Source organism: Nocardioides sp. B129/18, assembly GCF_055282735.1.
The window spans coordinates 252231-308602 of record NZ_JBUZJI010000001.1 but is presented as its reverse complement, the minus strand read 5'-3'; the positions used below and the strand labels follow the sequence as shown (position 1 = coordinate 308602).

The following is a 56372-nucleotide window of genomic DNA, read 5'->3' as shown; positions in this document are numbered from 1 at the left end:
GAGGCCGGTGGGGTCGAAGGCCTGGGTGGCCATGAAGTCCACCGAGTACAGGCCGATCTTGGCGGCCTCCTCGAGGACGGGCCAGGGGAACTCCTCGCGCTCGTCCCACTCCGCGGCCGCGGGGCGGACGACGTCGGCGGCGAACTGGTGCACCCAGTCGCGCAGGTCGCGGTGGTCCTGGCTGAGGCCGAAGTTGGTCGGGGTCTCGGTCGAGTCGCTCACGTACTCGACGGTAGCCGACGTTGTAACTGCGAGTTACAGGATCTCGGCGAAATCTCGGCGAACGGCTTCGCTCGGCCTCAGCGGTGGCCCGTCCGGGTGAACATCAGGGTGGCGGCGTCGACGATCTCCTCGACGCTGGCGTCGATCCCGCCCGCGAGCCAGGTGGTGACGAGCTCCTGGACGCCGCCGATGAACATCAGCGCCTGCAGGCGTCCCGATCGCTCGTCGAGGGCCTCCTCGCCGTAGAGCTCGCGGCCCTCGCGGGCGACGATCTCGGCGAAGGCGTGCATCATCGCGGTCTGCGTGGGGCGCAGCGCCGGCCAGCTCGGGGCCTCGAGGGTGATGACGCGACCCTTGCGCGGGTCGTCGGTGATGACGCCGACGAAGGCCGCCAGCGCCGCGTGGACGCGCTCGGCCGGGCCGCCCTCGGTGGCGACGATCGCGGCCAGGCCGGCCTCCTCGATCTCGCGGCCGATCCCCTCCAGCACGGCGGCGAGGACGTCCTCGAGGCGGCCGAAGGACTCGTAGAAGTAGCGCTCGGTGAGGCCGGCCTCGTTGCACACCAGCGTCATGGTGATGCGCGGCGCGCCCTCGCGTCCCCATGCCTCGAGCGCGGCCTCGACGAGCTGGGCGCGGCGGGCCTCGACGCGCTCCTCGGCCGTCATGCCGCGGTACCGACCCGACTTCACCGCCATGTCCCGATCCTCCCATCCGTGCGCTGGGGGCCCCGGAGGGTCCCGTCGACCGGTCCGGACCGGTCGCGTCCACGGCCGAGACACATATTGACAGACGCTCCTGTCTGAATGACAGTGGGAGCGTGACCCAGACCACATCACCGCCGACGCGGGCCCCCCGCCCGTCGGCCGGCCGGCCCCTCCCGGCCGTGCGTCCCGACGACCGAGGACTCCCCGTGCTCGGCAGGGCGCTGGAGTACGCGAAGGACCCCCGCGCGCTCTTCGAGCGCCAGTGGGACCACTACGGCCCGGTCTCCCCGATCCGCATGCTCGGCGACACCTGGGTCTTCCTCCTGGGCCCCGACGCCTGCGAGGCCGCGCTCACCAACCGCGACAAGGCCTTCGTCAACGGCCCGGCCTGGACCGAGGTCGTCGGGCCCTTCTTCCAGCGCGGGCTGATGCTCCTCGACTTCGAGGAGCACCACATGCACCGGCGGATCATGCAGCAGGCCTTCACCCGCGACCGCCTCGAGGGCTACGTCGAGCGCATGCACCCCGCCATCGAGGCCGGCCTGCGCCGCTGGCGTCCGCTGCCGGAGTTCAAGGCCTACCCCGCGCTCAAGACGCTCACCCTCGACATCGCCGCCGAGATCTTCATGGGCGGCGCCGAGCACACCCCGCCCTCGGAGATGGCCGCGATCAACAAGGCCTTCATCGACTGCGTGCAGTCGGCCTCCTCCATCGTCCGCCACCCCCTGCCGGGCACCCGGTGGGGCCGGGCGACGAGGAGCCGCGCGGTGCTCGAGGACTTCCTGCGCTCCTACCTGCCCGACCGGCGCGCCACCGAGACCAGCGACATGCTCAGCCAGCTGTGCCACATCGAGACCGAGGACGGCGAGCGCTTCAGCGACGACGACGTCGTCAACCACATGGTCTTCCTGATGATGGCCGCGCACGACACCTCCACCATCACCGTCTCCACCATCCTCGAGCTGCTCGGCAAGCACCCCGCCTGGCAGGAGCGCTGCCGCGCCGAGGCGCTCGCCATGCCCGAGCGGCCCACGATGGCCGAGCTCGACGCCTGGGACTCCATGGACTGGGTGATGAAGGAGGCCCTGCGGCTGCGCGCCCCCGTGCCGGTGATGGTGCGCAAGACCGTCAAGGACACCGTCGTGTGCGGCGTCGAGATCCCGGCCGACACCTTCTGCAGCGTCGGCCTGCAGTTCAGCCACCTGATGCCCGAGCTGTGGACCGACCCCGACTCCTTCGACCCCGAGCGGTTCTCCCCCGAGCGCCGCGAGGACAAGTCCCACCGCTACGCCTGGGAGCCCTTCGGCGGCGGCGTCCACAAGTGCCTCGGGCTCTTCTTCGCCGGCGCCGAGGTCAAGGCGATCCTTCACCACGTCCTGCGCTCGTGGACCTGGTCGGTGGACGCCTCCTACGTCGCCCCGATGAACAACCACTCCCTGCCGTTCCCATCCGACGGCCAGCCCATCGACCTACTCCGGAGGACCGCATGACCACCGACCTCACCGACAAGCTCGTCGTCATCACCGGCGCCGGCCGCGGCATCGGCCTGGCCACCGCCGCGAAGTTCGTGGACGCCGGCGCGCGCGTCGTCATCGGCGACCTCGACGACGACGTCGCCGCCAAGGCCGCGCTCCAGGTGGCCAAGGGACGCGTCGGCGTGGCCGAGGGCCACACCGTCGACGTCGCCGACCGCGACTCCTACGCCGCCTTCCTCGACTACGCCCGCACGCTCGGGCCGATCGACATCCTGGTCAACAACGCCGGGATCATGCCGCTCTCGGTGCTGGAGAGCCACAGCGACGCCTCGATCGACAAGACGCTCGACATCAACGTGCGCGGCGTCATCACCGGCACCAAGCTCGTCGTCCCCGACATGATCGCGCGCCGCTCGGGCCACGTGATCAACGTGGCCTCCGCCGTGGGCCGCATGGGCTACGCCGGCGCCGCGGTCTACTCGGCCAGCAAGTTCGCGGTCGTCGGGTTCACCGAGGCCATGCACGCCGAGCTCGCGCCCTACGGCGTGCACGCGTCGGTGATCCTGCCGACCGTCGTGGCCACCGAGCTCTCCGCAGGCGTCGCCTCGGCGCCGGGCATGAAGCCCTGCAAGCCCGAGGAGGTCGCGGCCGCGATCCTCTCGGTGGCCCAGAAGCCGCGCTTCGAGACCTGGGTGCCGAGCTTCGCCAAGGGCATCGGCTACGGCCTGTCGATGGTGCCGCGCCGGGGCCGCGACTGGCTGGGCCGCAAGACCGGCGGCGACCAGATCCTGCTCGACGTCGACGACTCCGCCCGGGCGGAGTACGAGCGGCGCGCGAGCCGCTGACGCCCGACTGGCCTGATCGGTCAGCTCAGTCGAGGTCGGCGTCGGCCAGCACGCCGTAGAGCCGACGCCGACTCTCGACGAGCACCTCGAGCGCAGCGGCCTGCTGGGCCGGGGTGCCGGTGGCCTTGATCTGCCAGATGGCGCTCATCAGCCGCCCGATCTCGGGCTTGAGGCCGTCGTCCTTCTCGCGGGCGTCGGCCTCGAGGAACGGCGTCCAGACGGCGTCGAGCTCCTCGGCGTGCTCGGCGACGTAGGCGCGACCCTCGTCGGTGAGCGCCAGGCTGCGACGGCCGCCGCCGGTGTCGCCGGTGAGCAGGCCCTCGTCCTCGAGCTGGGCGATGGTCGGGTAGACCGAGCCGGGGCTGGGACGCCACTGGTCCTGCGAGCGCTCGGCGATGCGCTGGATCACCTGGTAGCCGTTGACCTCCTGCTCCTGGCCCGCGGCCTCGCGCAGGACGTCGAGGATGGCGTGACGGACGTCGCCGCGACGCACGCGCGGTCCGCGACCGCGCTCGCCGGAGCCGAAGAGCCCGGCCATCCACGGCGGCGGGCCACCGCGACGGCCGCGGCCGCCCGGCGCGTCGTCCCAGCCCCACGGGCCGCCGCCGGGGTGGTGACGACGCCGCTCGCCGGGAGCGTCGGTGCGGTCGTCGAGACCGCGGGGGAAGAGGCCGGGGCGGTGGCCTCGGCGGTGCTGTTCGTCCCTGCTCATGGCGGGACCTCCTTCGTGACAGTCGCGATGGTTTCGCGATATATCGCAAGCGTATCGCGACATGTCTCGTCCGCCAAGGAGATTCCGTCCCCTAGGCGTCGACCGCCAGCGCCAGCGGCTGGACGCGCGCCGCACCCGCCGCGTGGACGGCCCGCGCGGCCAGCGTCAGGCTCCAGCCCGTGCCGACGCGGTCGTCGACCAGCAGCACCGACGCGCCCGCGGGCACCTCGCCGACGAGCGCGCACCGGCGACCCACGGCCGCCACGCGCTGCGCGGAGTTGGTGGCGCCCTGACCGGGGCGGACGTCAGGGTCGACGATCGCCCACCGCGCCACGACCGGCACCCGCAGGTAGCGCGAGAGGCCGTCGGCGAGATCGGCCACGAGCGTGGGCCGGGTCTCGGACTCCGCAACGACGATGGCGTCGACCTGCGGGCGCCAGTCGCCGAGCACCTCGACGACGGCGCGCACCAGCGGGGTCGGCACCGGTCCGTCGGGCCCGGCGAACAGCTCGCGCAGGGCGTTGCCGTAGCCGAGGTCGGTGAGCCGGGCGACGACGCGGCCCTCCTCGGCGGCCGGGCTGATGCGGCCCTTGAGCTCCAGGCCCAGCGTGGCCAGCCCGGTGGGCCACATCTTGCGCGGCTCCAGCGGGACGCCGGGGCGCGCGAGCCGCTCACGGGCCTGGGCGAGGGCGTCCTCGGAGACGTCGGTGGCCACCGCGAACCCGCCGCAGTTGTCGCAGCGCCCGCAGTCGACGGCCTCGGGGTCGTCGAGCTGCTCGCGGAGGAACCGCATGCGGCACACGTCGGTGGAGAGGTAGGCCAGCATCGCCGACTGCTCGCGCTCGCGGGCCTCCCGGACGCGCTCGTAGCGGGCGGCGTCGTAGACCCACGGCTGACCGGTGGACTCCCAGCCGCCCTTGACGCGGCGGACGGCGCCGTCGACGTCGAGCACCTTCAGCATCTGCTCCAGGCGGGATCGGGAGAGGTCGACGCGGGTCTCGAGGGCCGCCGTGGACAGCGCCCGCCCCTCCTCGGCGAGGACGTCGAGGGTCTGGCGCACGAGCTCCTCGCGCGGGAAGGCGAGGGAGGCGAAGTACGCCCAGATGTCACGGTCCTCGGTGGCCGGCAGCAGCACGACGCTGGCGGTGGGCTGGTCGGGCGGGAGGGCGCGGCCCGCGCGGCCGACCTGCTGGTAGTACGACACCGGCGAGGACGGCGCCCCGAGGTTGACGACGAACCCCAGCGGCGCGTCGTAGCCCATGCCGAGCGCCGAGGTGGCGACCAGCGCCTTGACGCGTCCGGCCGCGAGGTCGGCCTCGAGCGACTGTCGCTCGGTGGGCTCGGTCTGCCCGGAGTAGGCCGCCACCGCGTGCCCGCGCGAGCGCAGGTAGTCGGCGACCTCCTGGGTGGCGGCGACCGTGAGGCAGTAGACGATGCCCGAGCCCGGCTGCTCGGCGATGTGATCGGCCAGCCAGGCCAGCCGCTGCTCGGCGGTCGTGAGCCGCACGACGCCCAGCCGCAGCGACTCGCGGTCGAGGGTGCCCCGCAGCACCAGGACGTCGGTGCCGAGCTGCTCGGCGACGTCGTCGGTGACGCGCGCGTTGGCCGTGGCCGTGGTGGCCAGCACCGGGATGCCCGCGGGGAGATCGCCCAGGAGCGTGCGGATGCGGCGGTAGTCGGGCCGGAAGTCGTGGCCCCAGTCGGAGATGCAGTGGGCCTCGTCGACCACCAGCAGCCCACAGGTGGCCGCCAGCCGCGGCAGCACCTCGTCGCGGAAGCCGGGGTTGTTCAGGCGCTCGGGACTGACGAGGAGGACGTCGATCTCGCCGGCGCGGACGGCGTCCTCGACGCCCCGCCACTCCTCGATGTTGGTGGAGTTGATGGTGGCCGCGCGGATGCCGGCGCGCTCGGCGGCGGCGATCTGGTTGCGCATCAGCGCCAGGAGCGGGGAGACGATGACCGTCGGGCCGGCCCCGCGCTTGCGCAGCAGGAGGGTGGCCACGAAGTAGACCGCCGACTTGCCCCACCCGGTGCGCTGGACGACCAGCGCGCGCCGCTGCTCGACGGCCAGCGCCGCGATCGCCGTCCACTGGTCCTCGCGCAGGGTGGCGTCGTCGCGGCCCACGAGCGCGCGCAGGTGGGCCTCGGCCTCGGCGCGCACGGCGTCGGCGTCCACGGCGTGGGCAGCGGCGTCGGCGGGCGGGGGTGCGGGGGTGGCGTCGACCATGGCCCCTGTCTAACAGCCCGCGACGACACCCCGTCCGGCGGTGGCCCGGGGCTGTGGAGGACCGCGGTCCGGTTGCGACCGTCTGACGTGTCTCGCAGGTTCTGGGGCTCTCAGACCTGCGAGACACGCCGCGCGGGAGTCACTTACCCGGCCAGCCGGGTAATTGGGTCCTGGCCGCCGCCAGCGCACCCGACCCGGTCCAGACCAGTGAGCCAGGCCGCGGACGACCTCACATACCGGAAGTACGCTCGAGGGACCGCACCCACCAGGAGTCACCATGGCCGACACCGCCCGTCTCCAGCAGCTCGAGCTCTTCGCGTCCTGCACGCCTAAGGAGCTGCGCCGCCTCGCCGGCCTCCTCGACGAGACCACGGTCGCCGCCGGCACCGTGCTCACCGCCGAGGGCGACCTCGGCTCCCAGGCGTTCGTGCTGCTCTCCGGCACCGCCGAGGCCCGGCACGGCGAGCGCGTCGTCGCCACCCTCGGCGCTGGCGACCTCGTCGGCGAGATGGCGCTCCTCGACCGCGCCGGCGCCCGCTCGGCCACCGTCGTCACGACGTCGCCCGCGGAGGTCCTCGTCATGGACCCGCGGGCCTTCGAGACCGTGATGAGCCAGTTCCCCAGCGTCGCCCGGAACGTCGCCACGACCCTGGCCAAGCGCCTGCGCGACGCGTCCTGACGCCGTCGCCCCCCAGCCGGGCCCAGCGCTTGTAACGCGGAGTCCCGCGCACTGACCCACCGTTATAGCCGGTGGTCAGTGCACGGGACTCCGCATTACAAGCAGGCGCGTCAGCCCACGAACCGCCCGTCCCGCAGCGTGGGGACGATGGCGGTGACGTCGAGGGTGGCGGCGACGCCGACGTCGTCGAGGTAGCCCTTGGCGGCCAGCTCGTGACCGCCGGCGCAGGCCAGCATCGACTCCGGCAGCTCCTCGACGGCGACGAAGGTCGACGCCGCGAGCGAGGCCTCGGGGCTCAGCAGATCGCCGGGCAGGGCGGCGAGGACGGCGCCGGCGCCCCACCAGTCCTCGACGGCGGGGCGCAGCGAGCCGTCGGGCCAGCGCTCGCCGCAGGCGATGACGACGACGTGACCGCCGGCGTCGAGCACCTCCCACGCCCGCAGGGCGACGGCGCCGGCGTTGCGCAGGCAGCCCGCGACGACCTCGAGACCGGAGTCCGCGAGCTCGGCGGTGATGGTAGAGCCGTTCGGCGAGGGCAGGACGATCCGCTCCACCCCCTCCACGCCGGCCATCTCCGCCGGCGAGAGGCTGACGACAGCGCGCGAGGGCGCACCGGCCGCACGCGACTCCAGTCGGCCGACGGCGAGGAGGGCGTCGTGCTCGCGGGCGATCTCGGCGGCGCGCTCGTCGCGCCACCGGCACGGCCAGACCTCGAGACCCTGCTCGACGGCGACGGTGACCGTGGTGGAGAAGGACAGCACGTCGACGACGATCGCGAGGTCGCCCGTGCCGAGGTCGCCGACGAGCGCCTGCGCGCCGGTGGGGCCCCAGTCGCATCGCACCCGGTGGGCGCGCTGGCGGTGGGCCGGATCGAAGGGCCCGAGCCCGGCGCCGGTCACCAGATCCGCACCCGGTCCTCCGGGTCGAGCCACAGACCGTCGCCGGGCCGGGTGCCGAAGACCTCGTGGAACTCGTCGAGGTTGCGGGCGATGTTGGCGCGCAGCTCGGCGGGGCTGTGCGGGTCGACGGTGAGGAACTGGCGCATCTGCTCGAGGCGACGCTTGGTGCGCCACACGTAGGCCCAGTTGAGGAAGAGCCGCTCGCGGTCCTCGCGGCTGGCCGAGCCGCCCTGCGACATCACGAACGCGCGGTGGCCGATCGTCAGGCCGCCGAGGTCGCCGATGTTCTCGCCGACGGTGAGCGAGCCGTTGACCTTCTCGCCGGGCAGCTCGCGCGGCTCGAGGGCGTCGTACTGCGCGATGAGCGCCTTCGACTTCACCTCGAAGGCCGCCTTGTCCTCGGCGGTCCACCAGTCGTTGAGGTTGCCCTGGCCGTCGTACTGGGCGCCCTGGTCGTCGAAGCCGTGGCCGATCTCGTGGCCGATGACCGAGCCGATGCCGCCGTAGTTCTCCGCGGGGTGGGCGTCGGGGCTGAAGAACGGCTTCTGCAGGATGCCCGCGGGGAAGCAGATCTCGTTGGTGCCCGGGTTGTAGTAGGCGTTGACGGTCTGCGGGAGCATGAACCACTCGTCGCGGTCGACCGGGCCGCCGAGCTTGCCGAGCTCGCGATCGGTCTCGAAGATCGAGGCCGCCATCACGTTGCCGATGAGGTCGTCGGCGCTGATCTGCAGCGCGGAGTAGTCGCGGAAGCGATCGGGGTAGCCGATCTTCGGGCGGAAGGTGTCGAGCTTCTCGTAGGCCCGCTTCTTGGTGTCCTCGGTCATCCAGTCGAGCTCGGAGATCGAGACGCGGTAGGCGGCGAGCAGGTTCGCGACGAGCTCGTCCATCATCGCCTTGGCGCGCGGCGGGAAGTGCCGGGCGACGTACTCCTTGCCCACGGCCTCGCCGAGCGCGCCCTGCACGAGGGTGACGCCGCGCTTCCAGCGGGCGCGCAGCTCGGGGGTGCCGTTGAGGGTGCGGCCGTAGAAGTCGAAGTTCAGCTCGACGAGGTCGTCGGTGAGGTAGGGCGCCCAGGCGCGCAGCACGTGGCTCTCCAGCCACAGCTGCCAGGTCTCGAGCGGCACCTCCCGCAGGCTGACGGCGAGGTGCTCGAAGAACGACGGCTGCCGCACGCAGGTCTCGCCGAGGATCGTCTCGACCTCGACCTTGGTGCCGGCGAGGTTGCGGGCGTAGGCGTCCCAGTCGAACTCCGGGCACAGCTCCCGGAGCTCGGGCAGCGTCAGCAGGTTGTAGGTGCGCTGGACGTCGCGGGTCTCCGCGCGCTCCCAGTGGCCCTGGGCCAGGCGGACGTCGAGGTCGAAGACGGTCTGCGCGGCCGCCGCGGCGTCGTCGCGACCGGCGGCGGTGAACAGCGCGGCGAGGTAGGCGCGATAGGCGTCGCGGATCGAGGCGAACTTCTCCTCGCGGTAGTACGACTCGTCGGGCAGGCCCAGGCCGCCCTGGGTGAGGTGGAAGAGGTAGCGCTCGGAGTCCTTGGCGTCGGTGTCGACGTAGGAGCCGAACACGCCGTGCCCGCCGATGCGCTCGAACTCGCCGAGGAACGCCGCGAGGTCGCGGACGTCGCGCAGGCTGCGCGCGGCCTCCAGCAGCGGGACGACCGGCTCGAGGCCGCGGGCGGCGATGGCGTCGACGTCCATGAAGGAGGCGAAGAGGTCGCCGATCTTGCGCGCGTCGGGCGAGAGCCCGGCCTCGCCGGCGCTCACGCGTCCGGCGAGGTCCTCGATGATGACGCGGACCTGCTCCTCGGCCTCGTCGGCCAGCTGGACGAAGGGTCCCCAGCTCGAGCGGTCGGACGGGATCTCGGTCTCGGCGAACCAGCGGCCGTTGACGTGGCCGAAGAGGTCGTCCTGCGGTCGGATCGCGGGGTCCATGCCCGCGCGGGCGTCGTCGAGGATGCTCACCTGGCCGAGGCTAGCCGAGGGCCTCGCGGATGCTCGCGATGACCTCTTCGGGGGAGACCTGGTCGCGTCCGGCGAGCTGGCGCACGAGCTCGCCGACGACGAGCATCACCCCTCCCATGAGCGGGGAGACGTCGAGCTCGAGCTCGTCCTCCTCGTCGTCGACGAACAGCTCGATGGCGTCGAGCTCGACGAGGCGGTCGAAGGCCAGCTCGACGGGGTCGGTGCCGGCGTCGGCGAGGTCGGCGCTGACGCCGTCGAGGACGACGTGCGCGACCTGCCGCAGCAGGGCGGGGTCGACGGGGACGTTCTCGTCGTCGTGGTGGTCGTGGTCGTGGCTCATGCGTGCTCCCGGTCGGGCGGACGGATCGGTGGGGTGGGGATGCGGGTCGGGGATGCGGGGTGGGCTCAGGCGCGGACGTGCACGACGGACTTGCCGAGCGCGCGCCGCTCGTCGAGGTCGACCAGCGCCTGGCCGAACTCCTCGAGGGGGTAGGTGAGGCCGACGGGCGGCACGACGACGCCGGACTCCATCATCGGCACCAGCTCGGCCCACTGCTGGTGCATGTAGCCGGGGCGGCGCATGGCGTACTCGCCCCAGCCGACGCCTCGGATGTCGGTGTTGTTGAGCAGCAGGCGGTTGACCTTGATCTCGGGGATGCCCTGGCCGGCAGCGAAGCCGACGACGAGCAGGCGGCCCTGGGGGGCCAGCAGGCGCACGGAGTCGAGGAAGACGTCGCCGCCCACCACGTCCATGACGACGTCGACGCCACGGCCCTCGGTGAGCTCCTTGACGGCGTCCTTGAAGCCCTCGAGGAGGACGACGTCGTCGGCGCCGGCGTCGCGGGCCACCTGCGCCTTCTCCTCGGTGGAGACCACGGCGATGGTGCGGGCGCCGTAGCCCTTGGCCACCTGGATGGTGGCGGTGCCGACGCCGCCGGCGGCGCCGTGCACGAGGACGGTCTCGCCGGCCTCCAGCGAGCCGCGCTCGGCGAGGGCGAACTGCGCGGTGAGGTAGTTCATCGGCAGCGCCGCGCCCTGGTCGAAGGTGAGGGCGTCGGGCAGCGGGAAGGTGAAGATGCCGGGGCTGGCGACGAGCTCGGCCGCACCGCCGTAGGCGCCGACGCCGGCCACGCGCGTGCCGACCGGCATGCCCTCGACCTCGGCGCCGCCGACGACCACGCCGGCGAAGTCGACGCCGAGGGTGAACGGAGGCTCGGGCTTGAGCTGGTACTCGCCCTTGCTCAGCAGCAGGTCGGGGAAGGAGATGCCGACGCTGTGCACCTCCACGAGGAGCTCGCCCGGACCGGGGCTGGGCTCGGGGGCGTCGTCGACGAGGACGACGTCGCGGGGACCGGTGGTGGCATGGACCTGGACCGCCTTCATGCGGGCCACGCTAGCGGTCGGTCCCATCCGGCCGGCCGGGCGGCCACGAACGCACGCACGTGCGCCCCTCCGACCGCCTCCAGGCCATGACGATGCACGCCCTCGCGCGGTTCACCGTGCGCTACGGCGACGACCTCCGCTTCGCCGGCCAGGACCTCCCCCGCCCGCGCCGGATCCGCGTCGCGACGCGCCACGGCCGGGTGCCCGTGCTCGTGCACACCCCCGACGGCGGGCCGGTCGGTGCGAGCGGCCGCGTGCACGTCCACCTCCACGGCGGCGCCTGGCTGATGCGCTATCCGCAGATGGACGAGTGGTGGTGCCGCTACGTCGCGGCCACCGCCGGGGTGGAGGTGTGGAACGTCGACTTCCGCACCGGTCCCTACGTCGCCTACCCCGTGGCGCAGCATCAGAGCCATGACGTCGCCGCCCACGCCGCGAGCGAGCGCGAGGCGGTCTCGGTGGGCGGGTTCTCCTCCGGCGGCGGACTCGCGGCGTCGGTGGCGCTGCAGGCCCGCGACGCCGGCTCCTTCGTCCCGCGCCTGCAGGTGCTGGGGGTGCCGGCGCTCGACCTCGCCTCGGAGACCCCGCAGCAGCCGGGGATGATCTCGCCGCAGCTGCGGGCCCTGGTGCGCCGCGTCTACTTCCCCGACCCCGCCACCCGCAGCGAGCCCTACGCCTCGCCGCTGCTGGCCCCGGACCTCACCGGCCTGCCGCCGGCGGTGGTGCTCACCGGCGAGCGCGACACCCTGCGTCCCGACGGCGACGCCTACGCGCGGCGGCTGCGCGAGGCCGGCGTCGAGGTGCTCCACGACATGACGCCGGGCGTCGACCACTACTTCCTCACCGAGGATCCGCAGCGGGCCCGGCGCACGATGCAGATCGTGGCCGACGAGATCCGTCGACGCCTGGCCTGAGGGTCGCGCCCTGACGCCGCGCGTCAGCGCGGCGCGACCAGCCGCGACAGCTCGAAGTGCATGGGGTCGGTGTAGTTCCAGTCGCCGCCCCAGGCGAAGCCCCACTTCTTGAAGATCGCGACGACGCCGCGGTCGATCTGGCCGACGGTGCCGCGCTGGTTGCCCGGGGTGTTGATGTCGAAGGCCAGGCCGAAGGAGTGGTTGGAGAGCGTCGTGGTGCCGGCGATGAAGCGCGGGTAGTAGCAGCCGGCGTACTCGCCGACGTGGATCTTGTCGGCCAGCCCGACCTGCTGGATCTCCTGCAGCGCCGCGCGCAGCTGCGGGAAGACCGCCTTGTTGCAGGTCATCGCGCCGATGATCGGCATGGTCTCGGTGGCGATGTGGGTGCGCACCCAGGCTGCGGCCGGGGCGATGCGACCGCCGCCGATGACGCTGTAGGTGAAGGTGCCCACGGCGTCGGCCGCGGAGCCGACGACGAACGCGTTCTGGGTGGCGCCGGGGTCCAGGCCGTAGCGGGCCACGGCGTCGAGGCCCTGGATGGAGGCGTCGGCGGAGACCAGCCTCTTCAGCGGCTTGCTCACGCGCGAGGGCGAGGTGATGCCGGTGGAGATGATGGCGGCGTTGCCCAGCCGCATGCCCAGCGTCTTGCCCCAGGAGTCGTTGACGACGAGGTCGATCGAGGGCACCTGCGGGGCGTACGCGCCGACGTGGATGCGGGCGTCCTTCTCCTCCTCGCCGAGCGCGAGGTAGCCGTCCTTGGTGAGCGGCAGCTTCGGCCCCAGGCTCGGGACGACGGCCATCTCGCCACCGGCCACGCGCATCCACACCGACTGCGCCTGCGCGGAGGTCTGCGGGGTCAGGCGGCGATAGCTGGCGGCGTCGACGGCGGCGACGGTGAGCGCCTTGCTCTCCACCGGGATCTTGGCGATCGAGAGCGGCGTGACCGAGCGGACGCCCTTGAGGTCGCGCATGCGCTCCAGGGTGCGCTCGGTGAGCGGCTTGCTGTCGACGACGAGGATGTCGGCCGAGCGCAGCGGCAGGCGCAGCGGACCGGGGTCGGCGACGGCATGCTGCGGGTCGGCGGCGTCGGTGGCCGGGGTGCCGGACGCGGTGGCGCCCGGCGTCGGGGCTGACGACGCGGACGCCGAGGTGCGCTCGACGCCGTCGTCGCCGCGCGAGCGCACGGCTCCGGCGCAGCCCACGGCTCCGACCACGGCCACGACCGACAGCAGGGCCGTCGCCCTGGTCCCACGCAGTCGCCCGAGCTGGCGCACGACGTCTCCCCCGCTTCCGTTCCGGCTCACACCGGCTCCCCCACCGGCGACCACGCTTCTGTGGCCCTGGTCACCCAGCGTAGGCGGCGATCCCAGCGCGCGCCCACGGATCGGCTCAGGGGACGGGCAGCCCGAGCACCCGCGCGGACACGAAGGCCAGGGAGTCGGCCGTGGCGGCGGGGTCGTCGCTGGGCTGCATCACGTGGGAGAGCACGACCCGCACGATGATGTCGGTCATCGCGTCGACCCTCTCGGCCGGGAGGTCGAGCGGGTAGGGCGCGACCCGCGCGGAGATGACCTGCTTGGCGGTGTCGAGCAGCGACTGCGCGTGCGTGGTGAGCAGCGGCAGGAGCTCGGTGTCGGCGCCGTGGGTGGCCGAGACCACCGCGTGCAGCAGGGGGTTGTCGGCGGCGTGGACGAGGACGTCGTGCGCCGAGGCGCGGATCGCGCCGACGAGGTCGCCGGAGTGGGCGTCGAAGGCGCGGTCGACGACGCCCATGAACCGCTCGAGCTCGGCGAGGATCATCGCCTCGGCGAGCCCGGCCTTGGTGCCGACCTCGTTGTAGACGGTCTGGCGGCTCACGCCGACGGCGTCGGCCAGCTTCGCCATGGTGACGCCGGACCAGCCGACGTCGGTGGTGAGGGCCACGCCGGCGTCGACGATGCGCTCACGCGTCGACGGGGCCCGGGTGCTCACGCTCCTGAGTCTAGGAAGTCCCCTCAGAGAGGCCAGCGCCCGGGCCGTCGTCGACATCGTGGCCTCAGCCCTCCAGGGTCAGCGCCAGGACGGGGCAGGCCTGCACCGCGGCGTTGACGTGGGCCCGGTCGGCCTCGTCGGGGTGCTCGTTGAGGATGTGCATGTTCTCGTCGTCGTCGAGCTCGAAGAAGTCGCTGGCCATGGCCTCGCACATGCCCAGGCCCTCGCACTTGCCGTAGTCGGCGACGATCCGCAGCCCGGCCATCAGAGCGCCTCGGCGTTCGTCAGCGGGATGAAGTCGACCTTCTCGCGTACGCCGCAGTCGGGGCAGCACCAGTCGTCGGGGATCTCCGACCAGGCGGTGCCGGCCGCGAAGCCCTCGAGCTCGTTGCCGACGACGACCTCGTAGGTGTACGAGCAGCCGGGGCAGCGGGCGGCGAGCACCTCGTCGACGGCGCCGGGGGTGACGTCCTCCCGGGCTGCCTCGTCGGCCGCGGCGACGGCGGCGGCCTCGGCGGCCTGGGCGGCCGCGAGCTGCGGGGCGTACCTCGCGATCAGCCGCTCCCGCTTGCGGGGGTGCAGGTTGGCCCGGGTGACGTCGCCGCCGAAGTGGTCGACGACGCGCTGGTCCATCACGCGGCGGTAGAGCGGCGGGACGAGCGAGAGCACGATCATGCCGGCGTAGCCGGTGGGCAGCACCGGGCTCTCCTCGAAGTCGCGCAGGGTCTGGTAGCGACGCGTCGGGTTGGCGTGGTGGTCGCTGTGGCGCTGCAGGTGGTAGAGCAGCACGTTGGTGGCGATGTTGTTGGAGTTCCAGGAGTGCGAGGGGTCGACGCGCTCGTAGCGCTGGCGGTCGCCGGTGCCGACCTTCTGGCGCAGCATCCCGTAGTGCTCCATGTAGTTGACGACCTCCAGCAGCGAGAAGCCGACGACGGCCTGCAGCACGAGGAAGGGCAGGATCTCGACGCCGAGCCAGGCCACCAGGCCGCCCCACAGCACGGCGGTCATCAGCCAGGCGTTGAGGACGTCGTTGCCGAGGTGGAAGGGGTGGGTCTTCTTGCGGGCGTACCGCTTCTGCTCCAGGTGCCAGGCGCTCTTCAGCGAGCCGAGGACGGTGCGCGGCCAGAACGCGTAGAAGCTCTCGCCGAGGCGGCTGGACGCGGGGTCCTCCGGGGTGGCGACGCGGACGTGGTGGCCGCGGTTGTGCTCGATGTAGAAGTGGCCGTAGGCGACCTGAGCCAGGGCGATCTTGGCCAGCCAGCGCTCGTTGGCCTCGCGCTTGTGGCCCAGCTCGTGGGCGGTGTTGATGCCGATGCCGCCGATGGTGCCGATGGAGACGGCCAGGCCGATCTTGCCGGCCAGGGTCAGCTCGCCCTCGCCGAAGTCGACGCCGTGGCCGATGAGGTACATCGCGCCGACGAAGCCGGCGTACTGGATCGGCAGGAAGAGGTAGGTGATCCACCGGTAGTACCGGTCGTTCTCCAGCGCCTCGATGACGTCGTCCGGCGGGTTGGACCTGTCGAGGCCGGCGACCAGGTCGATGGCCGGCACCACGCCGAGCACGATGATCGGCCCGATCCAGAGCCACACGCTCCAGCCGGTGGCGGCCCACAGCCCGATGGCGAGGAACGCCAGGGAGGGCACCACCAGGCCGATGAGCCAGAGGTAGCGCTTCTTGTCCTTCCACGTCTCGGTGGAGCCCTCGGGCACCGTCGAGTTCGGGATGCCGGGGATCGGCGTCGCGGTCATCGTTCCTCCTGCGGGGTGACGGCCATCACGGACCGGGTTGACAAGACCATAGGGAATGTCAACTGCTTTGACAAGAGGTATCGCTTTGTAAAGTCCGCACGGGTGGGTGTTGCCGTCGGCGGCCCCGGGTGAGCAGGGTGTCCCGGTGAGCGATCAGCAGACCCCGTCCCAGGCCTTCGGCATCGACTTCGGCGGCAGCGGCATCAAGGGCGCGCCCGTCGACCTCGAGGCCGGCGACTTCGCCGCCGACCGCGTGCGCATCAAGACCCCTCAGCCGGCCACCCCGGAGGCCGTCGCCGACGTCTTCGTCGAGCTGCTCGGCGAGTTCGAGGACGTCGAGGGACCCATCGGCGTCACGGTGCCGGGCGTCGTCACCGGCGGCGTCGTGCACTCCGCGGCCAACATCGACGCCGCCTGGATCGGCGCCGACGCCGACGCCCTGTTCTCCAAGGCCACCGGCCGCACCGTCCACGCCGTCAACGACGCCGACGCCGCCGGCCTGGCCGAGTCACGCTACGGCGCCGCCCGCGGCCGCGGCGGCCTGGTGATCGTGACGACGCTGGGCACCGGCATCGGCTCCGCGCTGGTCTACGACGGCGTCCTGGTGCCCAGCTCCGAGCTCGGCCACCTCGAGGTCGAGGGCCACCACGCCGAGGAGTGGGCGGCCAACAGCGCCCGCGAGCGCGAGGACCTCTCGATGGAGAAGTGGGCCGAGCGGCTCACCGTCTACTACCGCACCCTGGAGCGGCTCTTCCGGCCCGAGCTGATCGTCGTCGGCGGCGGCATCAGCAAGCACGCCGACGAGTTCCTGCCGCTCCTCGACCTCGACACCGCGATCGTGCCGGCTCACCTGCGCAACCGCGCGGGCATCGTCGGCGCGGCGGTCTACGCCTCCGAGGCCGGCTGACCCGCAGCGCCCGCTGCGCCCGCAGGGGCGGCCTTGCCGGAGATCGCCGCGGCGACCGCCTTCGGCACGTCGGGGTGGAAGACGGTGGGGATGATGAAGCTCGGGTTGAGCTCCTCGTCCTTGACCACCAGCGCGATGGCCTCGGCCGCGGCCAGCAGCATCTCGACGGTGACGTCGGACGCGCGGGCGTCGAGCAGGCCTCGGAAGACGCCGGGGAAGGCCAGCACGTTGTTGATCTGGTTGGGGTAGTCCGAGCGGCCCGACGCCACGACGGCCGCGTGCTTGGCGGCCTCGGCGGGGTCGACCTCCGGGTCGGGGTTGGCGAGGGCGAAGACCACGGCGTCGGCCGCCATCTCGGTGATCCACTCGGGGTCGAGGATGCCCGGGGCGCTGACCCCGATGAAGACGTCGGCGCCGACGAGCACGTCGTGGAGGCTGCCGCGCGCACGGCGCGGGTTGGTGGCCGCGGCCAGCTCGGCGTGCGCCGGGGAGAGGGTGTCGTCGTCGGCGGAGAGCGCGCCGAAGCGGTCGACCACGACGACGTCGTGCGCGCCAGCGGCGAGCAGCAGCGTCACGATCGCGGTGCCGGCGGCGCCGCCGCCGGAGACGACGACGCGGGCCGAGGCCAGCTCCTTGCGCACCACGCGCAGGGCGTTGGTGAGCGCGGCGAGGACGACGATCGCGGTGCCGTGCTGGTCGTCGTGGAAGACCGGGATGTCGAGGCTCTCGCGCAGTCGGCGCTCGATCTCGAAGCAGCGCGGGGCGGCGATGTCCTCGAGGTTGATGCCGCCGAAGCCGGGCGCGATCATCTCGACGGCGCGGACGATCTCGTCGGTGTCCTGCGAGGCCAGGCAGATGGGCCAGGCGTCGATGTCGGCGAACCGCTTGAACAGCGCGGCCTTGCCCTCCATGACCGGCAGGGCGGCGCCGGGGCCGATGTTGCCCAGGCCGAGCACCGCCGAGCCGTCGGTGACGACCGCCACGGAGTTGCCCTTGACCGTGAGGCGCGGGACGTCCTCGGGGTGGTCGGCCAGCGCCCGGCTGACCCGGCCCACGCCGGGGGTGTAGGCCATCGAGAGGTCGTCGCGGTTCTTCAGCGGCACCTTGGAGGACACCGAGATCTTGCCGCCGATGTGCAGCAGGAAGGTGCGGTCGCTGACCTTGTAGACCTCGACGCCCTCGATCGCGTCGACGGCCGCCTCGAGCTCGGCGGCGTGGTCGGCGTCGCCGGCCGAGCAGGTGACGTCGAGGACGAGGCGGGTGTTGCTGGACTCCGCGACGTCGATGGCGGTGACGATGCCGCCGCACTCGGCGATGGTCGTGGCGACCGCGCCGACGACCCCGTGGTCGGGGTCGGCGTGCAGACGCATGGTGATCGAGTAGGACGAGGCGGTGGCACGGCGCGAGGTCACGCCTCCACCCTCCGACGGCGGCTCGGTTACGAGCAAGTAGGACGGGCGTCGCCCCGGGCCGGGCCCTCACCCGCAGGGGTCGTGACGGCCGTCACAATTGTGCGCTGATGGGGAGATAGTGCAATACTGCACTCCATGTCCTGCAGTGCAACCTCCATGCGTGAGGTCAAGAAGGCCCAGACGCTGCGCCGCATCCAGCTGCGCTCGCTCGAGCTGACGCGCGAGCACGGCCTGGAGGGCTGGACGATGGACGACCTCGCCGATGCCGCCGAGGTCTCGCGTCGCACGCTGTTCAACTACGTGCCCGGCAAGATCGACGCCGTCATCGGCTCGGTCCCCGTGCTCCCCGAGGACGGACTGACCACCTTCGTGGGCGGCGGTCCGACCGGCGACCTCATCGAGGACCTCGGCGTCCTCGCGGTGCGCATCCTCGACGGCGAGGACTTCGACCCCGCCATCCTCGAGCTGCGCAAGCAGGTCTTCTCCGCGACCCCGCGACTCGTGCTCATCGCGCATGAGCGCTTCCACGACGTCGTCCAGGACATGAGCGCGCACATCCTCGCGCGCGAGGGCCTGGAGTTCGGAGAGGACCGGGCCGCACTCCTGGTCCGCATGACCGCCCTGTTCTTCGACACCGGGCTGCAGCAGATCTTCGAGGACCCCGAGGGTCCTCCGCTGTCCGAGCGCTTCCTCGACGCGCTCCGCATCGCCCGCGAGCTCCTGCGCGAGCCCGCCCAGGCCTGACCGGCCGCCCCACCCTTCCTCGCTCCATTCCTCGCACAGGAGAGACCACCAACCATGGCCACCTTCCTCCATCGCCTCGGACGCGGCGCCTACCGGCGCTGGCCCCTGGCGCTCGGCGCCTGGCTCGTCGCGATCATCGCGGTCGGCTCGATCGCCGCCGGCTTCAGCAAGCCGATGACCGACGCCTTCACCATCCCCGGCATCCCCTCCGAGAAGGCCGCCGACCTGCAGGCCGAGCTGTACCCCGACTCCGTCAGCGCCTTCGACCAGGCCAACGTCACCGTCGTCGTCGCCGCCCCGCAGGGCCAGACCCTCCGCGACGCCGGTCCCGCCGACGCCGTCACCAGCCTGGTCGGCCGCCTGCAGGCGCTGCCGCAGCTGAGCGACGCCGGCGCCAAGGCCATCGTCGGGCCGGTCCAGGCCGCCGACGGCCAGCGTCAGGCGATGCTGAAGGCGGCCCGTCAGGCCGGCACCCCGCCCTCGACCGTCGAGGCCGACCTCAAGGCCACCTCGCCGCTCTCCGCCGACGGCCGCGTCGGCACCATCACCTTCGCGTGGGACGTCGACACCCCGGCCGACATCAAGGCCGGCTCGATCGACCGTCTCGACGACGCCCTCTCCGCCGCCCGCAGCGCCGGCCTGACCGCCGAGGCCAACGGCAGCGGCTCCCAGGTCCAGGCCGCGGTCGAGGGCACCTCCGAGCTCATCGGCATCGCCGTCGCGCTCGTCGTCCTGCTCCTGACCCTCGGCTCCATGGTCGCCGCGGGCATGCCGATCCTCATCGCCCTGGTCGGCGTCGGCCTCGGCGTCACCGGCATCACCGCCATGACCGCCTTCGTCGACATCGGCTCCACCACGCCGATCCTCGCCACCATGATCGGCCTGGCCGTCGGCATCGACTACACGCTGTTCATCCTGGCCCGCTACCGCTCCGAGCTCGAGCGCACCGACGACCGCGAGGACGCCATCGGCACCGCCGTGGGCACCGCAGGCTCGGCGGTCGTCTTCGCCGGCCTCACCGTGCTGATCGCGCTCGCCGCGCTCTCGCTGGTGCGCATCCCGTTCCTCACCGCCATGGGCCTCGCGGCCGCCGGCACCGTGCTCGTCGCCGTGCTCGTCGCCCTGACCCTGCTGCCCGCGATCCTCGGCATCTTGAAGTCCAAGGCGTTCGGCGGACGCATCCGCAAGGCCCAGCCGAAGCGCGACGCCGACGGCCGCCTGCTCAACAACGGCGTCCGCTGGGCCCGCGTCGTCGGTCGTGCGCCGATCGCGGCGACCCTGCTGGTCGTCGTCGTCCTCGGCGCCCTGGCGATCCCGGTCAAGGGCCTGCACCTGGCCTTCCCGAGCGACTCCACCGCGGAGTCCACCACCACCCAGCGCAAGGCGTCCGACCTCATCACCGAGGCGTTCGGTCCCGGTCGCGACGGCCCGCTCCTGGTGCCCGTCGACGCCCGCGGCGTGCCGAGCGCGGACCGTCAGCAGGCCTTCGCCGACGTCGTCGCCTGGGCCAAGGGCCAGGACGGCGTCGCCAACGCCCAGCTCACCACGCCCAACGCCGACGGCACCGGTCAGCAGATCCTGATCACGCCGACCACCGGCCCGGACGACACCGCCACGGAGGACCTGCTCACCGACCTGCGCGACGGCCAGGCCTCCATCGAGCGCCAGACCGGCACCACCATCGGCATCACCGGCCTCACGGCGATCACCACCGACGTGTCCGACCGGCTCGCCGGCGCGCTGCCGATCTACCTCGCCGTGGTCATCGGGCTGGCGTTCATCCTGCTGATGATCGTCTTCCGCTCGATCCTCGTGCCGCTCACGGCCACCCTGGGCTTCCTGCTCTCGGTGCTGGCGACCCTCGGCGCCACCGTCGCGGTCTTCCAGGAGGGCGCGTTCGGGATCTTCGAGGGTCAGCCGATCGTCAGCTTCATGCCGATCTTCCTGATCGGCGTGGTCTTCGGCCTGGCGATGGACTACCAGGTCTTCCTGGTGACCCGCATCCGCGAGGCCCACGTGCACGGCATGAGCACCCGCGACGCCGTCGTCGACGGGTTCCGCAACAGCGCCCGCGTGGTCGCGGCCGCCGCCACCATCATGACCGCGGTCTTCGCCGCCTTCATGCTGCAGAGCGACCCCATCGTGAAGTCCATGGGCTTCGCGCTGGCCGTGGCGGTCGTCTTCGACGCCTTCGTGGTGCGGATGGTGCTCATCCCGGCGCTGCTGCTCCTCCTGGGCGAGAAGGCCTGGTGGCTCCCGCGCTGGCTGGACCGCCTGCTGCCCAACGTCGACGTCGAGGGCGAGTCGCTGCAGCGCGGCGACCTCGACCGCGAGCTCGCGACGCTGGCCGACGGCGCGGGGGACGGCGACCCCGTCGCCCGCTGACCGGCACGGCATCACCCGACGGCCCCCTCCCGCTGCGGCGGGAGGGGGCCGTCGTCGTGTCGGCGTCGGGAGGTCCCCGAGGCGAGGCTCAGCCGAGCTCGCGCAGCAGGTTCGCCGAGAACCGGTCGCCCATCTGGGCCACGACGCTGCGCATCGTCGCCTCGACGCTGCGGCGCGCGAGGCGCGGCAGCGGCAGGTCGACGGTGATGTCGAGGCGGGTGGCCAGCTCGGTGCGGTCGTCGTCGAGCGCGGTGAGGTGGTACCAGCCCTCGACGCCCGCGCGCTCGGAGGAGCCCGCGGGCGGGTCGTGCCGGAACTCCAGCCGCTCGGGCGGCGTCAGCTCCATGCGCTCGGTGAACGTCGGCGCGACGTCCAGTCCGCCGACCTTGAGGCCCGACATCGACCAGCGCCAGTGGGTGCCGCCGTCGAGCTCCTCGATGGTGCGCAGGAACGGCACGAGGCCGGCCAGGCGCGGCGGGTCGGTGAGGATGGCCCAGATCCGCTCACGGGGCGCGTCGACGACGGCCCGCGCCTCGCGGGAGGCGGAGAAGGAGGTCATCGGCAGGTCTCAGGCGGCCAGGGCCTTCTCGATGTCGCCGGCGATCTTCTCGGGCTTGGTGGTGGGCGAGTAGCGGCCGAGGACCTGGCCGTCCTTGCCGATGAGGAACTTGGTGAAGTTCCACTTGATCTTCCCGCCGAGCAGGCCGCTCTTCTCCTTGCGCAGCCACTGGTAGAGCGGGTGCGAGCCGTCGCCGTTGACCTCGATCTTGGAGAACAGCGGGAAGGTGACGCCGAAGTTGCGCTCGCAGAAGCCGGCGATGGTGGCGTCGTCGCCGGGCTCCTGGTGGCCGAACTGGTCGCACGGGAAGCCCAGGACGGCGAAGCCGCGCTCGGCGTACTGGTCGTGGAGGGCCTGGAGGCCCTGGTACTGCGGGGTGAAGCCGCACTGCGAGGCCGTGTTCACCACGAGCACCACCTGGCCGGCGAAGTCGGCGAGGTCGACGGGGCGGCCGTCGATCGAGGTCGCTGAGAAGTCCTGAAGGGAGGTCATGTCCCCAGCCTGCCAAACCCGTGGTCGGCGCGCGACGCTCAGCGGGAGGGTCCCAGCCCCACCCCGGTGGCCTCCTCGACGAACGCGACCAGCCGGCCGACGTCCTGGGGGTCGTGGCCGCGCTCCCAGCCGAACGTGGTGGGGCGCTGACGTCGGTCGTGCCAGAAGTGGCCGGCCCGCGACGCCGGGCGGGTGGCCAGCAGCCACACGGCGGTGTCGGCGCCGTCGCCGGGCGTGCGCAGCAGCGGGCGGGTGACGCGCTCGAAGCGCGGCAGCTGCTCGGTGACGCCGGGGGTCGCGGCCCAGCCCGGGTGCATGCTCTCGATGCGCAGGGCCTGGTCGCCCGCGGCGCGCGACCAGGCGTCGGCCAGCACGACCTGCATGCGCTTGGTGCGGGCGTAGGCCTGGACGCCGTCGTACTCGCCGGTGCGGAACTGCCAGTCGTCGTCGTCCGCGACGTGCAGCCGGGCGCCGTACATGCCGCCGGAGCTCATCCACACGACGCTGGCGCCGCCGGCGGCGCGGAGCGGGTCGAGCAGCAGCGAGGTCATCAGGTGCGGGCCGAGCACGTGCACCGCGAGGCCGAGCTCGTGGCCCTGCGGGCTCTCCTGGCGCGTGGGCGTCATGGTGCCGGCGTTGTGCAGGAGCCCGTGGACGGCCGGGACGCGGTCGCGCAGGTCGCGGGCCCAGGTGCGGACGGCGTCGAGGTCGCCGACGTCGCAGACCTCCTCGACGACCTCGCCCCCCGGGTGCGTCCGGCGCAGGTCGGCGGCGCTCGCCGCGACCTTGGCGGGGTTGCGACCCAGGACGTGCACCGTCGCGCCCAGCGCGAGGAGGCCCTCGGCGGCCGCGGCGCCGATGCCCGAGGTGGCGCCCGTCACGACGACGCGGCGGCCGGCGAGCGATCCGGGGGCGGGGTCGTCGGGCCACCAGCGGCGACGCAGGCGGCTGCCCACCGAGGAGTAGCCGAGCACGACGCTGCGGTCGAGCGCGGCGTCGACGACGCGGGTCCAGGCCATGCCCCGACTGTAGGCAGGATCACCCAGCACCGGCCGCGGCGATCCGCGCGAGCGCCGGACGGGCTGTGCGGCGGCTGTCACACTGCTCTGGTGCCCGCCAGCCGCTCCGCCCCGCGCTGGGCTCTGGCGACCCCCGGGATCGCCGCCGGGCTCGTGGTGCTCGTCGCGCTGATCGTCGTCGACACCCAGTTCTTCCGCGTGGCCGGCGCCTTCAGCGCCGCCGCCCTGATGACCTCGGTGATCGACCGGTGGCGCCAGACCCTGGTGATGGCGCTGGTCAGCACCGCCGTCGCCGTGGGCAGCGGCCTGTGGCACGACTACTGGGGCACCGCCGAGTGGTGGATCCGCGTCGTCGTGTGCGCCGGCATCGCCGTCCTGGCGGTCGTCTCGTCGTCGGTGCGCGACCACCGCGAGGACCGCCTGCTGCGGATGACCGTCATCGCCGAGACCGCCCAGCGCGCCGTCCTGCGCGCCACCCCGAGCGCCGTCGGCTCGGTGGGCGTGGCCAGCCGGTACATCTCGGCCAACGCCGAGGCGCACGTCGGCGGCGACCTCTACGAGGTGGCCGCGACGCCCTACGGCGTCCGCGTCATCGTCGGCGACGTGCGCGGGAAGGGCCTGCCGGCGGTGCAGACCGCCAGCGCGGTGCTCGGGGCGTTCCGCACCGCCGCCTTCGTGGAGCCCGACCTCGGCCGGCTCGCGCAGATGATCGACGTCGTCGTCGAGCAGGAGCCCGACGAGGAGGAGTTCGTCACCGCCGTCGTCGCGGAGTTCGGCGAGGACACCGTGCAGATGGTCAACTGCGGCCACCACGCACCCCTGCTGGTGCACGACGGCGCCGTGCGGCAGCTCGACGACGCCGAGCCGGCCGTGCCCCTCGGCCTGGGCAGCGAGCCCCGCCCCACCGCCCACGCGTGGCCGCAGGGCGCCCGCCTGCTCTTCTTCACCGACGGGCTCGTGGAGCACCGCGACCGTCAGGGCCGCTTCTTCGACCTCGACGCGCACGCCACGGCGCTCGGGGAGGGCACGCTCGAGGAGGCCCTCGACCGGCTGGTCCAGCGCCTCGTGGCGCACGGGCGCCGCTCGCTGTGCGACGACCTCGCGCTGGTGCTCACCGAGAACCGCTCCCCGGCGTGAGTCGCCCCTCGCCTGCGGAGGCCGCACGGGAGCTCACGCAAGCACGGCTCGGGCGTCGACTCCTGCTGCCGTTCACCGAGCGGCACCCCGGCCTCGACGACGCCTGGGGCTACTCCGTGCAGGACGCCGATCGCGCGGCCCGTCTGGCGGCGGGCGAGCGCGTCGTCGGCCTCAAGCTGGGCCTGACCTCGAACGCGAAGCAGGAGCGCATGGGGATCGACCGCCCGATCGTCGGCTTCCTCACCGACGCCATGATGCTGCGGCCCGAGGACGTCGGCGCGCGACTCGCGACCTGGGGCCAGCCCCGCATCGAACCCGAGATCGTGGTCCGCACGGCCGTCGACCTGACTGGCCCGGTGCGGGAACCGCGATCGGTGGTCGGCGAGCTCGGGCTGGCTGCGGAGGTCATCGACTCCCGCTTCCACGACTACCTCTTCGCCCTGCCGGACGTCGTGGCCGACGACACCAGCGCCGCCGGCGTCGTGCTCGGACCGGCGCTGCGTCCCGCGAGCGAGCTCGAGGACGGGCTCGGTGACGGGCTGGCCGGCCTGGCCTGCACCGTCGAGCAGGACGGCGCGGTCGTCCATCGGGCCACCGGCGCGGCGATCCTGGGTCATCCACTCCGCGCGCTGGAGCATCTGGGCCGGCATCTCGCCACGCGCGGGGAGGTCCTGCCCGCCGGCTCCCTGGTACTGCTCGGGGCGCTCACCGACGCCGTCCCGCTGCGTCGCGGCATGACGGTCCGGCTGGCCGTCGAGACGCTGGGAGAGCTCACCGTGCGCGCGTGAGCATCCGGGCCAGCCGCACCTCGACCCGTCGGGTGTCGACCTGGCTCTTGCGGTCGCCCGCCGCCTGCCAGCCCTCGCGCAGGTAGACCGCGATCGCCCGCTCGTTGTCCTCGAGCACCCACAGCTCGAGACCCTCGACGCCGGCCTGCGCCGCGACGGCCTCGGCGTGGCGCAGGAGCCGGGCGGCCAGTCCCCTTCCCCACGCCTGCGCGGCGACGCCGAGGTAGCGGATCTCGAGGCGCTCGCCGGGCACGAGGAGCACGAAGCCCGTGAGCGTCCCGGCCTCCCGGGCCGTGTGCAGCGTCGCACCCGGCACGGCCAGCGCGGCACGCAGTCCCCGTGCCTTCTCCTCGGGCGGCGCGGGCGCCTCGAGGGCGTCGCGACGCGCCGTCGCGGCCGCCCACAGCGCGGCGGCCTCGTCGACCGCCGCCCCGTCCTCGCGGTCGATCACGACCTGCTCCGAGACCATGGCCTCATCCAACACGACGTCCGCCACGCCGCCCACCACGACGCCGCGACCTGCTTCGATGGTCCGATGAGCGGTGCGCGCGTGTACGTCGACCTCGTCGGCGACCTCTTCCACGCCGGCCACGTCGCGCTGCTGCGCGCCGCCCGGGAGCACGGCGACCACCTCACCGTCGGGGTGCTCTCCGACGTCGACGTGGCCTCCTACAAGCGGCAGCCGATCATGACGCTGGCCGAGCGGGTCGCCGTCGTCGAGGCCTGCGGGCTGGTCGACGAGGTCGTGCCGGGTGCGCCGCTGCGTCCGGACGTCGCGTTCCTGGCCGCCCACCGCATCGACGTCGTCGTCCACGGCGACGACCTGACGCCCGAGGTGGCGGCCGACGTCTACGGCGCCGCTCCCCGCCTGGTGCTCGTGCCGCGCGCCGGCGACCTCTCCACCACCGAGCTGATCCGGCGGGTGCGCGAGCGCGGGTAGCGGCCGGGCTGGTGCGGAGAGGGGCCGGGGAGGGGCCGGCGAGGGGCCGGTCAGGCCCGTCGGGGCAGGTCGGCCAGCAGGCGGCGGTGGACGAGCTCGATGACGACCTCGCGCGCCGTCAGGTCGGCGGTCAGGTAGGCCCGGCCGAGGAGGCCGCGGGGATCGAGCCGGACGCTCTGCACGATCCGGCAGCCGGACTCCAGCGGCTCGACGGCCGTGGTGAGGGTGACGACGCCGGGAGCGCGCACCAGGGCTCGCAGCCGCAGCTCGCCGCGGGTGAGCAGGCCGGGCTCGCGCACGGAGTCGACCTGCCACAGGCCGGGGCGGTCGCCGACGGAGAGCGGACCGGCGTCCGGGGCGGGGCGACGACGTCCGGTGCCGCCCACCAGCCGATCGAGCCCGCCGCGCACCACCAGCGGCAGCGCGTCGACGTGCCAGGCGTGCGGGCCGCCGTCGACGACGACCGGCCACACCTCGTCGGCCCGGGCGGCGACGACGCTGGCGCGGGTGCTCCTGTGCACCGTCGGGGACACCCAGGACGCACGCATGCCGCCGAGCCTAGGCAGGCCCGGCGACAGGCGCGGACGACGTTCGGGTGGGAGGGGCGTGGCTGTGAGGAGCGGGAGCGTCAGATCATCGGGCGCATGTAGCCCGGCGCCTCGACGTCGATCATCGACAGCGACGAGGCGTGGTAGACCAGCCCGGGCACGTGGATGGCGTGGGTGAGGCCCATGTGGATGTCGCGCCAGAAGCGCTGCAGCGGGTGGCTCATCCGCATGCCGTTGCCGCCGGAGCGGGCGACGATCTCGTCGACCGCGCGGACGGCGCGCCAGGCCGCGGAGACCTGGTTGCGGCGCGAGAGGGAGCGCTCGCCGAACTCGAACTCCTTGCCGGCGGCGACGGCGTCGTACATCTGGCTGACGCCGTCGAGCAGCGTGACGCGCGAGGCGTGGATCTCGGCGGCGGCGTCGGCGACGGCGTACATGACGTAGGGGTCGTCCTTCACCTTGCGCCCGGTGATCTGCACCCGGGTGCGCTGGTAGGCCAGGTGGTGCGCGAGCGCGCCCTCGGCCATGCCGATCACCGCGGAGGTGATGCCGAGCGGGAAGATCGCCGAGAACGGCATCTGGTAGGTCGGGTTGGTGAGGTCGCGCGTGCGCCAGGCCGAGCCGTCGACGAGCGAGGTGTAGGTGATCGTGCGGTAGTCCGGGATGATCGCCTTGTCGACGACGACGTCCTTGCTGCCGGTGCCCTTGAGGCCCACGACGTCCCAGGAGTCCTCGACGATCGTGTAGTCGCTGCGCGGCAGCAGCACGTGGATCAGCTGCGGCGGGTCGAGCAGCGGGACGCCGTTCTCATCGCCGAGCAGCGCGCCGAGGAAGACCCAGTCGCAGTGGTCGGTGCCCGAGGAGAACTGCCAGCGGCCGGAGAACTCGTAGGTGCCGTCGCCGAGGGGCTTGAGCACGCCCATGGGCGCGTACGGCGAGCCGACCCACACCTCCTGGTCGGCCCCCCAGACCTCCTCCTGCACCCGGGGGTCCATGAAGGCCATCTCCCACGGGTGGACGCCGACGATGCCGCAGATCCAGCCGGTGGCGCCGTCGAGCGAGGCCGCCTTCATGGTGGCCTCGGCCCACTCGCGGGGGTGCGACTCGTAGCCGCCGTGGGCGGCCGGCTGCAGCATCTTGATGACGCCGGCGTCGCGCAGGATCTTGGCGGCGCGGTCGTCGAGGCGCCCGAGCTCCTCGTTGACGGGTCCGAGTGCGGCGATCTCCTCGGCGTGCTCGTCGAGCTTCGCCAGGACGTCGGCAGCGGTGCGGCTCATGCGGTGGTCACCTCTCGGGCGGGCTGAGACAAGTAGAACTTGTTCTAATTGTGCCCCAGAACGGCCAGAGCGCAAGAGCCCCGGTGCGGACCACCCCCGCGGCGAGCGCCGCTCACCGGGCTCGGCCGCGCTCAGCGAGCGTCGTCGGACTCCCGGCTCGCGGCATGGGCGGCGGCCATGTCGTGCGCGCCCAGCCCGGCCTTCGACGCCCGCTCGAGACGGTCCCGGGCGGCCTCCAGGCCGTCGAGCCGCGCGCCACCGGAGCGGCCCGCCTCGACGATCAGCCCGGCGTCCTTGGCGGCGGTGTCGACCGCGAAGGACGCCTGCTCCGTGCGCCCCTCGAGCACCAGCGCGCTCTTGGCCCGCAGGTAGGGCAGGTCGAGCGGACCGCCCTCGATGGCGGCCAGGAAGTCGGCGGGGTCCACGCCCAGGGCCTGGGCCAGCGCGACGGTCTCGCCGGCGGCGTTGTTGACCGCCAGCACCCAGCTGTTCGCGACGAGCTTGAGCCGGGTCGCCGCGCCGGCGGCGGCGTCCTCGCCGACCCACTGGGTGCGTGCGCCGACGGCGTCGAGCACCGGGGCGAGGCGCTCTCGCTCCTCGGCGGGCCCGGCGGCCAGCACCACCAGAGCACCGTTCTCGGCCGGCTCCCGGGTGCCGAGCACCGGGGCGTCGTAGAGCACGAGGTCGTTCTCGGCGGCGAGGGCGGCGAGGTCGGCCAGGTCGTCGGGCGCCACGGTCGTGGACTGCAGCCACAGCGCCCGATGCGGGGCGGCGGGGGCCGCGCGGCCCATGACCTCCCGGACGCTCCCGCCGTCGTGCAGCATCGAGACGACGACGTCCGCGCCCGCGACGGCCTCCTCGGCCCGCTCGCAGACCTCCGCACCGGCCTCGGCCAGCGGCTGCGCGGTGGCGGCGGTGCGGTTCCAGACGCGCACGGGCAGGCCCTCGCGCCGCAGGCTGCGCGCCATCGCGGCGCCCATCAGTCCGGTGCCGAGGACGGCGACGACAGGGGTGCTCTCGCTCATGCCTCCACCGTGGCACGCGGCGCGCCGGGGACGGTCCCCCGTACGGAGAGGCTCGGGGCTCAGGCTGCTGGCGCAGGCCGACCGCGCTGCGCGCGCGGCACCGAGCGCAGGAACCCGCTGCCCCAGGCCAGGTGCATCGTCGCGATGACGATCGGCAGCCACAGGCGGGCGCGCAGGCCGAGCCCGCGTCCCTCCCCGAGGCTGACGGCGATGACGCCGAGGGCGTAGACCACCGGCACGGCGAGGCCGAGCATCAGCCAGCCCAGCGCTCCGACGCCGGCCAGCGCGCCGATGAGGCCGACCAGGCCGAGCAGCACGCCCACGCCGATCGCGAGGGTGACGACGGGGGCGGCGAGGTAGCGGAACGACGCGGTGTCGGGGTAGGCGGCGATGATCTGGCGCCGCCACCGGCCCGAGCCGTGGAACTGGGTGGCCAGCGCCTTGAGGTCGCGACGCGGCCGGTAGGTGACGGCCAGCGACGGCGAGAACCAGATCGTGTGGCCGGCCTTGCGGATGCGGTAGTTCAGCTCCCAGTCCTGGGCGCGGGTGAACTGCTCGTCGAAGCCGCCGAGCTCGACGAGCACGTCGCGGCGGAAGGCGCCGAGGTAGACGGTGTCGGCCGGGCCGGGCTCGCCGCCGACGTGGAACTTGGCTCCGCCGATGCCGTAGGGCGAGGACATCGCGACGGCGACGGCGTGGCCGAAGTCGGTCTCGCCCTCCACCCGCATCAGGCCGCCGACGTTGGCCGCGCCGGTGCTCTGCAGCAGGGCGACGACGTCGCGGACGTAGTGCTCGGGCAGCAGGCCGTGGGCGTCGACGCGCACGACGAGGTCGTGGCTGGTGGCCGCGATCGCGGCGTTGAGCGCCGCGGGGGTGCGTCCGGTGGGGTTGTCGACCACCCGGATGCGAGGGTCGGCGGCGGCGATCCCCGCGGCGATCTCGGCGGTGCGGTCACGGCTCGGGCCGATCGCCAGGACGATCTCCATCGGGCCCTCGTAGCCCTGGTCGAGCACGCGCTGCACCGACTGCGCGAGGTACCGCTCCTCGTTGAGGACCGGCATGATCACCGACACCGGCGGGGCGGACCCCGCCGGCTGCTGCTCCTGGCTCACGGGCGTCCGGCCCGCGCCATCTCGTCGTAGGCGGTGGCGAGGATGTCGACCAGCGAGTGCCAGTCGCGCTCGCGCAGCACCCAGTCGCGCGCCTCGCCGCCCAGACGCGCCCGCAGCTGCGGGTCGTCGAGGAGCAGGCCGATCACCCGGGCGAGGTCGGTGGCCGAGCCCTTCTCGAAGACCAGGCCGGTGACGCCGTCCTGGACGATCTCGGTGAGCGCGGCGACCGACGACACGATGACCGCGCGGCCCATCGCCATCGACTCGAAGGGCTTGATCGGCGAGATCAGCTCGCACACCGGCAGGGGCCGGCGCGGGAACGGGGTGACGTCGAAGAGCGAGAGGTAGCGGCTGACCTCCTCGTGCGGCACGCGGCCGGTGAAGGTGACGAGGTCGCCGAGGTCGAGCCGCTCAGCGGTGGCGTGGACGACGGACTGGAAGGGTCCGTCGCCGACCACCACGAGGTGGAAGTCGGGACCGTCGGGGCCGGTGCGGGTCGTGCGCAGCAGCGCGATGGCCTCCAGCAGGAGGTCGAGGCCCTCGTAGTCGACCATGCCGCCGGCGTAGCCGATGACGGTCTTGCCCTGCAGGCCGAGCTCGGCCTGCAGCTCGAGGTCCTTCGGGCGCGGCTCGAAGCGGTGGGTGTGCACGCCGTTGGGCAGGACGACGAGGTTCTCCTCCGGCACGCCGCGGGCGGCCATCTCCTTGCGCAGCGCCTCGGTGATGACGAAGACCTTCGCCGCGCCCAGGCACGAGGCCAGCTCGACCTCGTCGAGGAAGCGCTGGCGGTCGCTGGAGCCGAACGCCGGGTCGCGCGAGATCTTCATGAGGTCCTCGAGACCGCGCATCTCGTAGACGTAGGGGACGCCGAGGCGGGCCGCGGCCTGGCGGGTCGCGAGGCCGTTGACGTAGAAGCTCGACGCCTGCAGCACCGCGGGACGGTGCCGGCGGGCGTGGGCGACGATCGCGTTGGCGTAGGAGTCGACGTAGCCGGTGAGGGGGTACTGCTTGAACGGGCCGGGCTGGTGGACCTCGAGCACCCGGTGGTAGCGGATGCCGTCGACGTCGTCGTAGGGCTCGACCCGGCGGGAGTCGCCGGTGCTCCAGCGGTCGTAGGGGAACCCGAGACGGGTGACGCCCTCGACGTCGAAGCCGTGGGCGGCCAGGCCGGTGAGCAGGCCGTGGGTGCGGGTGGCGTAGCCGCCGGACTGGTGCGGGAGCGACTGGGCCAGCGTCGCGAGGACGGCGCGCTCGCGCGGCTCGTAGGCCGGGCGCGCGGCGGGGGTCGGGGCCTGCCAGCCGCGACGGACGACCTCGAGCTGGTCGCTGGCGTTGGCCCAGGTGGCCGCGGCGAAGCGGTCGTCGGGGTGGCGAGCCAGGGCGTGGCCGGCGAGGCGCTGCGCGGGCTCGGTGTAGCCGGCGGTGAGCGCGCGGGCCGCGGCGCGCCGCAGCTCCAGGGCGGGGGCGCGACGGGCGGGGATCGCGATCGCGTTGGCGACCCGGCCGTCGGCGAAGTCGGCCAGGCGGGCCCACTCGCGGCGTCGGTCGAGCGCACGGGCGATCGTCGGCAGCGGCCGCTCCAGACGCTCGCTCACCTCGGCGACGAGCGCGTCGAGCCCGGCCTCGTCGACCTCGGCGAGCTGCTGCTCGGCCAGGGCGGCGTCGAGGTCGCCGTCGTAGCCCTCGACGCCCCAGCCGGCGAGGTTCGCGCGGAACCGCGCGACATCCTCGGCGCGGGCGGTGCGCAGGACGACGATCGTCTCCTGGATCTCGCGCTTGTTGCGCGGGCGGGTGTCGAAGAGGTCGGTGCGGGACTGCTCCACCTCGGCGGGGTCGCCGGCGGCGGCCGCGAGGCGGTAGTGCACCAGGCGGGCGTCGAAGGCCGGCGCGGCCTCGACGGCACGACGCGCCAGGGCCAGCGCCTCGCTGCGGTTGCCGAGGCGCTCCTGGATCTCGGCGGCCACCACCCACGCGCGCGGCAGCACCTGCGGGCGCTCGAGGAGGGGCGCGAGCAGCGCGAGCGCCGCCTTCGGGCTCTTCTCGCCGACCAGGCGGCGCCGGGCCTCGGCGACCTGCGCCCGCTCGACGAGGTGCTGGACGCGCTCGGGGCCGCGGTCGGAGGGGATCCGGGCGGAGGCGGCGGCCACCTGACGGCGGGCCGCCTGCTTGGCGCGGCTGCGGATGGACATCGCTCAGACCTCCACGTGGGGTCGCGGATCGCCGTAGAACGCCAGCCGCCCGGCGGCGGTGAGGAAGGTGGCGTCCTCGACGGTCCAGGTGTGTGCGGAGCGGTCCTCGCCGCGCACGCTGACGAAGTTGTACCGGTCGGCGGACCAGATGGACACGCCCTCGGCCATCGAGCGGTCGAGGATGTCGGAGTCGACGGCGCGGGGCAGGTCGCCGAAGCGGACGCTGCGCACGACGTCGCCCTCGAAGAGCATCGACCCGCCCTGGATGCGGCGCACCCAGCGGTTCTCGAAGTCGGGGTAGCGCACGACGACCGCGCCGCTGGAGCGCAGCCACACGTGGTGGGCCCACTTGCCGGCGATGCCGGCGCCCTGGGCGCGCATCGCGGCGGCGAGGTCGCTCAGGTAGTGGGTGCCGTAGTGGTTGTCGTCGTCCATCTTGGCCACGAGGTCGCCGCCCGCGGCGTCGACGCCGAGGTTCATGCAGGCGCCGAGGGTGAGGTGGCTGGCGGCCGGGACGATCTGCAGCTCGCGGACGCCGGCCTCGGCGGCCCTGGCGCGCAGGGCGGCCTCGTCGACGCCGATGCCGTGCAGCACCAGCACCAGCTCCACCGACGGGTGGGACTGGCGGCCGATGTTGGCCAGCACGTTGTCGAGCTCGTGCTCGCGGTTGGTGGGCACGACCGCGGAGATGCTCGGCACGGCCGGCTCCGGCTCGGTCCGGCCCACGAGTCCGAGGATCGTGCGGGCGCGGTGGCCGTAGGTGTGCTGGGCCAGCACGGCGCGGCGGGCCCGGAGGGCCTCGCGGTCGCCGAGCTCGGGCTGGTGCAGCCGGGCGACGACCTCGCCGCGCAGGCCCGCGGCGTCGCCGGGCGCGGCGGGCTCGAGGCCGGCGGGCTGGGGGTACCCGGCGACCGACACCACGGGGGTGCCGGCGGCCGCGGCCTCCAGCGGCAGCCAGGTGTCGCCCGCGGTGCGGCGCGCGACGTCGACGTAGACGGCGGCGTCGTCGAGGGCCTGGGCGAGGGTGCCGGCGTCGGCCACCGTCGCGTCCTCGGAGAACGGGACGGGCAGCAGTCCGCGGGCCGGGATGGCGGGGTCGAGCACGAACGCGTCGACCTGGGCGGCGATCGGACGCAGACCCGGGCCGAGCATGACCGCGACGGGGCCGGCCGAGACCGGATCGGCGGGGCCGGGCGAGACGACGAGCGCCCGGCGCAGGGAGCCGTCGCGCACCTCGGCGACCCGCTGCGAGCGCTGCGCCGGTGCGGCGGGCTCGAGCACCTCGACGTCGGCGAGCGCACCCCACGGCTCGGCCTCGTCGGCGACCAGGACGTGGTCGGCGAGGGCGAGCAGGCGGGTCATGGCGGCGACGCCGCCCTGGCTGGTCGGCGGACGACCGCCGGTGATCCAGACGACCACCGGCACCTCGGCCGCGCGGGCGCCCTGCAGGAGGTCGACGACGACCGGCTGCTCGGCGTCCCCGAAGCCCGGCACCTGCTGGTCGGCGAGCTCGACGAGGAGGAGGTCGGCGCCGGCGGCGCTGGGCGCCTCCGGCGTCAGGATCCGGGCACGCCACTGGTCGGCGAAGCCGTCGTGGAGGCGTGCGGAGGTGGCCATCGCGACCGCGAGATTTGGACGCCGCTGCACCAGGCTCGCGGGCCGGGCCCAGTCCGGCTGCTCCTCGCCCTCGGCGTGCCGCAGGCGGCGCAGCCGCTGACGCACGGCCTGGAGGCCCTGCTGGAGGCCCTGCTGGCTCTGCTGCTGACCGCCGCTCATCCGGGGATCCCGGCCTTGCGGAGGCGCTCGTAGAGCGGCTGGGCCATCGTCTCGATGTAGGTCTTGGTGATGTGGGATCCCTGGCGGTAGATCATCACGTTCCCGATGACGGGCGGGCAGGTGCCGTCGTAGGCGGTGGGGCAGATGAAGGGGTCCATGTCGATGAACGGCACGTCGGCCTTCGCGGCGGCCTGCTTCTGGGTGTTCAGGCCGCTGGCGTCGATGCCCTTGGCGCGGTCGAAGGTGCAGGCGGTGAAGTAGTCGTCCTGGTGCTCGGAGACGCAGGCGTAGACGTCCTTGCCCTCGGTCTGGAGGCTGTCGGCCAGCGAGATCACCTTGGTGCCGGCCTTCTCGACCCGGCCCCAGGTGTCGACGAGGGCGTCGACCATGGCGGGCTTGCTCGTCTGCGGGTCGCCGCCGTCGGTGGTGCCGACGATGCCGGAGCTCTTCTGACTCACCGTGACGAGGTAGTCGGGCTTGATCTTCTCGGTGAGCTCGGTGAGCACCTTGTCGGTCCAGGTGCGGCAGCTGGTGTAGGGCTTGCCGGCGTTCGTGGTGGTGATGGTGGCGAACGCGCAGGCCGACTTGGTGAGGGTCACGACGCGCCAGCTGTGCTTGGAGGCCAGCTGCTGGAAGGCCGGCACCCACTGGGCGGCCTTGGAGTCGCCCACGACCGCGATGGTGGTCGTGGCGTTCTTGGGGCCGTAGGCGCAGACCTTCGGGTCGTCCTGGGTCGCCGAGAGCTGGCAGCCGGAGTCGTAGAGGTCCGGGAGGTCCTTGGTGGCCTGGAGCGGGTCGGGGAAGATCGCCTGGTAGTTCTCCGCGCCCGGCTTCTGGGTGGCCGGCACCGTGGCCGAGGGCGGGTCGCCGAGGGCGGCCGCGCCGGGGGTGTCGGCGACGTTGCGGGCCGCCGAGGAGGACGCGACGCCGGCAGAGAGCAGCAGGCCGGCGACGACGCCGACGAGGGTGAAGTTCACGCCGAGGCTGAAGGCCACGCGCTTGCTGCGCGAGACGATCGCCGAGTGGCGGATCGGGTTCTCCACGAACCGGTAGGACAGGTAGGCCGGCACGGCGCACAGCAGCAGGATCAGCAGGCCGTAGGCGGTGGTGATCTTGTCGTCGCCGTAGCGCTCGCGGGCCACGACCAGCAGCGGCCAGTGCCACAGGTAGAGCGAGTAGCTCATGTTGCCGACCAGCTGCATGAAGCCGTTGCGGAGCACCAGCACGGGGCCGTAGGGGCCGGCCGCCGGCCCGACGGCCAGCACGAGGGCGGTGCCCGCGACGACGACCAGGGTGCCCCAGCTCGGCCACACGGACGTCTCGCTGAACTGCAGACCGCTGTAGGCGATCATCGCGATGCCGACCCAGCCCGCGATCGCGGCGAGCCGCTGCGGGAGCCGCTCGAGCCAGGCGGCGGCGATCGCGATGAACGCACCGCCGGCGAACTCCCAGATGCGGGTGCCGGTGTTGAAGTACGACGCCGAGGGGTCGGTCTTGGCCAGGTAGGCGGCGTAGGCCAGCGACGGCACGCCGATGACGGCCAGGCCCAGTCCCATCGCCAGGTGCTTCTGCAGGCCCAGCCGCTTGGCGGCGAAGAGCGCGACGATGAAGAGGATCGGCCAGATGAAGTAGAACTGCTCCTCCACCGACAGCGACCAGAAGTGCTGCACGACCGACGGCGGCTCGTCCTCGGCCAGGTAGTTCACCTGACGGGCGGCGAGGTGCCAGTTCACGAAGTACAGCGACGAGGCGACGATGTCGCCGCCGGTGGTCTCCCAGCGGATCTTGGGCACCAGCGCCCAGACGAGGACGGCGCTGCTGACGAGCACCAGGCCGGCCGCCGGCAGCAGGCGCTTGGCGCGACGGGCGTAGAAGCCCAGCAGCGAGACGGTGCCGGTGCGGTCGCCCTCCTTCATCAGCTGACCGGTGATGACGAAGCCGGAGATGACGAAGAAGACGTCGACGCCGACGAAGCCGCCGGGCAGGAACGAGACGCCGGCGTGGTAGAGCAGCACGAGCAGGCAGGCGATCGCGCGCATGCCCTGGATGTCGGGCCGGAACCGGTCGTTGGTCGCCGGGGCCGCGGGCGCCGACGGCGGCGTCGGGCTCGTGGCGGCGGGCGTGGCGGTCGTGGTCACTCAGACCTCCGCGAGTGCATAGGGGTCGGGGACATCGAGGACCTGGGAGGAGCGCGCGCGGATCTCGTCGTCGCTGATCGACCAGGTGTGGGTGCTGGGGTCGTGGCTGCGGATCGAGACGAAGTTGAACCGGTCGGCGGAGTAGACCGTCAGGCCCGCCTCGGCGACCCGGTTGAGGAACGCGGTGTCGACGCCGCGCGGCAGGTCGTCGTAGGGGATCCGCTCGGCGACGTCGCGGCGGGTCAGCAGCGTGCCGCCCTGCACCTGCTTGACGAAGCGGTGCTCGGCGTGGGCGAAGCGCAGCAGGGTCTCGCCCGTGCCCTCCAGCTTCACCAGGTGGGCCCACTTGCCGACGACGTCGGCGCCGGAGAAGTCCAGGGCCCGCACGAGGTCGGTGAGGTAGTGGGTGCCGTAGAAGTTGTCGTCGTCCATCTTCGCGACGAGCTCGCCGGTGGAGGCGTCGGTGCCGAGGTTGAGGATGCGACCGAGGGTGAGGTCGGCGTCGGTGGGCACCAGCACGAGGCGGGCGACGCCGGCGGCGGTGGCGCGCTGGCGCAGCTCGGCCTCGTCGGGGGCGAAGCCGTGCGTGACGAGCACCAGCTCGACGTCGGGGTGGCTCTGCCGGGCGATGGTCTCGAGCACGTGGTCGAGCTGCTCGGGACGCCGCGTGGGCACGACCGCGCTGACGCGCTGCGCCGGGCGCGGGCCGGTGGCCAGGCCGACGGTGGCGAGCACGGTGTCGACGCGGTGGGAGTAGAGGTGCTCGTCGAAGACGCGGCGGTGGGCCAGGAGGGCCTGGCGGTCGCGGGCGTCGTCGTCGGAGAGCAGGCGGGTGAGCGCCTCCTCGGTCTGGGCGGCGTCCTCGACGACGGTGATCGTGTCCCCGAAGAACGGCTCGATGCTCGCGGCGGGCGCGGAGACGATGGCGGTCTGCGCGGCGGAGAGCTCGAAGAGCCGGCGCGAGCACATCGTGCGGCTGCCGGTGACGGAGTTGACGTTGAGGAAGACCTTGTAGGCGGTGTAGGCGCCGATCATCTTCGCGTACGGCAGGGAGCCGACGACGTGGGAGCGGTACGGCTTGGGGAAGCGGTAGCGCTTGTCGCCGCGCTGCATGCGCGACCAGATGTGGAGGTCGTGCTCGACCGCCGGGCCGAGGACGTACTCCATCTGCGCGCGCCGCTCGGGGTGCTTCTCGGCGAACCAGGTGCCGGCGAAGGCCACCTCGTAGGGGCGGCCGGGCATCCAGCGCACCGGGCGGTGCAGCCGCGGCTGGGCCGCGAAGGGCAGCAGCGCGATGCGGTCGTGGCCGAGGTCGCGCTGGTAGACCGGGATGCGGTCGGCGTCGACGGTGAAGACGTGGTCGAAGAGCCGCGCGGTCTCGATGAACTTGTCGTAGTTGGGCGGGTCCTCCTTGTTCCAGAAGACCGTGGGGACGCCCTGCTCACGGCACCACGTCACCAGCGCCCGCAGCTCGGGGCTGGGGCGGTCGTCGCGGGTCATGTGCAGCCGCCAGCGGCCGTCGTTGCCGTTCCACGCCGACTCGACGAAGAGCAGCTGCGGACGACGGGCCTCCAGGGTGGCGCGCCAGTCGTCGGGCCCGAAGGTGACCTGGTCCCACTCGTAGCCGAACGCGAGCTCGGAGAAGGGGTCCAGCAGCACCGCGACCGTGAGATCGGGACGCGACGGCACCGCCGGCGGCACGACGTTCCTGCCGAGCCGCGGGCGGCGGCGCAGGATCATGCGTAGGCCTCGACCAGCACCTCGGCGATGCGCGGGCCGGCGTGGCCGTCCCACAGCGGCGGGACCTTGTGGCTGGAGCGGTCGGTGGCCAGCGCGACGCCGACCTCGGCGGCCAGGCTCTCGCGGGTGACCAGGCGGTTGGTGCCGTGGGTGATCGTGACCGGGCGCTCGGTGTTGGGGCGCAGGGTCAGGCAGGGGACGCCGAGGACGGTGGTCTCCTCCTGGACGCCGCCGGAGTCGGTGATGACGACGTCGGCGCCGCGCACCAGGCCGAGGAACTCGACGTAGCCGAGCGGCTCGCACAGGCTGATGCCCGGGTGCTTCAGCAGGCCGGCGTCCTCCAGCGCGGCGCGGCCGCGCGGGTGCAGCGGGACGACGATCGGCACCTGGTCGGCGGCGGCGTGCAGGGTCTGCACGAGCGCGGCGGCGTCGGCGCCGGCGTCGACGTTGGCCGGGCGGTGCAGCGTGGCCACGGCGTAGCGGCCGGTGAGCTCGTGACGCGCCCGGGCGGCCTCGACGTCGAAGGCGTCGAGGTGGGCCAGCAGGGTGTCGATCATCGGGTTGCCGACCAGGTGGATGCGGTCGGGGTCGGTGCCCTCGTTGCCGAGGTGCGCGACGGCGTCGGCGCTGGTGGCGAAGAGGACGTCGGAGAGGCGGTCGGTGACCAGCCGGTTGACCTCCTCGGGCATCGTCGCGTCGAAGCTGCGCAGGCCGGCCTCGACGTGGGCGAGGGGGATCTGCAGCTTCGCGGCCACGAGCGCGGCCGCGACGGTGGAGTTGACGTCGCCGTAGACCACGACGACGTCGGGGCGCTCGGCGAGGAAGAGCTCCTCGAGGCCCACCATGACCGCGGCGGTCTGGGAGGCGTGGGAGCCGGAGCCGACGCCGAGGTTCACGTCCGGCTCGGGCAGGCCGAGCTGGCGGAAGAACACCTCCGACATGCGCTCGTCGTAGTGCTGACCGGTGTGGACCAGCCGCTGCTGCACCCGATCTCCGCCGAGACTGGCCACGGCGTCGATGACCGGGGCCGCCTTCGGGAAGTTCGGGCGCGCACCGGTGATGTGGATGACGAGCGACATGCGACCTCCGCGGGCACCACGCCCGTCCTGTCGGTGAGACTTGACCTCGAAAAGTTACTACAGTGAGCGGTCGGGGTCGGAATCGAACGACCGCGGCCACTCCGGCGTGCGCCGCCTCCGCACCACCGCGTCGACAGGCCGAACAGGAGGGCGTCATGGGCGCACGCAGCACCGCGCGCAGCCTGCGCGACGCGCCTGCGGCCGCCACCGTCACCGCCCGTCACCTGCTGCGCGGCACCGCGCACGTGGCCGGGCTCCCGCGGCCCTGGCAGTCCAGCCCGGCCTACGTCCGGGCCCTCGACGCCTACCGCGACGGTGACCTTCGCCACGCCCGCGACCTCGCGCACGCCGCCGGACCCGCCGGACGCCTCCTCGCGCGCCTGGTCGACGGCGAGCTGGCGCTGCTGCTGCAGCCCGCCCCGGCGGCCCGTCGCATCGCCCCGGCCCGCGAGGCCGGCCGCGACGCCGACCGCGTGCTGCACCTGGTCACCAACGCCCAGCCCGAGACCGTCGCCGGCTACACCGTGCGCACCCGCGGCATCACCGAGGCGCAGCGCGCCGCCGGGCTCGACGTCCACGTCGTCAGCCGGCTCGGCTTCCCCGTGAACAAGGGCCGCCTCGGCGCCGCCGTGCGCACCGAGGTCGGCGGCGTCCCCCACCACCGGCTCCTGCCGCTGCACCTGCCGCTGCGCGCCGACGAGGCCTTCCGCGCCGACGTCGAGCGCTCCTCGCGGCTGGTCGAGCGGGTGCGTCCGGGCGTGCTCCACGCCCACTCCAACCACGTCAACGGGCAGGTCGGCCTCGCGCTGCGCGCCCGCCACGGCATCCCCCTGGTCTACGAGGTCCGCGGGCTGCTCGAGGAGACCTGGCTCAGCCGCACCAGCCGTCCCGAGGCCGCCACCAGCGACTTCTACCGCCTGACCCGCGAGGCCGAGGGTCGCGTCATGCGCGGCGCCGACGCCGTCGTCACCCTCAGCGCGTCGCTGCGCGAGGCCGTCATCGAGCGGGGCGTGGCGCCCGAGCGGGTCCACGTCGTCCCCAACTGCGTAGACGCCGACTGGCTGGCCGCCGAGCCCGTCCCCCGCCGCGAGGCCGGTGCGCCGCTCACCGTCGGCATCGGCGGCACCCTCAACGCCTACGAGGGCGTCGACGTGCTCGTCGAGGCCGTCGCCCTGCTGCGCGAGCGCGGCCAGGACGTCCGGCTGCTCGTCGCCGGCGACGGCCCGGCCCTCGCCGCCCTGCGCGAGCTGGCCTCCTCCCGGGGCCTCGGCGAGGCCGCCACCTTCACCGGCCGGCTGCGTCGTCCCGAGCTGATGGCGGCCTACCGCGACCTCGACGTCTTCTGCCTCCCGCGGCGCGATCTCTCCGTCACCCGCCTCGTCCCCCCGCTCAAGCCCGTCGAGGCGATGGCCATGGGTCTGCCGGTCGTCGGTTCGGACCTGGCGCCACTCCGCGAGATGCTGGGGGAGGATCGGGGCGTCCTCGTGCGTCCCGACGACCCGGCGGCCCTGGCCGCCGCGCTCCACGACCTCGCCGATCCGGACCTCCGGGCCCGCCTCGGCACGGCCGCCCGCACGTGGGTGGCGCAGACCCGCACCTGGGCGGCCGCCACCGAGACCTACCGCACCCTCTACGCGTCGATCCAAGGAGAGACCCTGTGACCGCAACCACCGCCACCGCCGACCAGACCTGGTCCCACGACCTCGTCGTCATCGGCCTGGGCTACGTCGGACTCCCCCTGGCCAAGGAGGCCACCGGAGCCGGCCTGCGGGTCGCCGGGCTCGACGTCACGCCGGCGATCGTCGACGGCCTCAACGGCGGTCGCTCGCACGTCGACGACCTCAGCGACGCCGACATCGCCGCCATGGTCGAGGCCGGGTTCCGCGCCACCACCGACTCCGCGGTCATCGCCGGCGCCGAGACCGTCGTCATCTGCGTGCCCACCCCGCTCGGCGACGGCGGCGGCCCCGACCTCGGGGCGGTCAAGTCGGCCGTCCGCGCGATCGCCTCGCACCTGCAGCGCGGCCAGCTGGTCGTCCTGGAGTCCACCACCTACCCCGGCACCACCGAGGAGGTCGTCAAGCCGATGCTCGAGGAGCCCAGCGGGCTCACCGCCGGCGTCGACTTCTCGCTGGCCTTCTCCCCCGAGCGCATCGACCCCGGCAACCCCACCTGGGGCCTGAAGAACACCCCGAAGGTCGTCGGCGGGCTCGACGCCGAGGCCACGAAGCGCGCCGGCGCCTTCTACGGCCGCTTCGTCGACACCATCGTCGAGGCGGTGGGCGCCAAGGAGGCCGAGACCGCGAAGCTGCTGGAGAACACCTACCGGCACATCAACATCGCGCTGGTCAACGAGATGGCCCGCTTCTGCCACGAGCTCGGCATCGACCTGTGGGACGTCATCCGCTGCGCCTCCACCAAGCCGTTCGGCTTCCAGGCCTTCTACCCCGGCCCCGGCGTCGGCGGTCACTGCATCCCGATCGACCCCAACTACCTCTCCCACAACGTGCGCGCGAAGCTCGGCTACCCGTTCCGCTTCGTCGAGCTCGCCGAGGAGATCAACGCCACGATGCCGGCCTACACCGCGCACCGGGCCCAGAACCTCCTCAACGACCACAGCAAGGCCATCCGTGGCTCGAAGCTGCTGCTGCTCGGCGTCACCTACAAGCCCGACATCGCCGACCAGCGCGAGTCGCCCGCCGTGCCGCTGGCCCGCCAGCTCGACCAGCTCGGCGCCGAGCTCGTGTACCACGACCCGCACGTGCTCGACTGGCGTCCGGGCGTCGACGTCACCCGCGCCGAGGACCTCGACGCAGCGCTCGCCGAGGCCGACCTCGTCATCCTCGTGCAGAAGCACACCGCGTACGACCCCAGCGCCCTGGCCGCGAAGTCGCAGCTGTTCTTCGACACCCGCGGCGCCACCGTCGGCGAGGAGGCGCACCGCCTGTGACCCCGCCGCAGACCAGCAGCCTGGAGGCGCTCGCCGTCGAGCACGGCCTGACCCGGGTCGGCGTGCGTCCGACCCTGCGCGAGTACGCCCTGCAGACCTGGCAGCGACGCCACTTCATGGTGTCGCTGGCGTCCGCCCGCGCCTACGCCCGCAACCAGTCCGGCGGCTACCTCGGCCAGCTCTGGGCGGTCATCACGCCCTCGCTGTGGGCGTGCGTCTACCTGCTGGTCTTCGGCGTGGTCCTGAAGACCAACCGCGGCATCGACAACTACACCGGCTTCCTGGTCATCGGCGTCTTCCTCTTCCACTTCTCGACGGCGTCGATCTCCAACGGCTCGAAGTCGATCTCGATGAACCAGGAGATCATCGGCTCGCTGCAGTTCCCGCGCGCCCTGCTCCCCCTGGCCACCGTCACCGCCGAGCTGTTCACCCTGCTGCCGGCGATCGCGGTGCTCATCGTCGTGGTGATCTCCTCGGGCGAGCCGCTGCGCTGGACCTGGGCGCTGCTGCCGGTGGCGGTGCTGCTCCAGTACGTCTTCGGCATGGGCATCGCGCTCGTGCTGGCCCGGCTGGTCTCGCAGTTCCGCGACTTCGGACGCCTCGTCCCGTTCGTGCTGCGCGCCCTCATGTACACCTCGGGCGTGTTCTTCTCCCTCGACCACTACGTCAAGGAGGGCACGGCCGCCACGATCCTGCAGCACCAGCCGATCGCCATCTACCTCGAGCTCGGACGCGCCTCCCTGCTCCAGGAGACGCCGATCACCGCCTCGGCCTGGGCCTGGGGCGTCGGCTGGGCGGTGGTGGGGCTCGTCGTGGGCTTCATCTTCTTCTGGCGCGCGGAGGAGAAGTACGCCCGTGGCTGAGAGTCCCTCGCTGATCGTCGACGACGTCCACATCCACTACAAGACCTTCGGCGGCCGCCGCCTCAAGGGCCAGTCGTGGAACCAGCGGCTGCGCCGTCACGTCGGCGCCGTCGACGTCGTCAAGGCCGTCCAGGGCGTCTCGTTCGTGGCCCACCACGGCGAGGCCATCGGCATCATCGGCCACAACGGCTCGGGCAAGTCGACGCTGCTGCGCGGCATCGCCGGAGCCCTCCCCGTCACCCAGGGCGCCATCTGGGCCGACGGCACCGCCTCGCTGCTCGGCGTCAACGCCGCGCTGATGCGCGACCTCTCCGGCGAGCGCAACATCGTGCTCGGCGGCCTCGCGCTCGGCCTCACGCCGGCTCAGGTCAAGGAGCGCTACGACGACATCGTCGACCTCGCCGGCATCGGCGAGTTCATCGACCTGCCGATGCGCGCCTACTCCTCCGGCATGGGCGCGCGGCTGCGGTTCGCGATCTCGACGTCCTCCAAGCCCGACATCCTGATGATCGACGAGGCGCTGGCCACCGGCGACGCCGACTTCAAGCAGCGCAGCCAGGAGCGCATCGACGACATCGTCGAGCACGCCGGCACCATGCTGCTGGTCAGCCACTCGATGTCGATGGTGCGGGCCATGTGCGACCGCGTGCTGTGGATGGACAAGGGCCGGCTCATCGCCGACGGCCCCACCGACGAGGTGCTCGAGGAGTACGCCGAGCGCACCGGCCGGCCCACGGCCCGCCCGCGCAAGCGGCGCGGGGAGCCCGCGACCCCCGCCGCCGAGACCGCCCCCTCCGCCGACGCCCCCGCCGGTGGCGAGGTCGTCGCCGAGCAGAAGGTGTGACGCCCCCGGCCCGCGCCCTGCGCGCCCTCGTCGTCACCGTCGTCCACCACCCGCAGGACGCCCGGATCCGCCAGCGGCAGATCGTCGCGCTCCTCGAGCGCGGCTGGGAGGTCACCTACGCCGCGCCCTTCGCCGGCTACGGCCTCGAGGCCGCGACGACGCCGGGGCTGCGCACCCTCGACCTGCCCCGCGCCCGCGGACGCCGGCGGCTCCGCGCCCTGCGCGCCGCCCGGGCGCTGCTGCGTCGCGAGGCCGCCGCGCACGACGTCGTCGTCCTGCACGACCCCGAGCTGCTGCTGGCCCTGCCCCGGCTCGAGCTCCCGCCGGTGGTGTGGGACGTCCACGAGGACACCGCCGCCGCCCTCGGGATGAAGGCCTGGCTGCCCACCGCGCTCGCCCGTCCGGCCGCCGCCGGCGTGCGCGCCCTCGAGCGTCGCGCGGAGCGTCAGGTGCACCTGCTGCTGGCCGAGGACGCCTACCAGCAGCGCTTCCGGCGTCCGCACCCCGTCGTCCCGAACACCACGCGGGTGCCGGCGTCCACGACCCCGCCGGCGCAGCCGCGGGCGGTCTACGTCGGCCACCTGACCCGGGCCCGCGGCGCCCTGGAGATGATCGCCGCCGGCCGCCTGCTCCACGAGCGCACCGACGGCCGGGTGCGGGTGCAGCTCGTCGGCCCGGCCGACGCCGAGTGCGAGGCGGCGCTGGCCGACGCCCCCGGCGTCGAGTGGCTCGGCTTCCAGCCCTACCAGCAGGCGATGGCCGTGCTCGATGGCGCGCTCGCCGGGCTCTCCCTGCTGCACGACCAGCCGAACTACCGGGTCTCGCGGCCGAGCAAGGTCTCGGAGTACCTCGCCCACGGGCTGCCCGTCGTCACCACCCCGCTGCCGGAGGCGGTGCGCCTGGTCGAGGAGGCCGACGCCGGGCTGGTGGTGCCGTTCGTCGAGGGTCGCAGCGAGCCCGCGGACGTCGCCGAGGCCGTGCTCCGGCTCGACGCCGACCTCGACGCCGCCCGCGCGATGGGCGAGCGGGGCCACGCCTACGCCGCCGAGCACCTCGACTGGAGCCGGCACGCCGACGACTTCGCAGCGCACCTCAGCGCGATCGCGCGAGGCTGATCAGCACGCCCCCGGCGTGCCTACCGGCCTGGGCGCGCGCGCCGTCTACCGTCCCCGCGTGCCTGTCTCCGCCTCCCCGTCGCGCACCCGTGTCGACCGCTCCGCACGCCCCGTCCTGGCCGGCGCCCTCGCCGTCCTGTGCCTGGTGTCGGCGTGCCTGGTGGCCGGCGTCGTCGGCACCGCCGTGGCCGCCACCGACTCGCCGTCGGCGCGCGGAGGCTCGACGTACCGCACCAACTACGGCGGCACCCGGACGATCCGGGCCCACCGGGGCTCGGGACGCACGCTCTTCCGCACCTCGTTCTGGGCGGTGAAGGGCGAGCGCCGCTACGTCTCGACCCTCGTGCGCGCCTACCACCCGCGCAGCAGCCGCGACCGCGTGCTGATGGCGTCGGTCAACGTCCGCTGCTACCCCACCGCCGGCACCAGCTCGCGGGTCGGCGCCACCCAGAACACCCGCCGCGGCACCACCACCGAGCTGCGGGCCCGCACCGTCTACGTCGCTCGGAGCACCGGCATGGTGCGCTGCTTCGCCCGCGCCGGCGGTGGACGGCCACGCCCGCACGGCGGCTCGGGCAACGTCTGGACGGTGCGGCCGGGCAGCTACCTCGGCGTCGGCGCCCCGATGAACGCCAGCATGCGCAAGATCGACGTCTCGTCCCTGACCTCCCACCTGCTCGGGCGTCCGGGCTCCACCTGGACGCCCGTGGCGCGCACCGTCCGCCTCGCCGCCGGCACCACCCGCTTCCGCGTCGTCAGCGACGGGCGGCTCACGGTGTGCTCGGCCGTCGGCGGCAGCATGGACCCCACCACCCGCGGCCGGAACCTGTGCCGCGGCCACGTCACCCGGGGCGGGTCCTCCACCGTCGCCCACACCGTCAAGGTGCGCCAGCGTCGCTCCGACGGCTCCTGGTGCGGCGGCTGGCGCCTGCTGGAGCGCCAGCGCGAGGCCCACGTCAGCGCCCGGGTGCACCACCGGATGATCTACAGCCGCCACGCCGTGGCCGTGAACCCGGCCTGCACACCGGTCTTCGACGTCGTCGTCCGGCTGCGGCTGGTGCGCGGCGCCGACACCGTCGTCCACGCCGGATCGCTGACGACGCTGATCACGCGCTGACCATCTGCTGATCACGCGACCTGCGATCCGGTCCAGACCGCTCGGGGCCCGACCCATCCGCGGGTCGCGGAGGCGCCGAAGAGGGCACGTCGGCCGCGGCGCGCGATCTGGCCCTCCCCAGGACCCTGTTCACACAGCGCGCACGCGCCGCGGCCGACTGGGCCCGAGCCTAACCTCCACCCCACCCGGCTCTCCCCCGCGGGGGAGTCGAGCCCGCAGCCAGGTGCGAGGTTCCATGGAGCCATGGCCACCACCAGCTCCGCCGCGTCCGTCCGCCTCGTCCTCGCCTGGGTCCTGACCGTCCTCACCGGGGGCTATCTGCTCCCGTGGGCGATCGCCGTGACCCGCGGGAAGGCGAACTCCACCGCCATCGGCCTGATCACCCTGCTGCTCGGGTGGACCATCGTCGGCTGGATCGTGGCGCTGGTGATGTCGCTGCGCGCGCACCGGTAGCCCGTCGTCGCGGGCATGAGAAAGGCCCCGGGGGAGATCCCCGGGGCCTGACTGCCAGTGCGCGAGGGGGGAGTTGAACCCCCACGCCCTTTCGGGCACACGGACCTGAACCGTGCGCGTCTGCCTATTCCGCCACTCGCGCTAGCGGGCCTGAGGCTATCCCAGGCGCGGCGCCAGGACCAATCGGGAGATTGCGCGATCCTCGACCGCGCTCGGCCGCCGTCGGCTGCTGAGGGGCCCTCCGGGCGGACTTGGCACGCGACTTGTCTGCTTGGCGCGCGACATTTCGCGTGCCAAGCAGACAGTCACCCGGTCAGCCGGGTCATTGCCGCGAGCCCCCGGCACGCCCGACCCACACGCAGGGTGAGTGGCGCGGAACCGACGCCCCGTTACGATCGCCTCGCGTCCCGGACCAGCCGGGCCGCTCGGCCTGCCCGCCACGCATCTGCGCCGGCTCCTGGGTCGACGACGATGAGAGGAGGCGCTCGTGAGCGGGATGCAGCGGTTCGAGCAGCGTCTGGAGTCCCTCATCAACGGGGCGTTCGCGCGGGCGTTCCGGTCCGCGGTGCAGCCGGTCGAGATCGCGGCGGCCCTGCAGCGCGAGTGCGACAACAACGCGCAGATCCTCTCCCGCGAGCGGCGGCTGGTGCCCAACTCCTTCCACATCGAGCTCTCGCCGTCCGACCTCGAGCGCCTGGCGCCGTACGACTCCGCGCTGGCCGACGAGCTGACCCGGCAGGTGCAGGCGCACGCCGACACCCAGGGCTACTCCTTCCCGGGCCCGATCCAGATCGACTTCGAGCAGGCCGACGACCTCACCACCGGCCGCTTCCGCATCCTCAGCCGCGCCCAGGCGCGGGTCACCGGCACGGCCACCGACACGCAGGTGCGCCGGGCGCGGGCCTTCCTGGTCATCAACGGCAGCCAGCACCCGCTGCACCCGCCGGGCCTGGTGATCGGCCGCGGCACCGAGGCCGACATCCGCATCAACGACCCCGGCGTGAGCCGTCGTCACGCGCAGGTCAGCGTCGAGTACCGCGGGGCCTACTCCGAGCAGGTGCACGTCGAGGTCGTCGATCTCGGCTCCACCAACGGCGTGCTGGTCGACGGGCAGCGTCGCAGCCGCTCGCTGGCCGACGACGGCACCGAGATCCGGGTCGGCAACACGACGATGACCGTCCGCATCATCGAGGAGCGTGCCGGTGTCTGAGCTGACGCTGTTCCTGATCCGCGTCGCCTACCTGGCGATCCTGTGGATCTTCGTGCTCTCGGCCATCTCGGTCATCCGCTCCGACATGTTCGGCGCGCGGGTGCCCGAGGCCGCCCGGGGCGCGCGCACGCGTCAGGAGAAGGAGCGCAAGCCGAAGGCGCCGCCCAAGCGCCGCGGCTCGCCCACCCACGTGATCGTGGTCGACGGCACCAATGCCGGCGAGCGCGCCGAGCTGGGCGCCACCCCGGTGCTCATCGGCCGCGGCAACGACGCCGCCATCCGCCTCGACGACGACTACGTCTCGACCCGCCACGCCCGCATCGCCGCCTCCGGCGACCAGTGGTTCGTCGAGGACCTCGGCTCCACCAACGGCACCTACATCGGCAGCGTGCGCATCACCCAGCCCACCACCGTCACCGTCGGCACGCAGGTGCGCATCGGCAAGACGATCCTCGAAGTGCGGAAGTGAGCGGCGCGGACATGCTCCAGCTCCACTACTCCGCGCTCTCCGACGTCGGTCGGGTGCGCAAGAACAACCAGGACTCCGGGTACGCCGGCCCGTTCCTGCTCGCGGTCTGCGACGGCGTCGGCGGCGCGGCCCGCGGCGACATCGCCAGTGCGACGGCCATCGGCCAGCTGCGACGCCTCGACGTCGCCGTCCCCGACGACGACGAGAGCCACCACGCGCACGACCCCGAGGCGCTGCTCGGCGAGGTGTCCGGGGCGCTGCACCGGGCGCACGACCGCATCGCCGACCTCGTCGACGAGGACCCCGCCCTCATGGGCACCAGCACCTGCGCCACGCTCGTGCGCTTCGACGGCACCCGCGTCGCGGTCGGCCACGTCGGCGACAGCCGGGCCTACCTGCTGCGCGGCGGCCAGCTGCGCCAGCTGACGCGCGACCACACCTTCGTCCAGAGCCTCATCGACGAGGGCCGCATCACCGAGGCCGAGGCGCGGGTCCACCCCCACCGCAACGTCATCCTGCGGGCCCTCGACGGCCAGACCGAGCTCGAGCCCGACCTCTTCATGGTCGACCTCGAGGTCGGCGACCGCCTCCTGCTGTGCAGCGACGGCGTCTGCGGCGTCCTCGACGACGATCGCCTCGCCGCTCTGCTCGGCGACGGCACCCCCGACTTCGCCGCGGTCGAGCTGGTGCGCGCCAGCCTCGACGCCGGCTCCACCGACAACGTCACCAGCGTCGTCGCCGACGTCATCGACGAGGCCGGTGCGGCCGAGCGGGCCGACGAGCTCGCCGAGCTGCAGCCGCTGCTGGTGGGCTCGGCCGCCGAGCTGCGACGCCGCCTGCCGCGCGGGCGCCGCTCGGGTCGCTGGGCCAAGCCCGTCGAGACCGGCACGGCGCCGGGCGACGCCGTCGAGATGCCGGCCGCGGAGCTGCCCGACCACGCGATCGCCGCCGACCCGCCCGACCCCGAGACCGTCCGCTACGCCCCGCGCGCGCCCGAGCGCCTGGCCTGGCTGCGCATCCCGCTGCTCACCCTCGTGCTCGTCGGCGTCCTCTGGGTGGGCGGCGCCCTGGCGTGGTCGTGGAGCCAGCAGCAGTACTTCGTGGGCCAGCAGGACGGCGTGGTCGTCGTCTTCCGCGGCATCAACACCGACCTGCCGGGCCTCACGCTCTCCCACCCGTACGAGACCAGCGACCTGCGCGTCGACAGCCTCTGCGGCTTCGACGCCGGCCGCGTCCGCGACGGCATCAGCGCCGACGGCCTCGCCGAAGCGCAGAACACGGTGAAGACCCTCAAGGCCACCGCCGACTCCAGCTCCGACTGCGGGGAGTGACGATGTCGACCACCGGCGCCCTCGCCAACCCGCTGCTCGGCTTCGTCCACCGTCGACGCCGGGGCGCGGAGCTGTTCCTGCTCGTCCTCGCGCTGATCGTCGGCATCGGCGCCTACGCCGCGGCCGGCATCGGCGTGCAGGGCAAGGTCCCGCCCGACATCCTCGGCTACGGCGGCTGGCTGACCGCGCTGATCCTCGCCGCGCACGTCGTCGTCCGCCTGGTCGCGCCCTACGCCGACCCCGTGCTGCTCCCGGTCGTCGCGGCCCTCAACGGCCTGGGTCTGGCCGTCATCCACCGCCTCGACCTCGCCTCGCGGGACTCCGACGTCGCCGGCCGGCAGCTGACCTGGATGACGCTCGGCGTCGTGCTCTTCGCCACCACGCTCATCGTGCTGCGCGACCACCGCGTGCTCACCCGCTTCACCTACACCGCCGGCCTGGCCGCGATCGTGCTCCTCCTGCTGCCGCAGGCGCCGTTCATCGGCAAGGAGATCAACGGCGCGCGCATCTGGATCGGCATCGGCCCGTTCTCGCTGCAGCCCGGCGAGATCGCCAAGGTGCTGCTGGTCATCGCCTTCGCCGGCTACCTCGTGCTGCACCGCGACGCGCTGGCCCTCGCCGGACGCCGGGTGCTCTTCGTCGACCTGCCGCGCGGACGCGATCTCGGCCCGATCCTGGGCATGTGGGCCATCGCGATGGTCATCCTGGTCGTGCAGAGCGACCTCGGCTCGAGCCTGCTGTTCTTCGGCCTGTTCCTGATCATGCTCTACGTCTCCACCGAGCGTCCGGGCTGGCTGGTGGTCGGCGCGATCATGTTCGTCGTCGGTGCGGTGGCGGCGACGATGTTCGTCGGCCGCGTCGGCGACCGCGTCGACCTGTGGCTCGACCCCTTCGCCTACTTCGGCGACGGCACCAGCGACTCCGGCCGCCAGATCGTGCAGAGCCAGTTCGGCATGGCCTGGGGCGGCCTCATCGGCCGCGGCTTCGGCGAGGGCAGCCCGTGGCTGGTCTCCTACGCCAACTCCGACTTCATCATGTCCTCGATCGGCGAGGAGCTCGGCCTCACCGGCGTCATGGCGGTCCTCGTCATGTACGGCCTGATCGTCGAGCGCGCCCTGCGCACCGCCGTCATCTCGCGCGACGGCTTCGGCAAGCTGCTCGCCACGGGCCTGGCCGGCGTCTTCGCGCTGCAGGTCTTCGTGGTCGTCGGCGGCGTCACCCGCCTCATCCCGCTCACCGGACTGACGACGCCGTTCCTCTCCGCGGGCGGCTCGTCGCTGGTCGCGAACTGGGTGATCGTGGCGCTGCTGCTGCGCATCTCCGACCTCGCGCGTCGTCCCGTCCCCGATCTGTCCGGCGAGGACGAGCCGGACGAGGAGGCCACGCAGGTGATCCGACTGTGAACCGGCCGATCCGCACCCTCTCGGTGTTCTGCCTGATGCTGTTCCTGGCGCTGATGCTCAACGCCACGTACCTGCAGTACTGGCGTGCCGACTCCCTCGACCAGGACTCCCGCAACCGCCGGGCCGTCGACGCGTCGTTCTCCCAGGAGCGCGGCGCGATCCTCGTCGGCCGCACCCCCGTGGCGCGCAGCGTGCCGTCCAAGGACCGCTACGAGTACCAGCGCACGTACTCGCGGCCGCAGGTCTACGCGCCGATCACCGGCTGGTTCAACTACTACAACGCCCAGTCCAGCGGCTGCTCGAGCTGCCAGCAGATGGTGGAGCAGACCCAGAACAAGGTGCTCTCCGGCGAGGACGACAGCCTGTTCGTCAGCCGCCTGGTCGACCTCCTCTCCAACCAGCAGTCGAAGGGCGGCAACGTCGAGCTGACGATCGACGCCAGCGCCCAGCAGGCCGCCTACACCGCGCTGCGCAAGACCCTCGGCCCCGACGGCCAGGGGGCGGTCGTCGCGCTGCAGCCGCGCACCGGCAAGGTGCTGGCGATGGTCTCGCTGCCCAGCTTCGACCCCAACACCCTGGCCGACCACGACCTCTCGAAGGTCAACGCCGCCGCCAAGCGCCTGCAGGACGACAAGTCCCAGCCGCTCACCAACCGCACCATCCAGACCCGGCTGCCTCCCGGCTCGACGTTCAAGGTCGTCACCGCGGCCGCGGCCATCGAGGACGGCCTCTACACCAAGAACGACCTCGTGCCCGGCGGCGCCACCTACCAGCTGCCGCTCACGCGCGGCGAGACCGGCCTCATCGACAACGAGGGCCGCAACTGCGGCACCAGCCGCATCCCCTTCGCCCAGGCGATGGAGAACTCCTGCAACACCACCTTCGCGCGCCTGGGCGTCGAGCTCGGCGCCGACCGCCTGCGCAAGCAGGCCGAGGCGTTCGGCTTCAACAGCACCTACTTCACCGACCTGGTCCCGCAGGTGCAGTCGTCCTTCCCCGCGAAGGCCGACAAGGCGCAGGCCGGCCAGTCGGGCATCGGCCAGTACGAGGTCGCGGCCACGCCGCTGCAGATGGCCATGGTCGCCGCGGGCATCGCCAACGACGGCAAGGTCATGCGGCCCTACCTCGTCGACTCCCTGCAGAGCCCGGAGTTCGAGCAGATCGACTCCACCGAGCCCGAGCAGCTCTCGCAGGCCGTCAGCTCGAAGACCGCCTCGCAGCTCACCGACCTCATGGTCTCCACCGTCGACGAGGGCACCGCGAGCCCGGCGGCGATCCCGGGCATCCAGGTGGCCGGCAAGACCGGCACCGCGCAGAGCGGCATCCCGAACGTGCCGCCGTACGCGTGGTTCATCTCCTTCGCCCCGGCCGACGACCCCAAGGTCGCCGTCGCCGTCCTGATCCAGAAGGCCCCGACCGTCCCCCGCAGCGACATCGCGGGCGGACTCCTCGGCGGCCCGATCGCCAAGGCCGTGATGGAGGCGGTCATCAAGTGAGCACTGACGACGTCCGGTACGCCGACGACCAGCACCGCTACCGCCTCGACCAGCACATCGCCACCGGCGGCATGGGCGAGGTGTGGCGCGCCACCGACACGCTCCTGCACCGCTCGGTGGCGGTGAAGTCGCTGCGTCCCGGCTTCGCCGACGACCCCTCCTTCCGCGCCCGGCTCGCCGAGGAGGCGCGGCACGCCGCGTCGCTGCAGCACCCGAACATCGCCGCGGTCTACGACGTCGGCGAGCGGGTGCAAGGCGGCGTCCCACAGCCGTTCCTCGTCATGGAGCTCGTCGAGGGCCAGCCGCTCTCCGCGCTGCTGCGCGAGGGCCAGCCGATGGACGCCGAGGTCGCCCGCGACCTCCTCGCCCAGGCCGCGGCCGGGCTGGGCGCCGCCCACGCCCAGGGCATCGTCCACCGCGACGTGAAGCCGGCGAACCTGCTCATCACCGCCGACCGCCAGGTGAAGATCACCGACTTCGGCATCGCCCGCGCGGCCACGTCGGCGGGCCTCACCCAGACCGGCACCGTGCTCGGCACCCCGCAGTACCTCTCCCCGGAGCAGGCGCGCGGCAACCCCAGCACCGCCGCCTCCGACGTCTACTCCCTCGGCGTCGTCGCCTTCGAGGCGCTGGCCGGACGCCGTCCGTTCCAGGCCGACACCCCGGTGGCCACCGCGCTGGCGCACCTCCAGCAGCCGGTGCCCGAGCTGCCGGCCCACGTGCCCGCCGACCTCGCCACCGTCGTCCGGCGCGCGCTGGCGAAGGACCCCGCGCAGCGCTACCCCGACGGCGCGGCGCTGGCCGCCGCCCTGCGCGACCCCCGCACCGCCGCGGTCGCCCCCGTGCCCGCTCCGCCGATCGTCGACGACGCCCCCACCGCGGTGCTCGGCGCCACGAGCGTGCTGGCCGGCGCGGGCGTCGCGGCCGGGCTGGGCGCCAGCGGACCGCCCACCGCCTCCACTCCGGTCACCCAGGGCGTCCCGCCGGCCGAGCCGCGGCGTCGCTCGGCCGCCGTGGGAGCCCTCCTGGCCCTGCTCGCCGTGGCCGCGGTCGTCGGCATCGTGGTGCTGGTGATGATGCTGGGCCGCGACGACGAGCCGCAGCAGGACGCCGCGCCGCAGGACACCCCGTCGGCCACGCAGGAGGACACCCCCACGCCCTCCCCGAGCGAGGCCAGCCCCAGCGTCGAGACCATCGACGTCCAGAGCTCCGACTACGAGGGCCGCGACTACCGCGAGGTGCGCGAGCGGCTCTCCGACCTCGGCCTGAAGGTCGTGCTCAACGAGCTCGACAACGACGGCACCCAGACCGCCGGTGCCGTCGAGCGGGTCTCCCCCGAGGGCGAGCTGGTGGCGGGCGACTCCGTCACCGTCTCCTACTACGGCGCCGCGCCCCAGCCGACGCCCACGCCGACCCCCACCCCCACTCCCACGCCGACCCCCACCCCCACTCCGACCCCGACGCCCACCCCGGCTCCCGGCCAGGCTCCGGGCCAGACCACGCAGGGAGGCACCGGCGGATGAGCGATCAGCCGATCATCGGCGGCCGCTACGAGCTCGGCGAGCTGCTCGGACGCGGCGGCATGGCCGAGGTGCGCAAGGGCACCGACACCCGTCTGGGCCGCGTCGTGGCGGTCAAGCGCCTGCGCACCGACCTCGCCAGCGACGCCACCTTCCAGGCCCGCTTCCGTCGTGAGGCGCAGTCGTCCGCCTCGCTCAACCACCCGGCGATCGTCGCGGTCTACGACACCGGCGAGGAGCCGGCCGCCGACGGCTCGGGCATCCAGCAGCCCTACATCGTCATGGAGTACGTCGCCGGCCGCACGCTGCGCGACATCCTGCGCGAGGGCCGCAAGATCCTGCCCGAGCGCGCCCTGGAGATCACCAGCGGCGTGCTCTCCGCGCTCGACTACAGCCACCGCGCGGGGATCATCCACCGCGACATCAAGCCCGGCAACGTCATGCTCACGCCCAGCGGCGACGTCAAGGTCATGGACTTCGGCATCGCCCGCGCCATCAGCGACGCCGCGTCGAGCATGACCCAGACCGCCGCCGTCGTCGGCACCGCGCAGTACCTCTCCCCGGAGCAGGCACGCGGCGAGGCCGTCGACTCCCGCTCCGACGTCTACTCCGCCGGCTGCCTGCTCTACGAGCTCCTCGCCGGCCGTCCGCCCTTCGTCGGCGACAGCCCCGTGGCCGTGGCCTACCAGCACGTGCGCGAGCAGGCGCTCCCGCCCTCGGACCACGACACCGACCTCACCCCCGAGATCGACGCCATCGTCATGAAGGCGCTGGCCAAGCGGGTCGAGGACCGCTACCAGTCGGCCGCCGCGATGCGCAACGACATCGAGCGCTACCTCGCCGGGCGGCCCGTGCAGGCGCAGGTGCCGCCGCCGATCGCCGCGGCCCCGCTGCCGCCGGTGACGCCGCGTCCGGTGCCGGTGGCCGAGCCCACCGTCGCCACCCCGCTGCCCCGCGCCGACGACGACGGCCCGCGCATCGGCTTCCTGCTCGGCCTGGCCGCGCTCGTCATCGGCATCATCGTCGCGGCCGTGCTGCTGTGGCCCAAGCTCTTCCCGTCCGCGCCCGAGCAGACCCAGGTGCCGAACGTCGTGAGGATGACCGAGGACGCCGCGAACGCCGCACTCGGCGACGCCGGACTCACCGTCGGCACGGCCAGCTTCGAGCCGTCGGACACCGTCGCGCAGGGCAAGGTGATCTCGCAGGACCCCGCCGCCGACTCCTTCGTCGACCCCGGCTCCACCGTCACCCTCACGATCAGCTCGGGGCGACCCGAGGTCGCGATCCCCGACGTCGTCAACCAGATGCAGGAGCAGGCGAAGGCGAGCCTGGAGGAGCGCGGACTCAAGACCCGCTTCCAGGTCGTCGAGTCCGACGAGCCGAAGGGTCAGGTGCTGCGCACCGACCCCGTCGCCGGCAAGGAGGTGTCGTCGGGCTCCACCGTGGTCGTCTACTACTCCGACGGCCCGGAGGCGGTGCCGGAGGTCGTCGGCCTCACCGAGGCGCAGGCGCGGGCCCGGATCATCCGCGCCGGCTTCAAGCCGATCGTCCGCGACGACCCCACGAGCACCGAGAAGAAGGGCACGGTCACCGACCAGAGCCCCGACGCCGGCCAGACCCAGGCCCAGGGCAGCGAGGTGAACATCTTCGTGTCCACCTACGAGGAGCCCACCACCGATCCGTCGGCCTCGCCCTCGGACGGAGCCACCGACCCGGCGAACCCGGGCGCCGGCACGGGCGGAGGCGGGGCGCTGCCGGGGCTGGGACGCAGAGGCGCGCCGTTCTGACCGCTGGTCGGCACGGCCGGCCCAGCTGGGGGACTCAGCTCAGGGACTCAGCTCTGGGACTCAGCTCTGGGGCTCAGCTGACGGGCTTGGCGTAGGACAGCGAGAGCACGTCGTCGTAGGCGGGCGCCTTCACGTCGGCGTCCTCGAGCGACCAGCCGATCTGCACGCGGGAGTCCTGCGACTGCGCGATGTAGCCCTGCAGGTAGGGGTCGGCGGTCAGGGAGCTCTGCAGCGCGCCGGGGTCGCCGACGGCGGAGATCACGTAGGGCTGCGGGTAGGGCACGCCCTGGATGGTGATCGAGTTGCCCTCGCACTTGATGGCGCTGATGGAGACGATGCGCTGCCCCTGCACGGTGACGGCCCGCGCGCCCGCGCGCCACATGGCGTTGAGCACGGCCTGCACGTCCTGCTGGTGCACGACGAACCAGCGGTCGTCGAGGCCGTCGTCGTCCTTCGGCACCGGCAGCGGGCTGTCGCTCAGGGTGACCTTCACGCCGGCTCCGCGCACGGGCTCGAGGCCGGCGGGCGACTTCAGCTCCGCGGTGCGCTGCTGCAGGCGCGCGACCTGGGGGTCGTCGACGGCGGCGGCCAACGAGGCGACCTCGCCGTTGAGGTCCTGCACCTGCTGGCGCAGCCGCTCGTAGGAGGTGGACTCCGCCCGCACCAGGGACGCGACGTCGGTGTAGCGGCCCGGACGCAGGTCGGTGCCCTGGCTGCTGGCGGCGCTCACGGCGAACAGCGAGCCGGAGAGCAGGAGCACCACCGGGGTGCCGACGCGCCACGCGGTGCGCCGGCGGTAGTGGGGG

The 56372-nt window shown here is 73.3% G+C and carries 51 protein-coding genes and 1 tRNA gene (1 of these 52 only partly in view); 24 read left to right on the top strand and 28 right to left on the bottom strand.

Features of this window, described 5'->3' with window-relative positions; translation table 11 throughout:
- Together ACZDWJ_RS01580 and ACZDWJ_RS01575 are read right to left on the bottom strand one after the other, a co-directional pair.
- On the bottom strand, positions 1–222 hold the 5' end (the start) of the coding sequence (locus ACZDWJ_RS01580; RefSeq protein ID WP_463519152.1) for an acyl-CoA dehydrogenase family protein. It extends 1011 nt beyond the left edge of the window; the window shows 222 of its 1233 coding nt (coding positions 1–222); the start codon lies at positions 220–222; its stop codon lies off the left edge, out of view.
- 77 nt (positions 223–299) lie between these two features.
- A complete protein-coding gene (locus ACZDWJ_RS01575) occupies positions 300–917 on the bottom strand; it encodes a TetR/AcrR family transcriptional regulator (protein ID WP_463519151.1) in 618 nt (205 codons plus the stop codon).
- Positions 918–1105: 188 nt separating this feature from the next.
- Between ACZDWJ_RS01575 and ACZDWJ_RS01570 the strand changes: the two genes are divergently transcribed.
- Both ACZDWJ_RS01570 and ACZDWJ_RS01565 read left to right on the top strand, forming a co-directional pair.
- Positions 1106–2416, top strand: a complete 1311-nt coding sequence (locus ACZDWJ_RS01570; protein ID WP_463519150.1) for a cytochrome P450 — start codon at positions 1106–1108, stop codon at positions 2414–2416.
- Positions 2413–3246 carry an SDR family oxidoreductase gene (locus ACZDWJ_RS01565; RefSeq protein WP_463519149.1) on the top strand — a complete coding sequence of 278 codons (834 nt, stop codon included), beginning with the start codon at positions 2413–2415 and terminating at the stop codon, positions 3244–3246. The genes ACZDWJ_RS01570 and ACZDWJ_RS01565 overlap by 4 nt, the downstream gene beginning before the upstream one ends.
- A 25-nt stretch (positions 3247–3271) precedes the next feature.
- Here ACZDWJ_RS01565 and ACZDWJ_RS01560 read toward each other — a convergent pair whose 3' ends face one another.
- Together ACZDWJ_RS01560 and ACZDWJ_RS01555 are read right to left on the bottom strand one after the other, a co-directional pair.
- Positions 3272–3958, bottom strand: coding sequence for a PadR family transcriptional regulator (locus tag ACZDWJ_RS01560; RefSeq protein ID WP_463519148.1), 687 nt, complete (start codon positions 3956–3958; stop codon positions 3272–3274).
- A gap of 91 nt (positions 3959–4049) precedes the next feature.
- Entirely contained in the window at positions 4050–6185 is a 2136-nt protein-coding gene (locus ACZDWJ_RS01555) for a RecQ family ATP-dependent DNA helicase (protein WP_463519147.1), read from the bottom strand.
- Between the two features lie 277 nt (positions 6186–6462).
- Here ACZDWJ_RS01555 and ACZDWJ_RS01550 point away from each other — a divergent pair, with 277 nt between their 5' ends.
- The gene (locus ACZDWJ_RS01550; protein WP_463519146.1) at positions 6463–6864 is read left to right on the top strand and encodes a cyclic nucleotide-binding domain-containing protein; all 402 of its coding nucleotides are present in this window, start codon (positions 6463–6465) and stop codon (positions 6862–6864) included.
- A 110-nt stretch (positions 6865–6974) separates the two neighbouring features.
- Here ACZDWJ_RS01550 and ACZDWJ_RS01545 read toward each other — a convergent pair whose 3' ends face one another.
- From ACZDWJ_RS01545 to ACZDWJ_RS01530, 4 genes are all read right to left on the bottom strand, one after another.
- Positions 6975–7763 (bottom strand): 2-phosphosulfolactate phosphatase, encoded by a 789-nt coding sequence (locus ACZDWJ_RS01545; protein ID WP_463519145.1) that lies wholly within the window; start codon positions 7761–7763, stop codon positions 6975–6977.
- Complete coding sequence (locus ACZDWJ_RS01540) at positions 7760–9724, bottom strand: M13 family metallopeptidase (RefSeq protein ID WP_463519144.1); 1965 nt, start codon at positions 9722–9724, stop codon at positions 7760–7762. Before ACZDWJ_RS01540 ends, ACZDWJ_RS01545 begins: the two co-directional genes overlap by 4 nt.
- Positions 9725–9734: 10 nt before the next feature.
- On the bottom strand, positions 9735–10064 hold the full coding sequence (locus ACZDWJ_RS01535) for a hypothetical protein (protein WP_463519143.1): 330 nt from the start codon (positions 10062–10064) through the stop codon (positions 9735–9737).
- A 65-nt stretch (positions 10065–10129) separates the two neighbouring features.
- Positions 10130–11107, bottom strand: a complete 978-nt coding sequence (locus ACZDWJ_RS01530) for an NADPH:quinone oxidoreductase family protein (protein WP_463519142.1) — start codon at positions 11105–11107, stop codon at positions 10130–10132.
- A gap of 86 nt (positions 11108–11193) precedes the next feature.
- On the opposite strand from ACZDWJ_RS01530, the gene ACZDWJ_RS01525 reads away from it, so the two are divergent.
- Positions 11194–12021, top strand: coding sequence for an alpha/beta hydrolase fold domain-containing protein (locus ACZDWJ_RS01525; RefSeq protein WP_463519141.1), 828 nt, complete (start codon positions 11194–11196; stop codon positions 12019–12021).
- A 23-nt stretch (positions 12022–12044) separates the two neighbouring features.
- On the opposite strand, the gene ACZDWJ_RS01520 is transcribed toward ACZDWJ_RS01525, so the two are convergent.
- The 4 genes from ACZDWJ_RS01520 to ACZDWJ_RS01505 form a co-directional block, all read right to left on the bottom strand.
- Complete coding sequence (locus ACZDWJ_RS01520) at positions 12045–13241, bottom strand: M15 family metallopeptidase (protein ID WP_463519140.1); 1197 nt, start codon at positions 13239–13241, stop codon at positions 12045–12047.
- A gap of 169 nt (positions 13242–13410) precedes the next feature.
- Entirely contained in the window at positions 13411–13992 is a 582-nt protein-coding gene (locus ACZDWJ_RS01515; protein ID WP_463519139.1) for a TetR family transcriptional regulator, read from the bottom strand.
- Between the two features lie 64 nt (positions 13993–14056).
- Positions 14057–14257: a ferredoxin gene (locus ACZDWJ_RS01510; RefSeq protein ID WP_463519138.1), complete on the bottom strand. Its 201-nt coding sequence runs from the start codon at positions 14255–14257 to the stop codon at positions 14057–14059.
- A complete protein-coding gene (locus ACZDWJ_RS01505) occupies positions 14257–15741 on the bottom strand; it encodes a fatty acid desaturase (RefSeq protein WP_463519137.1) in 1485 nt (494 codons plus the stop codon). Before ACZDWJ_RS01505 ends, ACZDWJ_RS01510 begins: the two co-directional genes overlap by 1 nt.
- Before the next feature lie 145 nt (positions 15742–15886).
- On the opposite strand from ACZDWJ_RS01505, the gene ppgK reads away from it, so the two are divergent.
- Entirely contained in the window at positions 15887–16648 is a 762-nt protein-coding gene (gene ppgK, locus ACZDWJ_RS01500; RefSeq protein ID WP_463519136.1) for a polyphosphate--glucose phosphotransferase, read from the top strand.
- Here ppgK and ACZDWJ_RS01495 read toward each other — a convergent pair.
- Positions 16627–18018 carry a malic enzyme-like NAD(P)-binding protein gene (locus tag ACZDWJ_RS01495; protein ID WP_463519171.1) on the bottom strand — a complete coding sequence of 464 codons (1392 nt, stop codon included), beginning with the start codon at positions 18016–18018 and terminating at the stop codon, positions 16627–16629. The genes ppgK and ACZDWJ_RS01495 overlap by 22 nt on opposite strands.
- 198 nt (positions 18019–18216) lie before the next feature.
- On the opposite strand from ACZDWJ_RS01495, the gene ACZDWJ_RS01490 reads away from it, so the two are divergent.
- Together ACZDWJ_RS01490 and ACZDWJ_RS01485 are read left to right on the top strand one after the other, a co-directional pair.
- Positions 18217–18804: a TetR/AcrR family transcriptional regulator gene (locus ACZDWJ_RS01490; protein ID WP_463519135.1), complete on the top strand. Its 588-nt coding sequence runs from the start codon at positions 18217–18219 to the stop codon at positions 18802–18804.
- A 54-nt stretch (positions 18805–18858) separates the two neighbouring features.
- Complete coding sequence (locus tag ACZDWJ_RS01485; protein ID WP_463519134.1) at positions 18859–21189, top strand: MMPL family transporter; 2331 nt, start codon at positions 18859–18861, stop codon at positions 21187–21189.
- Positions 21190–21277: 88 nt separating this feature from the next.
- Here the strand turns inward: ACZDWJ_RS01485 and ACZDWJ_RS01480 are convergent, their stop codons facing one another.
- The 3 genes from ACZDWJ_RS01480 to ACZDWJ_RS01470 are packed head-to-tail and all read right to left on the bottom strand — an operon-like array spanning position 21278 to position 23259.
- Positions 21278–21748, bottom strand: a complete 471-nt coding sequence (locus ACZDWJ_RS01480; RefSeq protein WP_463519133.1) for a CoxG family protein — start codon at positions 21746–21748, stop codon at positions 21278–21280.
- 9 nt (positions 21749–21757) lie between these two features.
- Positions 21758–22240, bottom strand: a complete 483-nt coding sequence (locus ACZDWJ_RS01475; protein WP_463519132.1) for a glutathione peroxidase — start codon at positions 22238–22240, stop codon at positions 21758–21760.
- 38 nt (positions 22241–22278) lie between these two features.
- Positions 22279–23259 (bottom strand): SDR family NAD(P)-dependent oxidoreductase, encoded by a 981-nt coding sequence (locus ACZDWJ_RS01470; RefSeq protein WP_463519131.1) that lies wholly within the window; start codon positions 23257–23259, stop codon positions 22279–22281.
- A gap of 90 nt (positions 23260–23349) precedes the next feature.
- Between ACZDWJ_RS01470 and ACZDWJ_RS01465 the strand changes: the two genes are divergently transcribed.
- Both ACZDWJ_RS01465 and ACZDWJ_RS01460 read left to right on the top strand, forming a co-directional pair.
- Entirely contained in the window at positions 23350–24396 is a 1047-nt protein-coding gene (locus ACZDWJ_RS01465) for a PP2C family protein-serine/threonine phosphatase (protein WP_463519130.1), read from the top strand.
- Positions 24393–25184: a 2-keto-4-pentenoate hydratase gene (locus ACZDWJ_RS01460; protein WP_463519129.1), complete on the top strand. Its 792-nt coding sequence runs from the start codon at positions 24393–24395 to the stop codon at positions 25182–25184. Before ACZDWJ_RS01465 ends, ACZDWJ_RS01460 begins: the two co-directional genes overlap by 4 nt.
- On the opposite strand, the gene ACZDWJ_RS01455 is transcribed toward ACZDWJ_RS01460, so the two are convergent.
- A complete protein-coding gene (locus ACZDWJ_RS01455; RefSeq protein ID WP_463519128.1) occupies positions 25168–25653 on the bottom strand; it encodes a GNAT family N-acetyltransferase in 486 nt (161 codons plus the stop codon). The genes ACZDWJ_RS01460 and ACZDWJ_RS01455 overlap by 17 nt on opposite strands.
- A gap of 66 nt (positions 25654–25719) precedes the next feature.
- Between ACZDWJ_RS01455 and ACZDWJ_RS01450 the strand changes: the two genes are divergently transcribed.
- Complete coding sequence (locus tag ACZDWJ_RS01450) at positions 25720–26124, top strand: adenylyltransferase/cytidyltransferase family protein (protein WP_463519127.1); 405 nt, start codon at positions 25720–25722, stop codon at positions 26122–26124.
- Positions 26125–26174: 50 nt separating this feature from the next.
- Here the strand turns inward: ACZDWJ_RS01450 and ACZDWJ_RS01445 are convergent, their stop codons facing one another.
- The 9 genes from ACZDWJ_RS01445 to wecB all read right to left on the bottom strand — a co-directional run bounded on the left by ACZDWJ_RS01445 (position 26175) and on the right by wecB (position 39008).
- Positions 26175–26672: a DUF2867 domain-containing protein gene (locus ACZDWJ_RS01445; RefSeq protein ID WP_463519126.1), complete on the bottom strand. Its 498-nt coding sequence runs from the start codon at positions 26670–26672 to the stop codon at positions 26175–26177.
- An 80-nt stretch (positions 26673–26752) separates the two neighbouring features.
- Positions 26753–27949 carry an acyl-CoA dehydrogenase family protein gene (locus ACZDWJ_RS01440; protein WP_463519125.1) on the bottom strand — a complete coding sequence of 399 codons (1197 nt, stop codon included), beginning with the start codon at positions 27947–27949 and terminating at the stop codon, positions 26753–26755.
- 131 nt (positions 27950–28080) lie between these two features.
- Positions 28081–28974 carry an NAD(P)-dependent oxidoreductase gene (locus tag ACZDWJ_RS01435; RefSeq protein ID WP_463519124.1) on the bottom strand — a complete coding sequence of 298 codons (894 nt, stop codon included), beginning with the start codon at positions 28972–28974 and terminating at the stop codon, positions 28081–28083.
- A gap of 59 nt (positions 28975–29033) precedes the next feature.
- Positions 29034–30086 (bottom strand): glycosyltransferase family 2 protein, encoded by a 1053-nt coding sequence (locus tag ACZDWJ_RS01430; protein ID WP_463519123.1) that lies wholly within the window; start codon positions 30084–30086, stop codon positions 29034–29036.
- Complete coding sequence (locus ACZDWJ_RS01425) at positions 30083–32275, bottom strand: glycosyltransferase family 4 protein (protein WP_463519122.1); 2193 nt, start codon at positions 32273–32275, stop codon at positions 30083–30085. The genes ACZDWJ_RS01430 and ACZDWJ_RS01425 overlap by 4 nt, the downstream gene beginning before the upstream one ends.
- Before the next feature lie 3 nt (positions 32276–32278).
- The gene (locus ACZDWJ_RS01420) at positions 32279–34051 is read right to left on the bottom strand and encodes a glycosyltransferase (protein ID WP_463519121.1); all 1773 of its coding nucleotides are present in this window, start codon (positions 34049–34051) and stop codon (positions 32279–32281) included.
- Positions 34048–36189, bottom strand: coding sequence for an acyltransferase family protein (locus ACZDWJ_RS01415; protein WP_463519120.1), 2142 nt, complete (start codon positions 36187–36189; stop codon positions 34048–34050). Before ACZDWJ_RS01415 ends, ACZDWJ_RS01420 begins: the two co-directional genes overlap by 4 nt.
- A complete protein-coding gene (locus tag ACZDWJ_RS01410) occupies positions 36190–37929 on the bottom strand; it encodes a glycosyltransferase family protein (RefSeq protein WP_463519119.1) in 1740 nt (579 codons plus the stop codon).
- A complete protein-coding gene (gene wecB, locus ACZDWJ_RS01405) occupies positions 37926–39008 on the bottom strand; it encodes a non-hydrolyzing UDP-N-acetylglucosamine 2-epimerase (RefSeq protein ID WP_463519118.1) in 1083 nt (360 codons plus the stop codon). Before wecB ends, ACZDWJ_RS01410 begins: the two co-directional genes overlap by 4 nt.
- A gap of 155 nt (positions 39009–39163) precedes the next feature.
- Between wecB and ACZDWJ_RS01400 the strand changes: the two genes are divergently transcribed.
- From ACZDWJ_RS01400 to ACZDWJ_RS01370, 7 genes are all read left to right on the top strand, one after another.
- Positions 39164–40669, top strand: coding sequence for a glycosyltransferase family 4 protein (locus ACZDWJ_RS01400; protein ID WP_463519117.1), 1506 nt, complete (start codon positions 39164–39166; stop codon positions 40667–40669).
- A complete protein-coding gene (locus ACZDWJ_RS01395; RefSeq protein WP_463519116.1) occupies positions 40666–41958 on the top strand; it encodes a nucleotide sugar dehydrogenase in 1293 nt (430 codons plus the stop codon). Before ACZDWJ_RS01400 ends, ACZDWJ_RS01395 begins: the two co-directional genes overlap by 4 nt.
- Positions 41955–42821, top strand: coding sequence for an ABC transporter permease (locus tag ACZDWJ_RS01390; protein WP_463519115.1), 867 nt, complete (start codon positions 41955–41957; stop codon positions 42819–42821). Before ACZDWJ_RS01395 ends, ACZDWJ_RS01390 begins: the two co-directional genes overlap by 4 nt.
- Positions 42814–43665, top strand: coding sequence for an ABC transporter ATP-binding protein (locus ACZDWJ_RS01385; RefSeq protein ID WP_463519114.1), 852 nt, complete (start codon positions 42814–42816; stop codon positions 43663–43665). Before ACZDWJ_RS01390 ends, ACZDWJ_RS01385 begins: the two co-directional genes overlap by 8 nt.
- Positions 43662–44780: a glycosyltransferase gene (locus tag ACZDWJ_RS01380; RefSeq protein WP_463519113.1), complete on the top strand. Its 1119-nt coding sequence runs from the start codon at positions 43662–43664 to the stop codon at positions 44778–44780. Before ACZDWJ_RS01385 ends, ACZDWJ_RS01380 begins: the two co-directional genes overlap by 4 nt.
- A 58-nt stretch (positions 44781–44838) precedes the next feature.
- Positions 44839–45897, top strand: a complete 1059-nt coding sequence (locus tag ACZDWJ_RS01375; RefSeq protein ID WP_463519112.1) for a hypothetical protein — start codon at positions 44839–44841, stop codon at positions 45895–45897.
- Positions 45898–46140: 243 nt separating this feature from the next.
- Positions 46141–46350 (top strand): superinfection immunity protein, encoded by a 210-nt coding sequence (locus tag ACZDWJ_RS01370; protein ID WP_463519111.1) that lies wholly within the window; start codon positions 46141–46143, stop codon positions 46348–46350.
- A gap of 58 nt (positions 46351–46408) precedes the next feature.
- Here ACZDWJ_RS01370 and ACZDWJ_RS01365 read toward each other — a convergent pair.
- Positions 46409–46492 (bottom strand) — tRNA-Leu (locus tag ACZDWJ_RS01365).
- A 354-nt stretch (positions 46493–46846) separates the two neighbouring features.
- Between ACZDWJ_RS01365 and ACZDWJ_RS01360 the strand changes: the two genes are divergently transcribed.
- Genes ACZDWJ_RS01360 through pknB form a run of 7 tightly spaced genes read left to right on the top strand, consistent with a single transcriptional unit; the run spans position 46847 to position 55566 of the window.
- Positions 46847–47560: an FhaA domain-containing protein gene (locus ACZDWJ_RS01360; protein WP_463519170.1), complete on the top strand. Its 714-nt coding sequence runs from the start codon at positions 46847–46849 to the stop codon at positions 47558–47560.
- On the top strand, positions 47553–48029 hold the full coding sequence (locus tag ACZDWJ_RS01355) for an FHA domain-containing protein FhaB/FipA (protein ID WP_463519110.1): 477 nt from the start codon (positions 47553–47555) through the stop codon (positions 48027–48029). The genes ACZDWJ_RS01360 and ACZDWJ_RS01355 overlap by 8 nt, the downstream gene beginning before the upstream one ends.
- A gap of 11 nt (positions 48030–48040) precedes the next feature.
- Entirely contained in the window at positions 48041–49360 is a 1320-nt protein-coding gene (locus ACZDWJ_RS01350) for a PP2C family protein-serine/threonine phosphatase (RefSeq protein ID WP_463519109.1), read from the top strand.
- Between the two features lie 2 nt (positions 49361–49362).
- Positions 49363–50763 carry an FtsW/RodA/SpoVE family cell cycle protein gene (locus ACZDWJ_RS01345; protein WP_463519108.1) on the top strand — a complete coding sequence of 467 codons (1401 nt, stop codon included), beginning with the start codon at positions 49363–49365 and terminating at the stop codon, positions 50761–50763.
- Complete coding sequence (locus ACZDWJ_RS01340) at positions 50760–52259, top strand: peptidoglycan D,D-transpeptidase FtsI family protein (RefSeq protein WP_463519107.1); 1500 nt, start codon at positions 50760–50762, stop codon at positions 52257–52259. The genes ACZDWJ_RS01345 and ACZDWJ_RS01340 overlap by 4 nt, the downstream gene beginning before the upstream one ends.
- Entirely contained in the window at positions 52256–53782 is a 1527-nt protein-coding gene (locus ACZDWJ_RS01335; RefSeq protein WP_463519106.1) for a protein kinase domain-containing protein, read from the top strand. Before ACZDWJ_RS01340 ends, ACZDWJ_RS01335 begins: the two co-directional genes overlap by 4 nt.
- Entirely contained in the window at positions 53779–55566 is a 1788-nt protein-coding gene (pknB, locus tag ACZDWJ_RS01330) for a Stk1 family PASTA domain-containing Ser/Thr kinase (RefSeq protein ID WP_463519105.1), read from the top strand. The genes ACZDWJ_RS01335 and pknB overlap by 4 nt, the downstream gene beginning before the upstream one ends.
- 73 nt (positions 55567–55639) lie before the next feature.
- Here the strand turns inward: pknB and ACZDWJ_RS01325 are convergent.
- On the bottom strand, positions 55640–56372 hold a 733-nt coding region (locus ACZDWJ_RS01325; RefSeq protein WP_463519104.1), incomplete at its 5' end, for a DUF881 domain-containing protein.

Bases quoted from the DNA above. Each gene is read 5' to 3' on its own strand.
- ACZDWJ_RS01425 (WP_463519122.1), bottom strand. From the start codon at position 32,275: ATGTCCATCCGCAGCCGCGCCAAGCAGGCGGCCCGCCGTCAGGTGGCC.
- ACZDWJ_RS01360 (WP_463519170.1), top strand. From the start codon at position 46,847: ATGCAGCGGTTCGAGCAGCGTCTGGAGTCCCTCATCAACGGGGCGTTC.
- ACZDWJ_RS01470 (WP_463519131.1), bottom strand. From the start codon at position 23,259: ATGGCCTGGACCCGCGTCGTCGACGCCGCGCTCGACCGCAGCGTCGTG.
- ACZDWJ_RS01480 (WP_463519133.1), bottom strand. From the start codon at position 21,748: ATGACCTCCTTCTCCGCCTCCCGCGAGGCGCGGGCCGTCGTCGACGCG.
- ACZDWJ_RS01420 (WP_463519121.1), bottom strand. From the start codon at position 34,051: ATGAGCGGCGGTCAGCAGCAGAGCCAGCAGGGCCTCCAGCAGGGCCTC.
- ACZDWJ_RS01350 (WP_463519109.1), top strand. From the start codon at position 48,041: ATGCTCCAGCTCCACTACTCCGCGCTCTCCGACGTCGGTCGGGTGCGC.
- pknB (WP_463519105.1), top strand. From the start codon at position 53,779: ATGAGCGATCAGCCGATCATCGGCGGCCGCTACGAGCTCGGCGAGCTG.
- ACZDWJ_RS01495 (WP_463519171.1), bottom strand. From the start codon at position 18,018: ATGCGTCTGCACGCCGACCCCGACCACGGGGTCGTCGGCGCGGTCGCC.
- ACZDWJ_RS01550 (WP_463519146.1), top strand. From the start codon at position 6,463: ATGGCCGACACCGCCCGTCTCCAGCAGCTCGAGCTCTTCGCGTCCTGC.
- ACZDWJ_RS01455 (WP_463519128.1), bottom strand. From the start codon at position 25,653: ATGGTCTCGGAGCAGGTCGTGATCGACCGCGAGGACGGGGCGGCGGTC.
- ACZDWJ_RS01400 (WP_463519117.1), top strand. From the start codon at position 39,164: ATGGGCGCACGCAGCACCGCGCGCAGCCTGCGCGACGCGCCTGCGGCC.
- ACZDWJ_RS01410 (WP_463519119.1), bottom strand. From the start codon at position 37,929: ATGATCCTGCGCCGCCGCCCGCGGCTCGGCAGGAACGTCGTGCCGCCG.
- wecB (WP_463519118.1), bottom strand. From the start codon at position 39,008: ATGTCGCTCGTCATCCACATCACCGGTGCGCGCCCGAACTTCCCGAAG.
- ACZDWJ_RS01485 (WP_463519134.1), top strand. From the start codon at position 18,859: ATGGCCACCTTCCTCCATCGCCTCGGACGCGGCGCCTACCGGCGCTGG.
- ACZDWJ_RS01490 (WP_463519135.1), top strand. From the start codon at position 18,217: ATGCGTGAGGTCAAGAAGGCCCAGACGCTGCGCCGCATCCAGCTGCGC.
- ACZDWJ_RS01565 (WP_463519149.1), top strand. From the start codon at position 2,413: ATGACCACCGACCTCACCGACAAGCTCGTCGTCATCACCGGCGCCGGC.
- ACZDWJ_RS01525 (WP_463519141.1), top strand. From the start codon at position 11,194: ATGACGATGCACGCCCTCGCGCGGTTCACCGTGCGCTACGGCGACGAC.
- ACZDWJ_RS01530 (WP_463519142.1), bottom strand. From the start codon at position 11,107: ATGAAGGCGGTCCAGGTCCATGCCACCACCGGTCCCCGCGACGTCGTC.
- ACZDWJ_RS01505 (WP_463519137.1), bottom strand. From the start codon at position 15,741: ATGACCGCGACGCCGATCCCCGGCATCCCGAACTCGACGGTGCCCGAG.
- ACZDWJ_RS01510 (WP_463519138.1), bottom strand. From the start codon at position 14,257: ATGGCCGGGCTGCGGATCGTCGCCGACTACGGCAAGTGCGAGGGCCTG.
- ACZDWJ_RS01445 (WP_463519126.1), bottom strand. From the start codon at position 26,672: ATGCGTGCGTCCTGGGTGTCCCCGACGGTGCACAGGAGCACCCGCGCC.
- ACZDWJ_RS01370 (WP_463519111.1), top strand. From the start codon at position 46,141: ATGGCCACCACCAGCTCCGCCGCGTCCGTCCGCCTCGTCCTCGCCTGG.
- ACZDWJ_RS01560 (WP_463519148.1), bottom strand. From the start codon at position 3,958: ATGAGCAGGGACGAACAGCACCGCCGAGGCCACCGCCCCGGCCTCTTC.
- ACZDWJ_RS01575 (WP_463519151.1), bottom strand. From the start codon at position 917: ATGGCGGTGAAGTCGGGTCGGTACCGCGGCATGACGGCCGAGGAGCGC.
- ACZDWJ_RS01475 (WP_463519132.1), bottom strand. From the start codon at position 22,240: ATGACCTCCCTTCAGGACTTCTCAGCGACCTCGATCGACGGCCGCCCC.
- ACZDWJ_RS01435 (WP_463519124.1), bottom strand. From the start codon at position 28,974: ATGAGCGAGAGCACCCCTGTCGTCGCCGTCCTCGGCACCGGACTGATG.
- ACZDWJ_RS01535 (WP_463519143.1), bottom strand. From the start codon at position 10,064: ATGAGCCACGACCACGACCACCACGACGACGAGAACGTCCCCGTCGAC.
- ACZDWJ_RS01345 (WP_463519108.1), top strand. From the start codon at position 49,363: ATGTCGACCACCGGCGCCCTCGCCAACCCGCTGCTCGGCTTCGTCCAC.
- ACZDWJ_RS01450 (WP_463519127.1), top strand. From the start codon at position 25,720: ATGAGCGGTGCGCGCGTGTACGTCGACCTCGTCGGCGACCTCTTCCAC.
- ACZDWJ_RS01555 (WP_463519147.1), bottom strand. From the start codon at position 6,185: ATGGTCGACGCCACCCCCGCACCCCCGCCCGCCGACGCCGCTGCCCAC.
- ACZDWJ_RS01440 (WP_463519125.1), bottom strand. From the start codon at position 27,949: ATGAGCCGCACCGCTGCCGACGTCCTGGCGAAGCTCGACGAGCACGCC.